The sequence below is a fragment of the Roseomonas sp. TF40 genome (assembly GCF_057219975.1).
Genome location: NZ_JBXVVR010000006.1, coordinates 57,165 through 111,561, shown reverse-complemented (window position 1 = coordinate 111,561; position 54,397 = coordinate 57,165). Strand labels below are relative to the sequence as shown.

At 72.2% G+C, this 54,397-nt stretch carries 52 protein-coding genes and 1 riboswitch (2 of these 53 only partly in view); of the genes, 20 read left to right on the top strand and 32 right to left on the bottom strand.

What is annotated here, in order from left to right; all coding sequences use genetic code 11:
- Together AC2D9U_RS17355 and AC2D9U_RS17350 are read left to right on the top strand one after the other, a co-directional pair.
- Positions 1 to 269, top strand: partial view of a histidine triad nucleotide-binding protein gene (locus AC2D9U_RS17355; protein ID WP_484751387.1) — the 3' portion only. Its footprint begins 115 nt before the window's first position; the window shows 269 of its 384 coding nt (coding positions 116-384); its start codon lies beyond the left edge, outside the window; the stop codon is at positions 267 to 269.
- Between the two features lie 53 nt (positions 270 to 322).
- Positions 323 to 1,168 (top strand): SirB1 family protein, encoded by an 846-nt coding sequence (locus AC2D9U_RS17350; protein ID WP_484751385.1) that lies wholly within the window; start codon positions 323 to 325, stop codon positions 1,166 to 1,168.
- A gap of 352 nt (positions 1,169 to 1,520) precedes the next feature.
- Here the strand turns inward: AC2D9U_RS17350 and AC2D9U_RS17345 are convergent, their stop codons facing one another.
- The 3 genes from AC2D9U_RS17345 to AC2D9U_RS17335 form a co-directional block, all read right to left on the bottom strand.
- Positions 1,521 to 3,500, bottom strand: coding sequence for a TonB-dependent receptor plug domain-containing protein (locus AC2D9U_RS17345; protein ID WP_484751384.1), 1,980 nt, complete (start codon positions 3,498 to 3,500; stop codon positions 1,521 to 1,523).
- 161 nt (positions 3,501 to 3,661) lie between these two features.
- A riboswitch (cobalamin riboswitch) is annotated at positions 3,662 to 3,894 on the bottom strand.
- 41 nt (positions 3,895 to 3,935) lie between these two features.
- A complete protein-coding gene (locus tag AC2D9U_RS17340) occupies positions 3,936 to 4,589 on the bottom strand; it encodes an exopolysaccharide biosynthesis protein (protein ID WP_484751382.1) in 654 nt (217 codons plus the stop codon).
- Between the two features lie 157 nt (positions 4,590 to 4,746).
- Positions 4,747 to 5,715, bottom strand: a complete 969-nt coding sequence (locus AC2D9U_RS17335; RefSeq protein WP_484751380.1) for a Bug family tripartite tricarboxylate transporter substrate binding protein — start codon at positions 5,713 to 5,715, stop codon at positions 4,747 to 4,749.
- Between the two features lie 77 nt (positions 5,716 to 5,792).
- On the opposite strand from AC2D9U_RS17335, the gene AC2D9U_RS17330 reads away from it, so the two are divergent.
- Positions 5,793 to 6,413, top strand: a complete 621-nt coding sequence (locus tag AC2D9U_RS17330; RefSeq protein WP_484751378.1) for a DUF1194 domain-containing protein — start codon at positions 5,793 to 5,795, stop codon at positions 6,411 to 6,413.
- A 55-nt stretch (positions 6,414 to 6,468) separates the two neighbouring features.
- The gene (locus tag AC2D9U_RS17325) at positions 6,469 to 7,584 is read left to right on the top strand and encodes a 2-aminoethylphosphonate--pyruvate transaminase (protein ID WP_484751376.1); all 1,116 of its coding nucleotides are present in this window, start codon (positions 6,469 to 6,471) and stop codon (positions 7,582 to 7,584) included.
- Here AC2D9U_RS17325 and AC2D9U_RS17320 read toward each other — a convergent pair.
- A complete protein-coding gene (locus AC2D9U_RS17320) occupies positions 7,581 to 9,164 on the bottom strand; it encodes a GMC family oxidoreductase (protein ID WP_484751374.1) in 1,584 nt (527 codons plus the stop codon). The two genes, AC2D9U_RS17325 and AC2D9U_RS17320, sit on opposite strands and share 4 nt — an antisense overlap.
- Entirely contained in the window at positions 9,161 to 10,093 is a 933-nt protein-coding gene (locus AC2D9U_RS17315) for a LysR family transcriptional regulator (RefSeq protein ID WP_484751371.1), read from the bottom strand. The genes AC2D9U_RS17320 and AC2D9U_RS17315 overlap by 4 nt, the downstream gene beginning before the upstream one ends.
- Before the next feature lie 132 nt (positions 10,094 to 10,225).
- Between AC2D9U_RS17315 and AC2D9U_RS17310 the strand changes: the two genes are divergently transcribed.
- Complete coding sequence (locus AC2D9U_RS17310; protein WP_484751369.1) at positions 10,226 to 10,663, top strand: DoxX family protein; 438 nt, start codon at positions 10,226 to 10,228, stop codon at positions 10,661 to 10,663.
- Here AC2D9U_RS17310 and AC2D9U_RS17305 read toward each other — a convergent pair.
- Genes AC2D9U_RS17305 through AC2D9U_RS17265 form a run of 9 tightly spaced genes read right to left on the bottom strand, consistent with a single transcriptional unit; the run spans position 10,660 to position 16,918 of the window.
- Positions 10,660 to 11,934, bottom strand: a complete 1,275-nt coding sequence (locus AC2D9U_RS17305; RefSeq protein WP_484751367.1) for a tetratricopeptide repeat protein — start codon at positions 11,932 to 11,934, stop codon at positions 10,660 to 10,662. The two genes, AC2D9U_RS17310 and AC2D9U_RS17305, sit on opposite strands and share 4 nt — an antisense overlap.
- A gap of 29 nt (positions 11,935 to 11,963) precedes the next feature.
- Positions 11,964 to 12,671, bottom strand: a complete 708-nt coding sequence (locus AC2D9U_RS17300) for a trypsin-like serine peptidase (protein WP_484751365.1) — start codon at positions 12,669 to 12,671, stop codon at positions 11,964 to 11,966.
- The gene (locus AC2D9U_RS17295; RefSeq protein ID WP_484751363.1) at positions 12,668 to 13,798 is read right to left on the bottom strand and encodes an MFS transporter; all 1,131 of its coding nucleotides are present in this window, start codon (positions 13,796 to 13,798) and stop codon (positions 12,668 to 12,670) included. Before AC2D9U_RS17295 ends, AC2D9U_RS17300 begins: the two co-directional genes overlap by 4 nt.
- 47 nt (positions 13,799 to 13,845) lie before the next feature.
- On the bottom strand, positions 13,846 to 14,340 hold the full coding sequence (locus tag AC2D9U_RS17290) for a cupin domain-containing protein (protein WP_484751361.1): 495 nt from the start codon (positions 14,338 to 14,340) through the stop codon (positions 13,846 to 13,848).
- 10 nt (positions 14,341 to 14,350) lie between these two features.
- The gene (locus tag AC2D9U_RS17285; protein ID WP_484751359.1) at positions 14,351 to 14,674 is read right to left on the bottom strand and encodes a hypothetical protein; all 324 of its coding nucleotides are present in this window, start codon (positions 14,672 to 14,674) and stop codon (positions 14,351 to 14,353) included.
- Between the two features lie 16 nt (positions 14,675 to 14,690).
- Entirely contained in the window at positions 14,691 to 15,203 is a 513-nt protein-coding gene (locus AC2D9U_RS17280) for a YcnI family copper-binding membrane protein (protein WP_484751357.1), read from the bottom strand.
- 44 nt (positions 15,204 to 15,247) lie between these two features.
- Entirely contained in the window at positions 15,248 to 15,610 is a 363-nt protein-coding gene (locus tag AC2D9U_RS17275; protein ID WP_484751355.1) for a DUF2946 family protein, read from the bottom strand.
- Positions 15,611 to 15,652: 42 nt separating this feature from the next.
- Complete coding sequence (gene thpR, locus AC2D9U_RS17270; protein WP_484751353.1) at positions 15,653 to 16,189, bottom strand: RNA 2',3'-cyclic phosphodiesterase; 537 nt, start codon at positions 16,187 to 16,189, stop codon at positions 15,653 to 15,655.
- Positions 16,190 to 16,216: 27 nt separating this feature from the next.
- Positions 16,217 to 16,918 (bottom strand): arylesterase, encoded by a 702-nt coding sequence (locus tag AC2D9U_RS17265; protein WP_484751351.1) that lies wholly within the window; start codon positions 16,916 to 16,918, stop codon positions 16,217 to 16,219.
- Here AC2D9U_RS17265 and AC2D9U_RS17260 point away from each other — a divergent pair.
- From AC2D9U_RS17260 to AC2D9U_RS17245, 4 genes are all read left to right on the top strand, one after another.
- On the top strand, positions 16,917 to 17,639 hold the full coding sequence (locus AC2D9U_RS17260; protein WP_484751348.1) for an ABC transporter ATP-binding protein: 723 nt from the start codon (positions 16,917 to 16,919) through the stop codon (positions 17,637 to 17,639). The genes AC2D9U_RS17265 and AC2D9U_RS17260 overlap by 2 nt on opposite strands.
- Entirely contained in the window at positions 17,636 to 20,149 is a 2,514-nt protein-coding gene (locus tag AC2D9U_RS17255) for an ABC transporter permease (RefSeq protein ID WP_484751346.1), read from the top strand. Before AC2D9U_RS17260 ends, AC2D9U_RS17255 begins: the two co-directional genes overlap by 4 nt.
- 21 nt (positions 20,150 to 20,170) lie before the next feature.
- Positions 20,171 to 20,674 carry a nucleoside deaminase gene (locus tag AC2D9U_RS17250; RefSeq protein ID WP_484751344.1) on the top strand — a complete coding sequence of 168 codons (504 nt, stop codon included), beginning with the start codon at positions 20,171 to 20,173 and terminating at the stop codon, positions 20,672 to 20,674.
- Between the two features lie 111 nt (positions 20,675 to 20,785).
- Entirely contained in the window at positions 20,786 to 21,586 is an 801-nt protein-coding gene (locus AC2D9U_RS17245; RefSeq protein ID WP_484751342.1) for a Bax inhibitor-1/YccA family protein, read from the top strand.
- Positions 21,587 to 21,724: 138 nt separating this feature from the next.
- On the opposite strand, the gene cysD is transcribed toward AC2D9U_RS17245, so the two are convergent.
- The 5 genes from cysD to AC2D9U_RS17220 all read right to left on the bottom strand — a co-directional run bounded on the left by cysD (position 21,725) and on the right by AC2D9U_RS17220 (position 27,985).
- On the bottom strand, positions 21,725 to 22,648 hold the full coding sequence (gene cysD, locus AC2D9U_RS17240) for a sulfate adenylyltransferase subunit CysD (RefSeq protein ID WP_484751340.1): 924 nt from the start codon (positions 22,646 to 22,648) through the stop codon (positions 21,725 to 21,727).
- A 132-nt stretch (positions 22,649 to 22,780) separates the two neighbouring features.
- A complete protein-coding gene (locus tag AC2D9U_RS17235; protein ID WP_484751338.1) occupies positions 22,781 to 23,998 on the bottom strand; it encodes a CarD family transcriptional regulator in 1,218 nt (405 codons plus the stop codon).
- A 204-nt stretch (positions 23,999 to 24,202) separates the two neighbouring features.
- The gene (gene fdxA / locus AC2D9U_RS17230) at positions 24,203 to 24,535 is read right to left on the bottom strand and encodes a ferredoxin FdxA (protein ID WP_484751336.1); all 333 of its coding nucleotides are present in this window, start codon (positions 24,533 to 24,535) and stop codon (positions 24,203 to 24,205) included.
- Positions 24,536 to 24,651: 116 nt separating this feature from the next.
- Positions 24,652 to 24,957, bottom strand: a complete 306-nt coding sequence (locus AC2D9U_RS17225; RefSeq protein WP_484751334.1) for an RNA-binding S4 domain-containing protein — start codon at positions 24,955 to 24,957, stop codon at positions 24,652 to 24,654.
- A gap of 1 nt (position 24,958) precedes the next feature.
- Complete coding sequence (locus AC2D9U_RS17220; protein WP_484751332.1) at positions 24,959 to 27,985, bottom strand: helicase-related protein; 3,027 nt, start codon at positions 27,983 to 27,985, stop codon at positions 24,959 to 24,961.
- A gap of 159 nt (positions 27,986 to 28,144) precedes the next feature.
- Here AC2D9U_RS17220 and AC2D9U_RS17215 point away from each other — a divergent pair, with 159 nt between their 5' ends.
- From AC2D9U_RS17215 to AC2D9U_RS17205, 3 genes are all read left to right on the top strand, one after another.
- A complete protein-coding gene (locus AC2D9U_RS17215; RefSeq protein WP_484751331.1) occupies positions 28,145 to 29,833 on the top strand; it encodes a methyl-accepting chemotaxis protein in 1,689 nt (562 codons plus the stop codon).
- A 42-nt stretch (positions 29,834 to 29,875) separates the two neighbouring features.
- Positions 29,876 to 31,018: an MFS transporter gene (locus tag AC2D9U_RS17210; protein WP_484751329.1), complete on the top strand. Its 1,143-nt coding sequence runs from the start codon at positions 29,876 to 29,878 to the stop codon at positions 31,016 to 31,018.
- A gap of 63 nt (positions 31,019 to 31,081) precedes the next feature.
- A complete protein-coding gene (locus AC2D9U_RS17205) occupies positions 31,082 to 32,368 on the top strand; it encodes an aspartate aminotransferase family protein (protein ID WP_484751327.1) in 1,287 nt (428 codons plus the stop codon).
- Positions 32,369 to 32,425: 57 nt separating this feature from the next.
- Here the strand turns inward: AC2D9U_RS17205 and acnA are convergent, their stop codons facing one another.
- Entirely contained in the window at positions 32,426 to 35,122 is a 2,697-nt protein-coding gene (gene acnA, locus AC2D9U_RS17200; RefSeq protein ID WP_484751325.1) for an aconitate hydratase AcnA, read from the bottom strand.
- Between the two features lie 195 nt (positions 35,123 to 35,317).
- Here acnA and ccmA point away from each other — a divergent pair, with 195 nt between their 5' ends.
- The 8 genes from ccmA to AC2D9U_RS17160 all read left to right on the top strand — a co-directional run bounded on the left by ccmA (position 35,318) and on the right by AC2D9U_RS17160 (position 40,412).
- Entirely contained in the window at positions 35,318 to 35,908 is a 591-nt protein-coding gene (gene ccmA, locus AC2D9U_RS17195; protein WP_484751323.1) for a heme ABC exporter ATP-binding protein CcmA, read from the top strand.
- Positions 35,905 to 36,564 carry a heme exporter protein CcmB gene (gene ccmB / locus AC2D9U_RS17190; RefSeq protein ID WP_484751321.1) on the top strand — a complete coding sequence of 220 codons (660 nt, stop codon included), beginning with the start codon at positions 35,905 to 35,907 and terminating at the stop codon, positions 36,562 to 36,564. Before ccmA ends, ccmB begins: the two co-directional genes overlap by 4 nt.
- A gap of 17 nt (positions 36,565 to 36,581) precedes the next feature.
- A complete protein-coding gene (locus AC2D9U_RS17185; protein WP_484751319.1) occupies positions 36,582 to 36,980 on the top strand; it encodes a RidA family protein in 399 nt (132 codons plus the stop codon).
- Positions 36,962 to 37,351, top strand: coding sequence for a hypothetical protein (locus AC2D9U_RS17180; protein ID WP_484751317.1), 390 nt, complete (start codon positions 36,962 to 36,964; stop codon positions 37,349 to 37,351). The genes AC2D9U_RS17185 and AC2D9U_RS17180 overlap by 19 nt, the downstream gene beginning before the upstream one ends.
- Positions 37,348 to 37,767 (top strand): SufE family protein, encoded by a 420-nt coding sequence (locus tag AC2D9U_RS17175; protein ID WP_484751315.1) that lies wholly within the window; start codon positions 37,348 to 37,350, stop codon positions 37,765 to 37,767. The genes AC2D9U_RS17180 and AC2D9U_RS17175 overlap by 4 nt, the downstream gene beginning before the upstream one ends.
- A complete protein-coding gene (locus tag AC2D9U_RS17170; protein ID WP_484751313.1) occupies positions 37,764 to 38,618 on the top strand; it encodes an alpha/beta hydrolase in 855 nt (284 codons plus the stop codon). Before AC2D9U_RS17175 ends, AC2D9U_RS17170 begins: the two co-directional genes overlap by 4 nt.
- Positions 38,619 to 38,753: 135 nt before the next feature.
- Positions 38,754 to 39,278 carry a cysteine dioxygenase family protein gene (locus tag AC2D9U_RS17165; protein WP_484751311.1) on the top strand — a complete coding sequence of 175 codons (525 nt, stop codon included), beginning with the start codon at positions 38,754 to 38,756 and terminating at the stop codon, positions 39,276 to 39,278.
- A gap of 165 nt (positions 39,279 to 39,443) precedes the next feature.
- Complete coding sequence (locus AC2D9U_RS17160) at positions 39,444 to 40,412, top strand: calcium-binding protein (protein WP_484751308.1); 969 nt, start codon at positions 39,444 to 39,446, stop codon at positions 40,410 to 40,412.
- A gap of 184 nt (positions 40,413 to 40,596) precedes the next feature.
- On the opposite strand, the gene ligA is transcribed toward AC2D9U_RS17160, so the two are convergent.
- From ligA to murG, 12 genes are all read right to left on the bottom strand, one after another.
- Positions 40,597 to 42,729 carry an NAD-dependent DNA ligase LigA gene (gene ligA, locus AC2D9U_RS17155; protein WP_484751306.1) on the bottom strand — a complete coding sequence of 711 codons (2,133 nt, stop codon included), beginning with the start codon at positions 42,727 to 42,729 and terminating at the stop codon, positions 40,597 to 40,599.
- Positions 42,726 to 43,202, bottom strand: coding sequence for a GNAT family N-acetyltransferase (locus AC2D9U_RS17150; protein ID WP_484751304.1), 477 nt, complete (start codon positions 43,200 to 43,202; stop codon positions 42,726 to 42,728). Before AC2D9U_RS17150 ends, ligA begins: the two co-directional genes overlap by 4 nt.
- Positions 43,199 to 44,878 (bottom strand): DNA repair protein RecN, encoded by a 1,680-nt coding sequence (gene recN / locus AC2D9U_RS17145; protein WP_484751302.1) that lies wholly within the window; start codon positions 44,876 to 44,878, stop codon positions 43,199 to 43,201. Before recN ends, AC2D9U_RS17150 begins: the two co-directional genes overlap by 4 nt.
- A 22-nt stretch (positions 44,879 to 44,900) precedes the next feature.
- Positions 44,901 to 45,761 carry an outer membrane protein assembly factor BamD gene (locus AC2D9U_RS17140; RefSeq protein WP_484751300.1) on the bottom strand — a complete coding sequence of 287 codons (861 nt, stop codon included), beginning with the start codon at positions 45,759 to 45,761 and terminating at the stop codon, positions 44,901 to 44,903.
- A gap of 70 nt (positions 45,762 to 45,831) precedes the next feature.
- On the bottom strand, positions 45,832 to 46,761 hold the full coding sequence (lpxC, locus tag AC2D9U_RS17135) for a UDP-3-O-acyl-N-acetylglucosamine deacetylase (protein ID WP_484751299.1): 930 nt from the start codon (positions 46,759 to 46,761) through the stop codon (positions 45,832 to 45,834).
- Positions 46,762 to 47,018: 257 nt separating this feature from the next.
- The gene (ftsZ, locus tag AC2D9U_RS17130; RefSeq protein WP_484751298.1) at positions 47,019 to 48,515 is read right to left on the bottom strand and encodes a cell division protein FtsZ; all 1,497 of its coding nucleotides are present in this window, start codon (positions 48,513 to 48,515) and stop codon (positions 47,019 to 47,021) included.
- A 77-nt stretch (positions 48,516 to 48,592) separates the two neighbouring features.
- Entirely contained in the window at positions 48,593 to 49,885 is a 1,293-nt protein-coding gene (ftsA, locus tag AC2D9U_RS17125) for a cell division protein FtsA (RefSeq protein WP_484751297.1), read from the bottom strand.
- Positions 49,882 to 50,796 (bottom strand): cell division protein FtsQ/DivIB, encoded by a 915-nt coding sequence (locus AC2D9U_RS17120; RefSeq protein WP_484751296.1) that lies wholly within the window; start codon positions 50,794 to 50,796, stop codon positions 49,882 to 49,884. Before AC2D9U_RS17120 ends, ftsA begins: the two co-directional genes overlap by 4 nt.
- Complete coding sequence (locus tag AC2D9U_RS17115) at positions 50,786 to 51,706, bottom strand: D-alanine--D-alanine ligase (protein WP_484751294.1); 921 nt, start codon at positions 51,704 to 51,706, stop codon at positions 50,786 to 50,788. The genes AC2D9U_RS17120 and AC2D9U_RS17115 overlap by 11 nt, the downstream gene beginning before the upstream one ends.
- The gene (gene murB / locus AC2D9U_RS17110) at positions 51,703 to 52,659 is read right to left on the bottom strand and encodes a UDP-N-acetylmuramate dehydrogenase (RefSeq protein ID WP_484751292.1); all 957 of its coding nucleotides are present in this window, start codon (positions 52,657 to 52,659) and stop codon (positions 51,703 to 51,705) included. The genes AC2D9U_RS17115 and murB overlap by 4 nt, the downstream gene beginning before the upstream one ends.
- A gap of 8 nt (positions 52,660 to 52,667) precedes the next feature.
- Positions 52,668 to 54,110: a UDP-N-acetylmuramate--L-alanine ligase gene (gene murC / locus AC2D9U_RS17105; protein ID WP_484751290.1), complete on the bottom strand. Its 1,443-nt coding sequence runs from the start codon at positions 54,108 to 54,110 to the stop codon at positions 52,668 to 52,670.
- On the bottom strand, positions 54,110 to 54,397 hold the 3' portion of the coding sequence (murG, locus tag AC2D9U_RS17100) for an undecaprenyldiphospho-muramoylpentapeptide beta-N-acetylglucosaminyltransferase (RefSeq protein WP_484751288.1). The gene runs 873 nt beyond the window's last position; 288 of the gene's 1,161 nt are visible here — the last part of the coding sequence; its start codon lies off the right edge, out of view — the gene reads right to left on this strand; its stop codon occupies positions 54,110 to 54,112. Before murG ends, murC begins: the two co-directional genes overlap by 1 nt.

Here is a 54,397-nt window from a genome sequence, read left to right as displayed (position 1 = left end):
ACATCAACCCGCAGACCCCGGTGCATGTGCTGGTGATCCCGAAGGGCGCCTATGTCTCGGCGGCCGACTTCACCGCCCAGGCGAGCGAGGCCGAGATCGCGGGCTTCTGGCGCCTGGTCGGCCAGGTGGCGAAGGATCTGGGGCTCGAATCCCGCGGCTATCGCCTGCTGGCGAACATGGGCGTGGATGCGGGGCAGGAAGTGCCGCATTTCCACCTGCACATCTTCGGCGGGCGTGGCCTTGGCCGGATGGTGCCGCGCGCCCCTTGACCTGCCCGCCGGGCACCCCTTGACCTGCCCGCCGGGCAGGGCAAGGTCCGCCCATGACCGATACGCGCCTTGAGGCCCGGGCCGCGCTGGATGCGGTGGGCCAGATGCCCGATGCCGAGCTCGACATCGCGGCCGTGGCCCTGCAACTCGCGCGCGTCGATGCGCCCGAGGCCGATTGGGAAGCGGCCCAGCGGCACCTGACCGAGATCGCCCGCGCCACGGTCGCCGCCGCCGCCGCCGACCCGGCCGCCGATGCCGGCAATGTCGCGCGCCGCCGCGCCGTGCTGGCCGAGGTGCTGCACGGTCATTTCGGCTATGCCGGCGACAGCGAAACCTATGAGGACATGGCCAACGCCAACCTGCTGCGCGTGATCGAGCGCCGGCGCGGCCTGCCCGTCGCCCTCGGCGTGCTCTGGCTGCACGCCGCCGAGGCCGCGGGGTGGGAGGCGCATGGCGTGGACTTCCCCGGCCATTTCCTGCTGGCGCTGTCCGGGCGCGGCCAGGTGGTGGTGGATGTCTTCGCCGGCGGGCATGGGCTGGATGCGCGGGAATTGCGCAGCACGCTGAAGCGCTTCGCCGGCGAGCAGGCCGAACTCGGCCCCGATACGCTGGCGCCGATGGATCGCCGCGCGGTGCTGCTGCGGCTGCAGAACAACATCAAGGTGCGCCGGCTGCAGCAGGGCGATCTGGCCGGCGCGCTGGCCTGCACCGAGGACATGCTGCGCATCGCCCCTGAGACTGCCGCGCTGTGGCGTGAGGTCGGGCTGATGCAACAGCGGCTGGACCATATCGGTGCCGCGATCATCGCCCTGGAGCGTTTCCTGCAACTCGCCCCCGAGGGCGCACAGGCGCACAAGATCCGCCTGCTGCTGGCGGAACTGCGGCAGCGGCTGAATTAGGACTATATGCGTTCAGATGGAATCATCTGAACGCCTTTCCTGCACCATCTCGAATGATTTCTGGAGCAGTGTCCGATCTGAACGATACCCGGCGCACGAGGTTCCGACCGACGGCCCGAAGGGCCGAGGCGCTGAGCGGCGCCCGCCGCCGATGCGGCCCGCCCGGCTTGTGAAGCGCACGAAGGTGAAACCTTCATGCGCCTGGCATCCATCGATCAGATCGGACGTCTTGCCCTGAACATATCGAGTCAACAGCACGACATCGACGCACGCTGATTCAGCGTGTGTCGATGGTGCTGTGGACACAATGATTCGTCAGGCACGGGCTGCGATCATGAGACCGCAGCGTGCCTCAAAAGACTAACCGCGCCCCGGCCAGCACGCTCCGTCCTGGGATGACGAAGCCATTGGCTGGCTCGAAGTCGCTGTTGGTCAGGTTGCGCCCCTCGACATAGGCGGTGACACCCTGCGTCAGGCGATAATTCGCCGTCAGGTTCAGCGTGGTGCCCGACTTGTTGTAGGTCAGGCGCGGGATCGAGGCGCCGGTATCGGTGTAGGCGGCGAAGGCGGCCTCCGGCGAAGGCCCGGTGTAGAGCAGTTCCGGCACGATGGTCAGGCGATCATCCGGCGCGATGCGCGCACTCACCGCCACCACGTTGCGCGGCCGGCGGGGCAGGGGCGTGTCGTTGGTCTGGTCGCGCGCCTCGGTGATGGTCCAGGCCACGCGCCCGTCGAGCCAGGGGGCGGGGCGCAGCGTCAGGCCCAGCTCCACCCCGCGGCTCCGCGCCCGGTCGATGTTCTCCAGCGAGTTGAAGGCGCGGTTGAAGTTGATCAGGTCGCGGAAGCTGCTCTGGAAATAGGTGACGTTGGTGGTCGCACCATCGTTCCGGCCGAACAGCGGCAGGTCGGTCTCCAGCCCCGCCTCCCAGGTGAAGGAGCTTTCGGGGTCGAGGTCGGGGTTGCCGCGGAAGGTCGTGCCGATCCGCCCGTAGCGCTGGAACAGCGAGGGCGCCTTGAAGGCCGTGCCCGCCGAGACGAAGGCGCGCGAGGTGATCTCCGGGATCAGCACCACGGCGCCAAGCCGCCAGGAGGTATAGCCGTCGTAATCCTCCGCATTGTCCTGGCGCAGCCCGGCCGAGAGATCCAGCCGATCGCCCAGCCGCGCCTGCACCCCGGCATGCAGCGCGGTGGTATTGGCCGTGGCGTCGGTCACGCTGCGGAAGGCGGTGGAGCCGGAGCGCGCCTCCACGCTTTCGCGCTCATAGGTCGCACCGAAAGCGAGGCCCGCCTGGGTGAAGGGGCCCACATCGCCGAGCCGGATGCGGTTGCCCCAGTCATAGGTCTCGCGCTGGCCGCGGAAATAATCCTCGGTGGTCGCGGGGCTGCGCCAGTCGGGCAGGTTGGAATAGCGGCGCCGATCCTCGGTGTAGGCGGCGCGCAGCCCGGTGGTCCAGGCGCCGTTCAGCAGCGTGGTCTCGCCGCGCAGCTGGCCGAACCAGCGGCGGTCATTGCCGTCATAATTCGGGTCGTCATTGGGCACGTTGTCGAGTTCGAGGTGGTTCTCCCGCCAGCGCAGCAGCCCCTCCACCCGCGTGCCCTGCGCGACATTCACGCCGAAGCGGGCGGTGCCGGCGGCGGCGCGGAAATCCTCGGTCTCGCGCGTGTCGCGGGTGAAGCGGCGCGGCGTGGCGTCGCTGCCCTGGCTGGTGAAGCCCTGGCCGACGGCGAGGTAGTCCCAGCCCGTGGTGGTGCCGGCCACGCCGAGCACGCCGCGCGCCGTGCCCTGGGTGCCGCCGGCGAGGTCGCCGAAGGCCTGGAAGGGCGTGTTGGCCGGGGCGCGCCGGGTGATCATGTTGATCGTGCCCCCGATCGCGCCCGAGCCGTAGAGCGCGCTGCCCGGGCCGCGGACGATCTCGATCCGCTCGATGTCGCCCAGCAATTCGTTGCCGAAGTTGAAGGCGCCGTTGGGCTCGGAGGGGTCGTTCACCGGCACGCCGTCCAGCAGCACCAGGACGTGGCGCGAATTGGCGCCGCGCACGAAGGCGCTGGCCTGCTGGCCGAGCCCGCCGGTCTGCACCAGGCGCAACCCCGGCACGGTGGCGAGCGCCTCGGCCAGGGTCTGGTAGCCGCTCTCCTCGATGTCGCGGCGGGTGATCACGGTGATGCCGGCGGGCACATTGGCCGCCGGGGTGGGGATTCGGGTGGCGGTGACGATGGTGTCGGGCAGCGTCTGCGCGACCGGCGCCTGCTGGGCGGCGGCGGGCAGGCCAGCGGGCAGGACAGCGGCCAGGGTCAGGCTGGCGGCCAGGTGGGGTAGGCTCGGGATTCGCATCGGTTCCTCCGTGCGACAAGACGACATGCCCCGCAGCCCCGGACTCGGGGGGCCGCAGGACGGCTGGCGTCGTCGCCGCAGGCGGGCGCGAGCGGTCGCGGGTGGAGGCTCCACCCGAGGCCTGTCGCTCCGTTGCACCGGTGCACCTCGCCCGGTACGCGCGGGACGTCTCTGCGCCGGCCGGTCTCCTGGCTCGCGGAGTGCCGGGGGAGATCCCCCGGGTGTCGCTGCCGCCTTCTCAGCCCCTGCGGGCCAATGGCGTGTGGCAGCAACCCTTCCGCCTACAGTTGCGAGGGCAGCCGCGGCCTGAACGGCGCGACCCCTTGCGGGGCCTTGCCGTCTTCGCGCGTTCCCGTTTCAGCCCTTGCGGGCCACCGGCGCATGGGCGGAGCCTAGCGCGACCTGCGCCGGGCTGACCAGGGGGTTAACCGGGGGTCAAACCACGTAGCTGACGGCCTCGACGCCGAGCCAGACGATCAGCCCCAGCACCACGGTGGCGAAGGCGCAGCCCAGGATGGTCAGCACCACCCCCCAGCCGATGGTGCGGTTGTCCTGCTCGATCACCCCCAGCGCCATGACGATGTTGCCGAATGCGGGCGGGCCGTTGGTGCCCGGGCCGGGCAGGATCAGCATGATGGCCACATAGGCGGTCAGCCAGCCGATGATCCGCTCCCCGAAGGGGCCGGTCCAGAAGCCGCGGCGGGGCCGGACGAAGCGCTCGATCCGCGAGAGCCCCTTGGTGGAGGCCGAGGCGAGGCGCAGCAGATCGGCGCGCTTGATGGTCTGGCGCGCGAGGATCCCGGGCAGCTTCGGCACGCGGAAGCCTAAGCCCATCTGGATGCCGAGGATCATCAGCGGCGTGCCGAAGACGCTCGCCATCCCCGGCAGCAGGCCGGGCAGCAGCAGCAGCAGCAGCAGCATGCCGAAGGCACGGTCGCCGAAGGCATGGGCCATCTCGCCCAGGCTGATCCGCTCGCCCGGGAAGGCGGCCGCGACCTCGGCGACGATGCGCGAGATCGGCGCCGATTCATCCGGCCCATGCGGCGGCGGCGCGGCCGGATCCGCCCCCGGCCCGAGAGTTCCATGCATCGTTGGACCGAACCCTTCCGCTGTCACCCCTGCCGGAAGGCCGGGCGTCTTCTGGGGCGGCGCCCCGCAGGGCCGCCGCCAAGATCACATCATAGTGGGTCGGAGCCAGGTTTCGTAGCGCGTGCCGAAACCGGTCCGCGAATTCACCGACCCGCCATCATTCCGGCTGGAAGTTGGCGAGCCGCAGCAACTCCTGGCTGCGGGCGAAGTCGCGCTGGATGAAGGCGGCGAAGTCGGCGCCGATCTCCGCCTTGGGCGTGATGCCGAGCGTGCCGACGCGCGCCAGCACGTCGGGTTCGAACATCCCCGGCGTCAGCGCCGCGCCGATGCGCGCGATGATCTCGGGCGGCAGGTTGCGCGGCGCCCAGAGCGCCCACCAGGACTGGATGTCGAGCCCCGGCATGCCGGCTTCGGCCGCCGTCGGGATCTCCGGCGCCGCCTGGCTGCGCGTCGGCGCGGTGATGGCAAGGCCGCGCACGCGGCCCGTGCGCACCTGCGGCAGCGTCGCCAGGATCGGGTCGAACATCAGCTGCACATTGCCCGCCACCACATCGGTCAGCGCCGGCGCCGTGCCGCGATAGGGCACCTGCGTCAGATCCGCGCCGGCCTGGCGGATGAACTCGATGGTGGCGAGATGCCCCGCCGCCCCCAGCGAGGAGACGGCGAAGGGCCAGTCGCGTGGATTGGCCCGCGCGGCGGCCACCACCTCGGCCAGGGTCTGCTGCGGGCGCGCGGCGTTCATCACCAGCAGCAGCGGGCCTTCGCCGACGCGCGCGACCGGCAGCAGGTCCGTGATCGGGTCATAGCCCGGGTTGCGCATGACCAGCCGCGCCATGGCCTGGATGCTGGCCGAGAAGCAGAAGGTGTAGCCATCGGGGGCGGATTGCGCCACCGCGATGCCCCCGACCGCGCCATTGGCGCCGGGCCGGTTCTCGACCACGAAGGGCTGGCCGAGCTTCTCGGAGAGCTTGGCCGCCGTCACGCGCGCCATGCCATCGGTCGCCCCGCCGGGCGTGAAGGGCACGATCACCCGAACAGGGCGGCTCGGCCAGGCGCCCTGGGCATGCACGGCCGGCGCGGCAAGCAGGCCGGCACCCAGAAGACCAATCATTTCGCGACGCAGCATCTTGCCCTCATGTAGAAGATGTAATCGTCACATGGCCGAGCCTGCGCCGGCTTGCAACGGAAAGGTGAAATTTCGCCATGCAGCCCGTCGATGTCGCGCTCTGTCTCGCCATGGATGTCTCGGCCAGCGTGGATTTCGCCGAGTTCCAGCTGATGGCGGCCGGCACCGCCGCCGCGCTGCGCGACCCGGGCGTGGTCGCCGCCGCCACGGGCGGACCGCGGCGCGCGGCCGCGCTCTGCCTGCTGCTGTGGTCCGGCGTGGGCCAGCGCGACCTCGCCGTGGGCTGGACGCGGGTGGACGGCCCGGAGAGTGCCGCGGCCCTGGCGGATGCCATCGAGAACACCCCGCGGCTGCCCCGCGCCGGCCAGACCGCGCTCGGTGAGGGCATGGCGGCGGGCCTCGCGCTGCTCGCGGCCTTTCCGGGCGAGGCGACGCGCCATGTGATGGATGTCTCCGGCGATGGCGAGAACAATCAGGGCCGCGCGCCGGGCCCGGTGCGTGACCTCGCGGTGCAGGCGGGCTTCACCATCAACGCGCTGGCCATCCTGAACGAGGAGCCGGATCTGCTGGCGCATTACGCCGCCGAGGTGATCGGCGGGCCCGGCAGCTTCGCGATGAGCGTGGGCGACTACATCGACTTCGCCGAGGCGATCCTGCGCAAGTTGCGACGCGAATTGTCCGGCACGCTGATTGTCTAGCCCTGCCCTGTTGTGGCACGCACCAGGGGCTGATCCTCGAAGCGGACGACACCCCATGATGCTGCTGATCCCCGGCCCCGTGCAGACCAGGCCCGAAGTCCGCGCCGCCGCGGCCGAGGACATCGCCCCCTGGGACGAGCCCTTCAAGGCCGAATACGCCGCCATGCGCCCCCGGATCGTCGCCATCGCCGGCGGCGTGGAGGGCGAGCATGTCTCCCTGCCGCTGCCCGGCTGCGGGCACATGGTGGTCGAGTCCGCCATCCGTACCTTCGTCCCGGCCGGGCAGAAGCTGCTGGTGGTGCAGAATGGCGGCTATGCCGACCGACTCGCGCGGCTTGCCACCGAGGCCGGGCGCGTGGTGGTGCCGCTGCATGGCCCCGACAATGTGCCGATGAGCGCCGAGAAGCTCGCCGCCGCGCTCGCCGCCAACCCCGATGTCACGCATGTCGCCATCGTGGTGAGCGAGACGGGCACGGGCATCATCAACGACCCGAATGTGCTCGGCCCGGTGATCGCCGCCGCCGGTCGGCGCATGATCTGCGACGCCGTCTCGGGCTTCGGCGTGGTGCCGTTCAAGATGAGCGAACACCCCGAATGCGACGTGGTGGTCTTCACCTCCAACAAATGCCTCGAGGGCCTGCCCGGCTTCGGCTTCGCGGTCGCCGCGATCAAGCGGCTGGAGGCATGCCGGGGCAATGCCGGGTCCTGGGTGATGGACCTCGCGGATGTGTACCTGCATGCCCAGAAGCATGGCTGGGGCAGCTTCCGCTTCACGCCCGCGGTGCAGGCGCTGCGCGCCTTCGGCAAGGCGATGGAGATCTATGAGGCCGAAGGCGGCCAGCCCGCGCGCCTCGCGCGCTACAGCCGCACGCGCGACGTGGCCTATGAGGGGATGCAGCGCCTGGGCTTCCGCCCCTATGTGGCGCGCGAGCATGTCGGGCCCATCATCGTCTGCGTGCACCAGCCGCGCGACCCGAACTGGGATTTCCGCACCTTCCTGCGCGGCATGACGGCGCGCGGCGTTGTGATCAGTGACAGCTTCACCACCGCCGAGCCCACCATCCGCATCGGCTGCATCGGCGCGATCGACGAGAACGACATGCGCTTCGCCCTGGCGAAGATGGAGGAAGTGCTCGCCGAGATGGGCGTGGGCCGCAGCCAGGCGGCCTAGCCCGCGCTGAGCATCGCCGCTGCCTTGTGCGCCACCGCCAGCACGGTGGCGTTGATGTTGCACACGGGAATGTCCGGAAACACCGAGGCATCGACCACGCGCAGCCCCTCGATGCCGCGCAGGCGCAGCTGCGGGTCGAGCGGCGCGCCGCTGCCCTCGCTGCCCATCCGCACCGTGCAGCTCGGGTGATAGACGGTCCCGCCCGTCTGGGCGGCGAAGGCGAGCAGGTCTTCGTCGGATTGCGCCGCCGGGCCGGGCCGCACCTCGCCGGTGACGATGCCGGCCAAGGGTTCCGCCGCCATCCAGCGCCGCGCGAGGCGCATCCCGCGCAGCAAGGTGGCGCGATCCTCGGCCGCGGTGAGGAAGCGGGGTGCGATCACCGGCGATTCCTCGGGGCGCGGTGAGGCCAGGGTGACGCTGCCGCGCGATTCCGGCCGGCATTGCCAGACGCCGATGGTCATGCCCGGCTCGGCCTCCGGCACGCCGATCCGCCCCTCTGCCCAGCTCAGCGGGCCGCCGTTGAACTGGATGTCCGGCGCCTCCAGCCCCGGTTTCGTGCGCGCGAAGACGCCGACCATGGCGGGCGACCAGGTGAGCACGCCATCGCCGCGCGCGAGCCAGCGCGCGACCTCCAGCGCCAGGCGCGGCCAGGTGATGCGCCGGTTCGCGGACCAGCGATGCGAGGCGAGGCGAAAGCTCAGCCGCGCGATGTAGTGGTCCTGCAGGTTCTGCCCGATGCCGGGGATGTCGCGCCGCACCTCGATGCCGTGGTCGCGCAGATGCGCTGCCGGGCCGAGCCCCGAGAGCATCAGCAATTGGGGCGAGCCGATCGCCCCCGCGCTCAGGATCACCTCCCGCCGCGCGCGGATCACCTGCTCGACGCCGGCGCGGCGGATCGCGACCCCCACCGCGCGGCCTTCCTCGATCACGAGGCGCTGGGCCAGGGCCTCGTCGAACAGCGCCACGCCGCGGGCGAGCGCCGGCTTGAGGAAGGCGCCCGCCGCCGAGTGGCGCCGCCGCCCGCGCCGCGTCTGCTGGAAGGTCGAGAACCCCTCGCGCACCGGGCCGTTCATGTCGGCGGGCGTGGGCAGGCCGATGACCGCCGCCGCCTCGCGCATCTTCGCGACCAGCGGCGGGATCTCGGCCAGATGCTCGACGTGCAAGGCGCCGGATCGGCCGCGATGCGCGCCCTGTTCCTGCGCCGTCTCATAGGCGGCGAAATGCGGCGCGAGATCGGCCCAGGACCAGCCCGTGCAGCCCTTCTGCGCCCAGAGATCATAGTCGGAGGGATCGCCCCAGACATGGCCGAGCCCGTTGATGCTCGACGAGCCGCCCCAGACGCGCCCACGCGGATAATCGAGCGCGCGGCTGCCGGTCGCGGCGTCGGGCGCGGTGGCGTAGCCCCAGGTCAGGCGCGGGTTGGTGAGGATGTGCGCATAGCCGGCCGGGATGTGCAGATAGGGGTGGCGGTCGCGCCCGCCGGCCTCGATCACCGCAACCTTCGCCCCGCTCGCGGAGAGCCGGTCCGCGAGCAGGCAGCCCGCGCTGCCGGCGCCGATGATCACATGGTCGAAGATCATGCGCCGACGCCGGGCACCGGCCCCACCTCGCGCGCCACCGAGAGGATCTGCCGGCGCATCCAGGCATGGCCGGCATCGGCCTCGAAGCGCCGGTGGAAGACCATGGAGAGCCGCATGTGGCGGATCTCGACCGGGCAGGGGCGCAGCACCAGCCCATGCGATTCCGCCATGCGCTGCGCCAGCCGGGCGGAGAGCGTCATCACCATGTCGGTGCGGCAAAGGATCTCCGGCACCGCGCCCAGATGCGCCACCACCGCGCCGAGCCGCCGCGGATGCCCCGCCTCGCGCAGCGGCCCGTCCAGCGCCCCGTCGCGCGAGCCATTGGGCGAGTGCAGCAGATGCGGGAAGGCGGTGAAGCGCTCCAGCGTCATCGGCCCCTCGGCCAGGGGATGCCCGGCGCGCACCAGCGTCAGGAAGGCCTCGGGCAGCAGGCGCAGCCTTGTGTAGAGCGCCGGCGGCTCGCCCAGCATGGCCACCGCCAGCTCGGCCTCGCCGCGTTCGAGCAGCGCCTCGGCATTGGTGCGGTCGGCATGGCGGATGGCGAGCAGCGCCTGCGGCGCCTCGCGCGCCATCATCTCGAGCAAGGGGGGGGCCAGCACGCTCTCGGCATATTCGCTCAGCGCCAGGGTGAAGACGCGATCCGTGGTGGCGGGCTCGAAAGGCGCCTGCACGGCCAGCACCTGGCGCAGCCGGTCCAGCACCTCGGCCACCGGCTGGGCGAGGGAGAGGGCAAGCGCGGTGGGCTCCACGCCGCCGGGGCGGCGGAGGAACAGCTCGTCATTCAGCGCCGCGCGCAGCCGGGCCAGCGCGTTGGAGACGGCGGGCTGGGAGAGGTTCAGCGCCTCCGCCGCGCGGGTGACGTGGCGGGCGCGCACCACGGCGTCGAAGACGCGCAGCAGATTGAGATCGAGCGTCTGGAGATCGGCCATGGGGCCCCCGGGGCATCATTCGCGCCGGTGATGATGGCTGTTCGTGCCCTGCGTTGGAAGGCCGGGCGGGTTCGGGCGCACAACACCGCCACCGGGGCGCGCCGCGCCCCATCCTGCCAACGGAGACCGACGATGAACTTCGATGAACGCGCCACCACCCCCTATGCCGCGCTGCTGCTGCGCGTCGCGATGGGCGTGATGTTCCTGGCCCATGGCCTGCTGCTGAAGGTGATGACCTTCGGCCTCGCCGGCACGATGGGCTATTTCGGCTCGATCGGTTACCCGCCGGTCTTCGGCGCGATCGTGGCCTTCGCCGAGATCGCCGCGGGCGTGGCGCTGATCGCCGGCGTCTGGGTGCGCCTCGTGAGCCTGCTGGCCCTGCCGATCATGATCGGCGCCGTGATCCAGCATGCCGGCGCGGGCTGGCTGTTCAACGCCCCGGGCGGCGGCTGGGAATTCCCCGCCTTCTGGACCGTGGCCCTTCTGGTGCAGGCGGGCCTGGGCGCGGGCGCCCATGCGCTCGACCTGAACCGCCTGATCGGCCGCGGCGCCCAGACGGCGCGGGCCTAAGCTACCTCCACACCATCCAACCGGCGGCGCAGGATGGCCTGCGCCGCCGTTTTGCGTCCGGCCCTGAGGCAGGCGGCGATGGCGGTGTCGAGCACCATGTCACGCTGCGCCCCGCTGCCGCCGATCCGCACCACCTCGGGCAGCATCGGCACCAGCAGGTCCGCCGCCTCGTCGAAGCGCCCGGCGGCGAAGGCTCCGATGCCGCGGCACAAGGCCGGCACCACCGGCCCGGCCGGCAGGCGCCCTTCGGCCAGCAGCCGCTCAAGCCCCTGGATGCGCGCCGCCAAGGCGTGCGCGGGGCCGCTCATCGCCTCCACCATCGCTATGTGCAGATCGGCGAAGGGCAGGCCCGGCGCGGCGAAGCGCGGCGCGGCATAGGCAGCGACCTCCTCCCAGCCCGGCCGGCCGGGTGCGCCCATCACCTCCAGCCGCCAGAGCAGCGACACCGCATCGGTCATGGTGTTGAGCGCCGGCGCGGTGGAGATGTCCGGGCGCAGCCGCGATTCATAGAGCGCCAGCGCCGCCGGCACGTCGCCTCGATCCAGCGCGAACAGCGCCTGGTGCCAGGAGATGTGGCAATTCAGCGCGCCCTCCCGCGGATAGAGCGGCAGGAAGCCGGCGATGAAGCGCTCGCCCGCCGCCGCCTCACCCCGGTCGAAGCGCGCATGGGCCAGGGCATGGGCGGCATTGGCGTTGCGCGGGCGCAGCGCCAGGGCTGCCTCGGTATGAACAAGGCCCTCATCCCGTTCGCCGGCCTCGGTCAGCGACCAGCCGAGATAGCCCGTGAACCACCAATCCCCCGTGTAGTGCGGCGCGAGGCGCCGGCAGATCGCGACGCGCGCCGCATCATGGTCGGCCCGGCCGCTGAAGGCGTAGAGGCCGAAGGCGCCGAGCAGCAGCGCCAGGATCAGGCTGTCGCGCGGATGTTCGGCCAGATGCGCCTCCGCTGCGCGGATCGTCCCCGGCGCATCGCCGCCGATCAACCGCGCGAGGATGGCCAGATGCGCCGCCTCCCGCGGCGTGAGGCCGCCGGCCAGGGCCTCGGCGGCCGCGGCGCCGGCGCGGGCCTCGGCCATGCGGCCCTGCATCTGCAGCACGCGGGCGCGGGCGATATGCGCCAGGGCGAAGCCGGGATCTGCGGCGATCGCGGCCTCGAACCCCTCCAGCGCGCCGGGCCAGGCGGAGAGCAGCAGCGCGCTCGCCTCGCGATAGGCGGCGGCGGCCGCGGCGGAGCCGGTGCTGAGCGCGAGCCCGAGTCGATCCTGCTCCATCGGCCATCCCCCCTGATGTGGGCGAAAGCCTAGTCCTGGAGCGGCAGCCCCGCCACCGCCACCGCCACGCCGCCGCGCGCCTCCCGGAAGGCCACGGCGGCGATGCCGGCGACCGCCCAGCCCTCGCCCTGGCGCACCAGCAGCGGCCCGCCGGAACTGCCCTGGGTGGCGCTGCAGCCATGGCGGAGCAGGGCGCGGCCCTCTCCGTCGCGCGGCGTGGCCTCGACGCGGCAATCGGGATCGGCCAGCAGCACATGGGCGCGGTCGCGCTGCCAGCCGCCGAGCATCGCGGGCGTGCCCGGGACGGGCAGCGGGGCGAGCGGCAGGAAGGGCTCGGGGATCGGGGCGGCGAGGCGGATCATCGCCCAATCCGCACCCACCGGGCCACGCTGTGCGGGGATGAAGCCGGGGCCGAGCGTGAAGGCCGCGCCGCGCACATGGAAGCGGAAATCCCCGCGGTCATAGCCCGAGAGCACATGCGTCCGGCCCGGCAGCACCACCAGCCCGGTCGCCGGGGCCAGCAGGCAATGGGCGGCGGTCAGCACGCGATCGGGGGCGATCAGCACGCCGGTGCAGCGGCCCCCGGCCTCGGTCTGCACGCGCACCAGGCTGGACCAGGGCGGCTCGGCGATGTCGGCCACCTGCCGCGCCTCCACCGCGCCGAGTCCCGGGCGGGTGGCGGGCTGGCCCCAGGCCGCGCCGGGCAGCAGGGCGAGTGCGGCCAGCAGGCGCCTCATCGCCCGGGGGCGACCGGCAGGCGCCAGACCAGCACGGCGCAGAGCGCGGCGAGGCCGGCGATCAGCCAGGGCACCGCCGCCATGCCGAACAGGTCGGCGCCGAGACCCAGCGCCGCCGGCAGCACCGCCACGCCGAGCGTCGCCGAGGCCACCTGCAGCCCCACCACCTGCGCCGCCGCCGCGCCGCCGACCCGCGCGGGGGTGCGGGCCATCAGCGTCGGGAAGATCGGCGCCAGCGCCAGCGCCATCACCGCCAGCGCCACGAAATCCGCCAGACCGAGGGCGAAGACCAGCGCGGCCAGCACGGCAACGGGGCTCAGCAGGCGCAGCAGGCGGTCCGCGCCGATCCGGTCCACCACGAAGCCAAGCCCGATCCGCCCGCCGGTCAGTGCCGCGAAGAACAGCGTGGCCGCCACCGCGCCCTCGGCCGGGGTGGCGTGGCGCGCCACGGTCAGGATGGTCGGCGCCCATTGCCCGGCGCCGGCCTCGAGCCCCGTGTAGACGAAGAAGATGATCACCTGGAGCCGCGCCACCGGATGGCGCAGCACGGCGAGGATCGAGGGGCGCGGCCCGCTGGCTGCCGGTGCGCCGTCATTCCAGCGCTGGCGTGTCGCCAGGAAGGCGAGGGCGAGCAGCGCCAGCAGCGTGCCGACCGCCAGATACCCCGCCTGCCAGCCGAAGCCCGCCGCCAGCAGCCCCGCCGCCAGCGCCGGGCCGAGCGTGGCGCCCACCCCCCAGAAGCCGTGCAGCCAGTTCATCTGGCGGGGCGTGAAGCGGTGGGCGGCGAAGGCGTTGAGCCCCGAATCCACCGCGCCCCCGCCGAAGCCCGACAGCACCGCAAGGCCCACGAAGACCGCCCAGGGCGGCGCCAGCCCCTGGCCGAGTGCGGCCAGGGCGGTGGCGATCAGGCTCGCCCCGAGCAGGCCCCCCAGGCCGAGCCAGGCGACAAGGCGCCCCGCCAGCAGCCCGGCCGCGACATAGCCCGCCGCGACTCCCGCCAGCACCAGGCCGAGCGCCGCGTTCGGCACGCCGTAATGCGGCCGCGTCTCGGGCCAGAGGCTGCCCGGCAGCGGGTCCGGCAGGCCGAGACCGATGAAGGCGAGGAAGGCAAGAAGAAGAAGGGCCACGCGCCCGCCTACACCGCCCGGCAGCCGGCCGACAGGGGGTTCGGATCCTAAGGCTCTTCCGGTCCCCGCCGGCGCAGCCCCTCATAGGGCGTGCCGTCCTTGTGCGTGTACATCGCGGGCTTGCCCCCGGCGGGGGCCAGCATGTCGATGTCCGGATAGATTGCGGCGTCATCCGGCAGGCGGGTGCCGATCTCCAGCACCAGCGCCTCGACCGTGCCGAGGTTGCGCAGGCAATGCCCGTCCGGGTCGCCGGCCTTGAAGCCGGCGGCCTCGCCGGCGCGCAACACTTCCTCCCCGGCATCGGTCACCAGCGTGACCTCGCCCGCGAGCACATAGACGAACTCGTCCGAGGCGGTCTGCCAGTGGCGCTGGCTGGTCCAGGCGCCGGGCGGCAGGCGGCAGAGATTCACGCCGAACTGCGTGAGCCCGGCGGCGTCGCCGAGCTTCGTGCGCACCCGCGCCCGGCAGGGCGCATCGAAGGGCGGCGGGTAGAAGGTGCCCTCGAAGGCGGGCAGGCACGCCGGATCGATGCGCTTGGTCATGGGCCTCGCCTCAGCCGAGCAGGTCGAGATCGCCGGGCCGCAGCCCCGCGCGGCCCTCGATCCGCCCCGCGAGGCGCGCGAGGTTGGCGGCGATGCGCGCCCCGGCCACCGGGTCCCCGGTGGTGCAGGTGGCGTTGGCGATGGTCAGCGCGCGCTGCATGGCGAGCTTTTCCTCGGGCGTGGCATGGGCGAGGGCGGCCTCGAGCGCGCCGTCGCACACGGCGGTCAGGTGCGCCTCCATCGCATCGGCGTCGCAGGCGCCAGCCGGGCGGCTGGCCAGCGCGCCCAGCCCGGCGAGAGCGGCGAGGGGGAGCAGGCGGCGGGTCTGGTCCATGGGCTGCGCCTCTCGATCAGTTGCGCGGGGTGATGCGGATGGCGGGCGCGGGCATGCGGTACTCGGTGACGCGCCGGCCCGGTTCCGGGATCTCGACCCAGGCGGCCTGGCTGCCATCGACGCAATCCTGCACCACCGGGATATAGAGAATCTGCCCCGGCGTGTCAGGCAGCCGCAGGCGGATGACGAATTCATCGTAGTGGTGGTGCTCCAGCGGCCCGCCCTCCCAGATCACCTCGGCGAGTTGCGGCACCGCGCCATGGCCGGTCGGCGGGGGTTGGTTCGGGCGCGGCACCGTGGTCAGCCGCCAGCCGGGCTTGGGCATGGGCAGCGCATTGGCCGTGCCCTCGGGCAGGCGGACGGTGACGCGCATGGTGGCCGCACCTTCGCAGCCATGCGGCACGCGGAAGGTGGCGCGGGTGGTGGAGGCGGCGGGCGCTTGCTGGGTTTCGAGGGTGACATGCGCGGCCACCGGCAGGGCGCCAGCCATGAGCAGCGCCGCCGCAAGGGCGAGACGGGAAGAGGGCATTCCTGGTAAATCCTTGATCCGTTTGCAGACAGGGTGGCAGCGGATCAGGAGGTCGGCGGCGCCCTCGGCGGGGGGCGGCAGGACGGCGTGGGCAGCGGGCCGGGGCTGGAGGGGGGCGGCGGGTCGGCCGCCTGCGCCAGGAAGACCGGCGGCGCCAGCGTGACCGCCACCGCCGGCAGGGCGAAGGCGGCCGGCCCGCCACAGGCCGGGCAGAAACCCTGGCCATGCTCCGGCGCTTCAGGGGCATCGCCCGGCAGCACGGCGAGGCGGATGCCCTCCGGCGTGCAGATCTCGACATGCAGCGCCGGGTCGGCCGGGGTGGTCGGCAGGCAATGCGCGAAGGCGCTCCCCCATTGCAGCAGCAACAGGAGGGCCAGCAGCCGGATCAGGGCGGGGCGGGCGCGCATTGGCGAATCGGTAGCACCCCCGGGCGGGCGGGAAAACAGGATTCAGGCCAGCTCGTATTCGACCTCGGGCACGTAATGCGCCGCCTCTTTCCCGAGGAAGGAGGAGAACAGGTAGAAGTGCTCGATGGCGACGGGCGGCGTGCGGAACAGGCTGTGCGTCTGCACGAAGGAGACCAGCTTGGAGACCTCCGCCCGGTCGGTGCGGGCGAGGGTGACGTGCGGGGCGAAGCGCCTCCGCTCAGGCTCGAGCCCCACGCGCTGCAGCGCATTCTCCACCTTGGTCTGCAGGCGCGACAGGGCCTCGGAACGCGCGGCGGTGACGGTCAGCGCCTGGATCCGCCCCGCCTTCTCGAAGGTGCCGATGCCCGCCAGGGAGAGGTCGAAGCGCGGTGCGCGGATGGCGGCCAGCGCCGCATCCACCTCCTCCGCCTGCCAGGATTCGATCTCGCCGATGAAGCGCAGCGTCAGGTGGTAGTTCTCCGGCGGCACCCAGCGGGCCCCCGGGATGCCGCCCGAGATGGCGGCAAGCTGCGCCTTGATCTCGGCGGGCAGGGACAGGGCGACGAACAGACGCAGCATCGGCGCGCTCCGCGATTCGGGGCGCGTTCAGCCTGAAGGCAAAACGCGCACGCGGTCCAGCAGGGTTTCGATGAAAGGCAGCATCCGCCGGGTCAGCTCCGCGACACCCTGGGCGGTGGGGTGGATGCGGTCGGGCTGGTTCAGCGCCAGCTCGCCGGCCACGCCCTCGAGCAGGAAGGGGTAGAAGACGAGGTCAGGCCGCGCCGCGGCCAGGTCGGTGAAGACGCCGGCGAAGTCGCGCCCGTATTCGGCGCCGAGATTGGGCGGGGCGATCATGCCGGCCAGCAGCGTGGGCAGGTTGCGCCGCGCCGTGGCGTCGAGGATGGCGGTGAGGTTGGCGCGCATCTGCGCGGGTGCGAGGCCGCGCAACCCGTCATTGCCACCCAGCGCGACGATCACCGCATGGGGCCGGTCGGCCAGCGCCCATTCGATCCGCGCCCGGCCGCCGGCGGTGGTATCGCCCGAGACCCCGGCATCGAGCACCCGCACCGCCCGGCCGCGCGCGCGCAGCGCCGCCTGGATCTGCGCCGGCGGGCCCTCGCTGCGCGCCAGGCCGTAGCCGGCGGTGATGCTGTCGCCCAGCATCAGCAGGCGGATCTCGGGCTGTGCCTGGAGTTGCGGCTGGGCCTGGGCGAGGCGCGGCGCCGCCAGTAACAAGCCGATACCCGCCGCGGCCTTTCGCAGCGCACTCCGGCGCCCATATCGGGTGAAATCTTGCGAGGACTTCATGATCGCTTCCCCGCCGCCCGCTGCCCCGCCCTTGATCGCCGCGACCGGCCTCGTTTTCACCGCGATGGCCGCCGCCGGGCCCGTGCATGTGTTGCGCGGCGTGGACCTCTCCGTCCAGGCCGGGGAGGCGGTGGGCATCGTGGGGCCTTCGGGGTCGGGCAAGACATCGCTCCTCATGCTGCTCGCGGGGCTGGAGAAGCCGACCGCGGGTCGTCTGGACGTGGCGGGCCATGACATCGGCAGCCTGGACGAGGATGCGCTGGCCCGCTTCCGCCGTGACGAAGTTGGGATCGTCTTCCAGGCTTTCCATCTGATTCCCACCATGACGGCGCTGGAGAATGTGGCGATCCCGCTGGAATTCGCCGGCAGGGGCGATGCCTTCGACCGCGCGCGCGCGGCGCTGACGGAGGTCGGGCTCGGCCATCGGCTCGACCATTATCCGGGCCAGATGTCGGGCGGCGAGCAGCAGCGCACCGCGCTCGCCCGAGCCGTGGTGGCCGAGCCGCGGCTGATCCTGGCCGATGAGCCGACGGGCAACCTCGACCGCGGCAATGGCAAGGCCGTGATGGACCTGCTGTTCGGCCTGCGCGCCCGGCTGGGCACCACGCTCCTGCTCATCACCCATGACCCGCTGCTGGCCGAGCGCTGTGGCCGGCAGGTGCGGATCGAGGATGGGCGCATCGTCTCCGACACCCCGAACCTGCAGATGGCCGCCGAATGAGCCATCTGACCCAAGGCTGGCGCCTCGCGCGGCGGGAGCTGCGTGGGGGGCTGAAATCGCTGCGCATCGTGCTGGCCTGCCTCGCGCTCGGCGTGGCCGCCATCACCGCCGTCGGCACGCTGCAGAGCGCGGTGAAGGCCGGGCTTGCTGCCGATGGCGCAAGGCTGCTCGGCGGCGACATCGAGGTGCGCGTCAGCCAGCGCCCGCTCTCGCCCGAGGCCCGCGCCTGGGCGGAAAGCCGGGGCGCGGTGCTCTCCCAGGTCATCGAGATGCGCGCCATGGCGATCGCGCCCAGCGGCGAGCGGTCGCTGGTCGAGCTCAAGGCGGTGGATGCGGCCTATCCGCTCTATGGCGACCTCGTGCTGACGCCGGAGGGCGCGAGCCTCGTGCCGCGCAATGGGCGCTACGGCGTGGCGCTCGAGCCCTCGCTGGTGCAGCGGCTCGGGCTTTCGGTGGGCGATCCGGTGCGGATCGGCGAGGCCACCTTCACCTTCGTCGGTGGCATCGCCACCGAGCCGGATCGCGTGGCGAGCCCGACCGTGCTCGGCCCCCGCGCCCTGGTGCTGGCCAGCGCCATTCCCGGCACGGGGCTGATCCAGCCCGGCTCGCTCTTCGCCTATGACATGCGCGTGCGCCTGCCCGAGGGCACGGCGCCGAGACCCTTCGCCGAGGCCTGGCGCGCGGCGATGGGCGATGGCGGCTGGCGCGTGCGCTTCGCCGACCAGGCGGAGCCGGGCGTGAACCGCTTCCTCGACCGCGCCGCCGCCTTCCTGACGCTTGCGGGGCTGACCGCCCTGCTGGTGGGCGGCATCGGCGTGGCGACGGGCGTGCGCGCCTGGCTGGAGGGGCGGGGGCGCACCATCGCCACGCTCCGCTGCCTGGGGGCGCCCTCGGGCACCATCCTCGCCACCTATCTGATCCAGGTGATGGTGCTGGCCGGCTTCGGGATCGCGATCGGGCTGGTCGCGGGCTTCGGCCTGACCTGGCTGGCGGCGCAGGCCCTGGCGGGCGCGCTGCCCGTGCCGCCGCGCTTCGGCGTCTATCCCGGCGCGCTCGCCATCGCCGCGCTCTATGGGCTGCTGACCGCACTCGCCTTCGCGCTCTGGCCCTTGGGCCGCGCCCAGCGCGTACCCGGCGCGGCGCTGTTCCGCGACACGATCACGGCCAGCCCCGGCTGGCCGGCGCGGGGCATCATCGTGGCGAACATCCTGGCCGCCCTCGCGCTGGTGGGCCTCGTGGTGGGCACGGCCGAGCAGCCGCTGTTCGCCCTCGGCTTCTGCGGCGGGGCGGCGGCGACGCTGCTGCTCTTCCGCCTGGGTGCCGCGGGGCTGATGGCCTTCGCCCGCAGCCTGCGGCATCTGCGCCGCCCGGCGCTGCGGCTCGGCCTCGCCAATCTCCACCGGCCGGGCGCGCCGACGCCGATCATGCTGGTGGCGCTGGGCATCGGGCTCACCACCCTGGCCACCATCGCGACCATCGAGGGCAATCTGCGCCGGCAACTCGCCGAGCAACTGCCGCAATCGGCGCCGAGCTTCTTCTTCATCGACATCCAGAACGACCAGGCCGAGGGCTTCGATTCGCTGGCCCGCGGCCTGCCCGGCGTGGCGGAGGTGCGGCGCGTGCCCTCGCTGCGCGCGCGCATCGTCGCCGTGAACGGCACGCCGGCGGATCAGGTGAACGCGACCGAGGAAACCCGCTGGGCGCTGCGCGGCGATCGCGGCCTGACCTATGCGGCGACCCCGCCCGACGGCACGCGCCTCGTCGCCGGCCAATGGTGGGCGCCGGACTATGATGGCCCGCCGCTGGTCTCCTTCGACGCCAACCTCGCCAAGGGCTGGGGAATCGGCCTGGGCGCCACGCTGACGGTGAACGTGCTGGGGCGCGACCTCGACCTGACCATCGCCTCGCTGCGCGACATCCAGTGGCGGGGCTTGGGGATCAACTACACGCTGGTGGCCTCGCCGGGGCTGCTGGCGGCGGCCCCGCACACGCATATCGCCACGATCCGCGCGGCCGAGGCCGCCGAGGTCGGCGTGCTGCGCGCCGTCACGGACGCCTTCCCCAATGTCTCGGGCATCCGCGTGCGGGACGCGCTGGAGGCCGTGGCCAACCTGCTGAGCCGTGTGGGCGTCGCCTTGCAGGCGACGAGTTCCGTCACGCTGCTGGCGGGCATGCTGGTGCTGGCCGGCGCCGTGGCGGCGGGGCAGGCGGCGCGGGTGCGCGACGCGGTGATCCTCAAGACCGTGGGCGCCACGCGCGGGCAGATCCGCAATGCCTGGCTGGTCGAGTTCGGCCTGCTCGGCCTGGTCGCCGGGCTGCTGGCCGCGGCGGCGGGCTCGGCGGCCTCCTGGGCCGTGGTGCGCTATGTCATGCGCGGCGATTGGGTGTTCCTGCCGGGCACGCTGGCGATCACCGTGCTGGGCTGCGTGATCCTCACGCTCGGCTTCGGCTATGTCGGCACCGCGCTGGCGCTGCGCGTGCGCCCGGCGGCGCTGTTGCGGAACGAGTGAAGGCGGGGTTCACTTCCGCGCATGGATGTGACCTTCACCGAGACCGATGCGGCGCGGCTGCGCCATGCCTATGCCCTGGCGATGCAGGCGCGCGCGCGCGGCGACCGGCCCTTCTCGGCCGTGGTGGTGGGGGCGGATGGGGCGATTCTCGCCGAGGGCCTCTCCACCCAGGGGGCAGGCGGCGGGGGGACGCTCGCGCATAGCGAGATGAATGCCTGCGCCGCCGTCATCTCGGCGCAACTTCCGCGTGAGGTGCTGCGGGCGGCCACCATCTATTCCTCGGGCGAGCCCTGCGCCATGTGCTCGGCGGCGATCTTCTACACCGGGATCGGTCGGGTGGTTTTCGGTCTTTCGGCGGCCGCTATCCTGCACCTTCGCAACGCCCAGCCCCATACCGCCGGGCTGAAGCTGTCCTGCCGCGAGGTGCTGGACACGGCGGCGGAGAAGGTCGTGGTGGTCGGCCCCTGCCTGGAAGAGGAAGGCGCGGTGCCGCACCAGGGCTATTGGGTGCCGGGCGCGGCCTGAGCCGGGCCTGACCAGCCCGACGCCTGGGTTGATTTGAATTACAGAAACTCCATATAATCGCGCAGAGCCAGGGCGTTCTTCACCCGCGCCCGGCTGGAGGATTTTCTCACCATGGCTTTCGGTCCCGACAACCGCTTTCAGGCTGGCGGCTCGGCCTGGACCCAGCCCTTCGGGCGGTCCGCGGCCGTCGATCAGGCGCAGCTCGATGAGGGCCTGCGCAGCTACATGCTGCGGGTCTACAACTGGATGGCCTCGGGCCTCCTGCTGACCGGCATCGTGGCCTATCTGATCGCCCATACCGGCGCCGCCGAGCTGTTCTACCAGGTGGTGCGCACGCCGCGCGGCAACGCCACGGTGCCGACGATGCTGGGCTGGGTCGCGATGTTCGCCCCGCTCGCCTTCATCCTGGTGCTCAGCTTCGGCGTGAACCGCATGAGCAAGACCACCGCGCAGGCCCTGTTCTGGGCCTTCTGTGCGGTGATGGGTGCCTCGATGGCCAACATCTTCGCCATCTACACCTCGGGCTCCATCGCCTCGACCTTCTTCGTGACGGCGGCGATGTTCGGCGGCATCAGCCTGTACGGCTACACCACCAAGGCCGACCTGACGAAGATGGGCTCCTTCATGATGATGGGCCTGATCGGCATCCTGCTGGCCAGCCTGGTCAACATCTTCCTGCAGAGCTCGGCGCTGCAGTTCGCCATCACGATCATCGGCGTGGTCGTCTTCGTGGGCCTCACCGCCTATGACACGCAGCGGATCAAGGCGGACTACATCGAGTACGCCTATGCCGAAGGCTCGGAAGAGGCCGGCAAGCGCAGCGTCTTCGACGCGCTCGGCCTCTACCTGAACTTCGTCAACCTGTTCCAGCTGCTGCTGCAGCTGGTGGGCGTGCGCCAGAACAGCAACTGATCAGCGGGCTTCGGCCCCTGAACGGCGAAACCCCCGGGGAGCGATCCCCGGGGGTTTTTGATTCTCGGCGCCATCACCGCATCCGGCGCTGGCGTGACGATCAGGGCGGGTAGCCATGGCGCCGCCCGCGGCAGCCAGTCAAAAATATCCTTCGCGCTTCTTGCGTTCCATGCTCGCTTCCTGGTCGCTGTCGATCAGGCGGCCCTGGCGTTCGCTGGTGCGGCTGTCGCGGATCTCGGCGAGCACCTGTTCCATCGTCTCGGCGCGGCTTTCATGCGCGCCGGTCAGTGGCCAGTCGCCCATGGTGCGGAAGCGCACCCACATCATCTCCACCTGCTCGCCGGGTTCGAGCGGCATGCGGTCGTCGTCGCGCATGATCAGCGCGCCGGCGCGGCGCAGCATCGGGCGTTCCGCGGCGAAGTAGAGCGGCACCACCGGGATCTCCTCGGCGGCGATGTAGTCCCACACGTCGAACTCGGTCCAGTTGGAGAGCGGGAAGACGCGCATCTCCTCGCCCGGGTTGATGCGCGTGTTGTAGAGGCCCCACAGTTCCGGCCGCTGGCCGCGCGGTTCCCAGACATGGCCGGGGGCGCGGAAGCTGAACACGCGTTCCTTGGCGCGCGCCTTCTCCTCGTCGCGCCTGGCGCCGCCGATCGCGGCGTCGAAGCCGTGCATGTCCAGCGCCTGCTTCAGCGCCTCGGTCCCCATCATCGACATGTGCAGCTGCGAGCCATGCGTGATCGGCCCGATGCCGCGCGCGAGCCCCTCGGGGTTGGTGTGCACGATGAGGTTGAGGCCGAGCTCCGCCACGCGCTTGTCGCGGAATTCCAGCATGGCGCGGAAGTCCCAGCCGGTCGCGATGTGCAGCAGCGGGAAGGGCGGGCGGCCGGGCGCGAAGGCCTTCATCGCCAGGTGCAGCACCACCGAACTGTCCTTGCCGATGGAATAGAGCAGCACCGGGTTGCGGAAGCTGGCCGCAACCTCGCGGATGATGGCGATGCCCTCTGCCTCCAGGCGGCGCAGATGCGGGGACAGACGCGAAGCCTTGGCGGCCTGGGGCATGGGGTGGGCACTCTCCTGGCAGGGCGCGGCACGCAAGGGCGCACCGGGGCCGCGACAGATCGCACTTTCCGTGCCCCTGTCCAAGCCGCGCCGGCGCCTGTCCCCCTGCGATGCGCGCGGGGGCTTATCGGCTCACACGGATTTCAGGAAGGTCAACAGCTTCTCGGAGGCCGCGGCCTTGTCGGTGCGGTCGATCGCCGCGAGTTCCGAGGCGAGGCGATCCAGCGCCTGCTCATAGATCTGGCGTTCGGAGAAGGACTGGTCCGGCTGGCCGGCGTTGCGGTGCAGGTCGCGCACCACCTCGGCGATGGCCAGCGGGTCGCCGGAGTTGATCTTGGCCTCGTATTCCTGGGCGCGGCGGGACCACATGGTGCGCTTGATGCGCGCGCGGCCCTTCAGCACCTCCAGCGCCTCGTTGATCGATTCCGAGGAGGCGAGCTTGCGCAGGCCCGAGGAGGCCGCCTTGTTCACCGGCACGCGCAGGGTCATGCGGTTTTCCTCGAAGGTGACGATGATCACCTTCAGGGACATCCCCGCGACGGGCATGTCCTCGATGCCCTGCACCTGGCCGACGCCATGGGTCGGGTAGACGACATGGTCGCCCGCCTTGAACTCCACCGGCGGGCCCTTGGGGCGCGGCGGCAGCACGGGCGCGTCGGGGTCGATCGCCTGCTGCGGGCGCATCGGCCCGCCGGGCCGCGGCGGGAAGCTGGGCGGGCCCTTCACGGCCACTGGCTGGGCGATCGGGCGGGGCGCCGGCTTGGGCGCCAGGACGGGGGGCGGCGGTGCGGGCATGGGGGCGGGGGGGGCGGGCATCTCGGGCAGCTTGGCGGCGGCCACGGGGGCCGGCTTCGCCACAGGCTTGGGAACTGGCGCTGGCTCCGGCTTCACCGCTGCCGGCTTGGCGGCGGCAGGCGGCGGGCTGGCGGGCTTGGTCGCGGCTTGCTTCATGGCGACTGCCTTGGCGTCCGGCGCTTCGGCGGGGGCGGCCTTCGCCGGGCCAGGCTTGGCGGGCGCGGCCTTGGCGGGCGCGGCCTTCGGCGCGTCAGCCTTGGGTGGCGCGGCCTTGGCGGGGGCCGGCTTCACCGGTGCAGCCTTCACAGGTGCGGGCTTGGCCGGGCTGGCCTTGGCGGGCGCGGCCTTGGGAGGGGCCGCCTTGGGGGCTGCAGCCTTCGCGGGTGCGGCCTTGGCAGCGGCGGCCTTTGCCGTGGGCTTGGTCGCTGGCTTCGCCGGCGCCTTCGCGGCCGGCTTCGCCGCCACCTTGCTCGGCGTCTTCACGGCGCTCGCCTTGGCGGTCACCTTCGGGCTCGCCTTGCCGGACTTGGCCTTGGTCGGAGCGGTTGCCTTCATAACGCCACCCGCCTTCTGCCGCGACACGAAGCGATGCGCGCCGCGTCCCGCTGGACACGGCCACATCCTGGTCGCGCGGTTGTCATGCTCCGGTCAGGCGGGTGCATCGCCCCGCCGGCGCTGCACCCCTGACCTCGGATTAATGTAATACAAACAAAGCCATCTTGCCACCCCTAGCCTTGCCTGGGGGGCAAAGATCGGCGTTCAGGGCTTGCCGGGCTCGGGGCTGAACAGCGCCTTCTTGTCCGGCTTGTCCTTCCAGGCATCGGCATCGGCCGGTGCCTCGCCCTTGCGGGTGATGTTGGGCCATTGCGTGGCATAGGTGCGGTTCAGCTCCACCCAGGCGGTCGCCTTCGCATCGCTGTCCGGCAGGATCGCCTCGGCCGGGCATTCCGGCTCGCAGACGCCGCAATCGATGCACTCGTCCGGGTGGATCACCAGCATGTTCTCGCCGACGTAGAAGCAGTCCACCGGACACACCTCCACGCAGTCCATGTACTTGCACTTGATGCAATTCTCGGTGACGACGTAGGTCACTTCCGCCTCCGGCCCCTTCGCGCGCCCCACCCCTGCAGGAGAGCGGTCGAACTGCACGCCGGCCCGGGGTGCAGCGCACAAGATGTGGCCCGGCCAAGCGCGGCTGGCAAGCCGGGTCAGGCGCTCTCCTGCGGTGTGGACAGGTCCTCATAGAGCCCACGCGCCTCAACGGCCGGGCCGCGCCGGGCCGCGAGGGCCAGCACGCGCCAGATGCGCAGCCTTTCGCCGATGGTCAGGGTCAGCACATCGCCCGGGCGCAGCTTCGCATGCGGCTTGTCGGTCGGCTGGCGGTTGATCCGCACCCGCCCGGCGGCGACCTGCCGGGCGCATTCGGCGCGGGTCTTGGCCACCCGCGCGCACCAGAGCCAGAGATCGAGGCGCTGCCAGCCGGCCGCCGCCGATCCGGGCTCCGCCTCCGCCATCTCAGTCCTTGCGCAGCTTCAGCTGGGCGAGCACGGCGAAGGGCGAATCGGGCTTCGGCCCGGAGAGCAGCTCCACCGGCTCCCGCGGCGGGCGGGGGCCGCGGTCGCGATCCGGGCGCCGATCCTGGCGCGGACCCTCGCCGCGCGGGCCATCGGCCCGCGGACCGGGTGGGCGGGCCCCGGCCGGGGGGATGCGTTCGCCCCGCGCCGGGGCGGGGGGGATGATCTCCACGCGTGGGGCGCGCGGCGGAATGGGCTGTGCGGCCTTGCCCGGCGCGCCGCCCTGCGGCGGCCGACCCTCCGCGCCCCCTTGCGGGCGACGGCCCTCCCGGCGCTGGTCGCGTCCACCCCCGTCGCGGCGCGGCCCCTCGGCGCCGCGGCCGAAGCGCTGCTGTCGCAGTTCAGGTGGCACGGGGGGACCGAAGAAGGGCAGGCGGGGGGCGTCCCCCGGCGGTGCCTGACGCCCGGCCGGGGCGGGCGGGATCTTGATGACGACCTCCGCCTTGCGCGGCGGACGCTGGCGCCCGGCCTGGCGTTCCGGGCGGTGCACGGCAATGCGCGCCGGCACGGGCGGGCCGAACTCGTTCTCGGCCAGGGTGCTGGCGGGCAGAAGGCGGAAGCCCATCGCCTCCAGCGCCATCGGCAGCGTATCCGCCTTCACGCCAAGCCGCGAGGCGAGGCCATCGGGCAGCGGCGCCGGGGCGCGGCGCGTCTGGTAGCCGAGTTCCCCGGCCACGCGCTCCGCCACGTCGAGGCGCAGCAGCACCCGCCCGGCCGGCAGCCAGCCGGCCATGACGGCGAAGCCGGGGGGCCAGCCCTCCGGCCCGCGCGGGGTCTGCGCATCGGCGGGCGCCGCGGGCTCGGCCGTCTCGGGCAGGGTGATGGACACGAGGCCCGGATTGGGCAGCAGCGGCGTGGCGATGTTGCGCCGCAGCGCCCAGAGCTGCGCGCGCAGCGCCATGGCGCGCGGCTTGAGCACGTCGGGCAGGTACATGGCGTAGCGCCCGGCGCGGATGCCGATGCCCTTGAGCCGCGCGCGCAGCTCGGCCGGGATCTCGCGCTCCGTGGCGCCGGGGGCGAGGCCCATGGCCTCGCGCAGCCGATAGGCCGGGCCGCGCAGTGTGTTGTCCTCGGCCGCCTTGGCCTCCACCGCCAGCAGCCCGCCCAGCTCGCGCTTGACCAGCGCCTCGATCCAGGTGGCGAGGCGCAGGCGCACGCGCTCGCGCTGCGTATTGTCCAGGAACTCGCTGGCCAGCACGTCCACATGCGGCTTGAGGGGTTCCGGCCCCGGGCGCAGGCGCGCGACCTCCGCACCGTCCCAGATCACGCGGTGCTGGGGCGTGAGGCTGAAGGCCTCGTCCTTCGCGGTCTCGAGGCTGGCGAGGCGGCGCGGCATCTCCTCGCGCAGCGCCCGGCGCGCGGCGCGCAGCACCAGGCGCTTCTCCTCTTCCTTCGTCGCCTCGGGATCGGGGAGGAACTGGAATCCGCTGACCTTGCCGACCGTATGGCCCTCGACCATCACCTCGCCCTGGCGCGTGACGGCGGAGAGCAGCTCCTTCTCCGTATCGTCCAGGCTACGGATGAGGTGCGCCGCGCGGCGATCGACGAAGCGCAGCATCAGGCGCTCATGCAGCGCGTCACTCACCGCATCCTCGGCGCGGCGTGCCTCGCCCTGGTGGCTCACCGCATTGGCGAGCCAGTCATTGCGCGCGGCGATGTAGGACCAGATGCGGATGGTGGCGAGCCGCGCCATCAGCGTATCCAGATCGCCCTCGACATTGCCGAGGGCGGCGATGTTGCCCGCCACCCAGTCATCGGGCAGGCGGCCCTCGCTGCAGAGATGGCCGAAGATCTTGGCGCAGAGCCGCGTATGGCTGTCATCCGCGATCTTGCGGAAATCCGGCACCTGGCAGGCTTCCCACAGCAGCCGCACGCCCGCGCGCCCCTGGGCGAGGCGGCGCACCTCGGGCTCGCGCGACAGGGCGTTCAGCGTGATGTGGTCCACCGCGTCATTGCCCTTGGCGAGGCCGGGCTGGGGCGGCGGCGCGGCCAGGCTGTCGAGCAGCGCGTCGATGCTGGCGAAATCGAGGTCGGAATTGCGCCAGGCGATCTGGCTCAGCGGTTCGAAGGCATGGCCCTCGATCTGCTGGGCGAGTTCATCGGGCAGCGCCGGGCAATCGGCGGTGGTCCCGAAGCTGCCGTCGCGCATGCCCCGCCCGGCGCGCCCGGCGATCTGGGCGGCTTCCTGGGCGTTCAGCGGGCGGATCTGGTGGCCGTCGAATTTCTGCAGCGCGGCGAAGGCGACGTGATCGACATCCATGTTGAGGCCCATGCCGATCGCATCCGTGGCGACCAGGAAATCGACCTCGCGGTTCTGGTAGAGCGCCACCTGGGCGTTGCGCGTGCGCGGGCTCAGCCTGCCCATCACCACCGCGCAGCCGCCGCGCCGGCGGCGCACGGCCTCGGCGATGGCGTAGACCTCGGTGGCGCTGAACGCCACGATGGCGCTGCGCGGCGGCAGCTTGGAGAGCTTGGCCGCGCCCGCATGGGTCAGGCTCGACAGGCGCGGGCGGGTCTCGATCTCCGCCTGCGGCACCAGGCGCTGCAGCAGCGGGCGGATGGTCTCGGCACCCAGGAACATGGTCTCCACCAGGCCGCGGGCATGCAGCAGCCGGTCGGTGAAGATGTGCCCGCGATCGGCGTCGGCGCAGAGCTGGATCTCATCCACCGCGACGAATTCGGCGCGGCGCCCGCCGACACCCTCGAGCGGCATCGCCTCGACCGTGCAGGCGAACCACTTCGCCTCGGGCGGGATGATCTTCTCCTCGCCGGTGATGAGCGCGACATGGCGCTCCCCCTTGGCGGCGACCATGCGGTCGTAGTTCTCGCGCGCCAGCAGGCGCAGCGGGAAGCCGATGATGCCGGAGGCATGCGCGAGCAGGCGCGTGATGGCGAGGTGCGTCTTGCCGGTGTTGGTCGGGCCGAGCACGGCACGCACGCGGGGGGCAAACATGTGACGGTCAGACATGGCTGGCTTGATGGAAGTCCGTCCCGGGGTTGGCAAGACGCGTCGCACGATGCGGCCCCCTTGGCAACCGCCCGGCGCCGCGCCGGTCGCAACCGGGCGTCAACCAGTGCCGGCGTAGGAAGCGACCGGGCGCCGCAACGCAGCGGCGCGGAGACCGCCATGATCCGCCGCATCACCACTTCCATCGCCTTCCGGCTCAACCTCCTGCTCGGCGGGCTGGCCCTGGTGGGCTTCGCCACCGCCCTGGCCGGCTGGCTGATCTTCGAGAGCCATGAGCGGAAGGTCCGGGACTGGCGCCAGGCGGCCGAGGCGTCGCGCCTGGCCGAGCGCGCCAACGCCCATGTGCTCGACGTGGTGATGGAGAGCCGTGGCATCTACATGGCGCGCGACCGCGCGCAGGTCGATCGCTTCGGCGTCGGGCTGACCCGCGCGCTCGACCGGCTGGAGCAGGACCTCGCCGCCTGGGCGCGGCTGGTCCCGCCCGCGGAGCGCGCCGATTTCGCCGCGCTGCAGGAGGCCGCCGCCAGCTTCGCGGGCTTCCGGCGGGAATTGCTGCGCCTGGTCCGGGAGGAAGGCGCGCCCGCCGCCGACCGCTTCGGCAACAACGAGGCCAACCGCGCGAACCGCTCCGCCCTGAATGATCGCCTGACCGCTGCCGCCCGCGCCGCCAATGCGCGCAGCGAGGCGCTGATGAGCGTGGCGCTGGCCCAGGGGTCCGCCTTGGCCACGCAGCTGCTGGGCCTGACGCTTGCGGTGCTGACGCTGCTCTCGGGCCTTGCGATGCTGCTGCTTCGCCGCGGCGTGTTGCGCCCGCTCGCCGATCTGCGCGCGGCGGCCGAGGCGATGTCGGCCGGGGCACTGGCGCAGCCCGTGGTCGGCGCGGCGCGGGCCGATGAGATCGGCGCCACCGCCCGCGCGCTGGAGGGCTTCCGCCAGGCGAGCCTCATGGCGCGGGCGGCGGACGCCGAACGTGCCGCGGAGGCGGCGCGCGCGCTGGCCCGGGCCGAGGCGCTGGAGCGCCAGATCGAGCGCTTCGACGCCGAGACCCGCGATGGCTTCGCCGAGATGGCTGGGGCGGCCGGGGCGCTCGATTCCGCCGCGGTGCAGCTTGGCCGAACGGCGGAACAGGGGCGTTCCCGCAGCCAGGATGCGGTCGGTGCGGCCGAGCAGACATCGGCCAGCGTGCAGACCGTGGCAGCGGCGACCGAGGAACTTGCCGCCTCCATCGCCGAGGTCACGCGCCAGATGTCGGACGCCGCGACGCGCGCCCGCGCCGCCGAGGCCGAGGTGGCGCAGACCGAGGCACGGGTGCGCGGCCTCTCCGACGCCGCCGCGCGGATCGGCGAGGCGGTGCGCCTGATCGAGAGCATCGCCGGGCAGACCAACCTGCTCGCGCTCAACGCCACGATCGAGGCGGCGCGGGCGGGCGATGCCGGCAAGGGCTTCGCCGTGGTGGCCGGCGAGGTGAAGGCCCTGGCCGGGCAGACGGCGCGCGCGACCGAGGAGATCGGCGCCCAGGTCGGCGCCATCCGAGCCGCGACCGAGGGCGTGGTGGAGGCGATCGCCCAGATCGCCACCGCGGTCCAGGAGATGGGCGGGCTGACCGCCGCCGTCGCCGGCGCGGCGGAACAGCAGACCAGCGCGACGCGCGAGATCACGCGCCGTGCGGCGGAGATGGCGGGCGGCACGCAGCAGGTCACCACCACCCTGGCCGTGCTCGCCCAGGGGGCAGGCGAGACGGACGCCGCGGGCCTGCGGGTGCGCGAGAGCGCGGGCCTGCTCGCCGCGCGCATGGCGGCGATGCGCGCGCAGACGGATGCCTTTCTCGCGGGTCTGCGCGCCGCCTGAGCAGGCTTGGCGCGGCGGCCGGGGACGGGCAGCCTGCGCGGCGTGAGCCCCGCCACGCGCTTTGCCCTGATCTACGCCGCCCAGTTCTTCGCCTTCGGCGTGCTGCTGCCCTTCCTGCCCGCCGTGCTGGCCGGGCGGGGGCTGGGGGCCGAGGAAGTGGCCGTGCTGCTGGCCGCGGGCTCGGCCGTGCGGCTCGTCGCCGGGCCGCTCGGCGGGCGACTGGCGGACAAGCTGGCCGCGCCGCGCCTGGTGCTGGCCTGTTCGGCCGGGGTGGCGGCGCTGGCGGCCTCGGGCCTGCTGCTCGCCGCCGGCTTCGGCCTGCTGCTGCTGGTGATCCTGGTGCACAACGCCGCCCTGGCGCCGGTGGTGCCGCTGACCGACGCCATGACCGTGGTCGCCGCCCGGACGCCGCCCGGCTTCGACTATGCGCGGGCCCGGGCGGCGGGCAGCGTCAGCTTCATCGTCGCCGCGCTGGGCGGCGGGCAGGCCGTGGCCTGGGGCGGGCCGGAAGCCGCGGTCTGGCTGCTCATCGCCGGGCTCGCGGTGACGGCGCTGGCGGCGCTTAGCCTGCCGGAAGCGCCCGCGCGGCCCGGCAGCGGGCCGGGCGGGCTGGCCGCCTTCCTCGCGCCGCTGCGCATCCCGGCGCTGCGGCGGCTGCTGGTGGTCTCGGCGCTGATCCAGGGCAGCCACGCCATGTACTACGCCTTCGGCACGCTGCATTGGCAGGCCTCGGGCCTCTCGCCGGGGCTGATCGGCGGGCTCTGGGCGGCGGGCGTGGTGGCGGAGGTCGCGCTGTTCTGGTGGGGCCGCGGCTTCGTCACGCGGCTCGGCCCGGTCGGGCTCTGCGTCGCGGCCGGCGCCGCCGGCGTGCTGCGCTGGGGCGTGGTGGCGCTGACGGTGGATCCCTGGCTGCTCTTTCCGGTGCAGGCGCTGCACGCCGCGACCTTCGGGATGCAGCATCTGGCGACCATGGCGGTGCTGGGCCGCGTGGTGCCCCCCGCCCAGGCGGGCATGGCGCAGACGCTGCACGCGGCCCTCGGCACGGGGCTGTGGATGGGGGTCTTCACCCTGGCGAGCGGGCCGCTCTACGCGGCGGCCGGGGGTGCCGCCTTCTGGTCGATGGCGCTGCTCTGCGCGGCGGCGATCCCGGCGAGCCTGTGGCTGGGTGCGGCGCTGCGGCGCTGAATTCGGCCCTTTCACGCGCCGCCGCGCGGGTCTCTACTCTGCTGCCTGGAAGGGAGCCCGCGCATGGACATGCCGATCACCGAGGAGGCCGAGGCCGCGCTGGCCGCGCGCGCAAGGCGGGTGCTGCCGGCGGGCAGCTTCGGCAACATGGCGGGCGATGTGGTGCTGCGTGCCGGGCGCGGCGGGCGCGTGTGGGACGTGGCGGGGCGCGAATACGTCGATTTCCTGCTCGGCTCGGGGCCCATGCTGATCGGCCATGCGCATCCCGAGGTGAATGAGGCCGTGCAGGAACAGCTTGCCCGCGGCACCACCTTCTTCGCCAACAACGAGCAGGGCATCGAACTCGCCGAGGCGATCGTGGCGGCCGTGCCTTGCGCCGAGCAACTGCGCTACGTCTCCTCCGGCTCCGAGGCGGACATGTACGCCATGCGCCTGGCCCGCGCCTTCACCGGGCGCGAGCGCATCCTGAAATTCGAGGGCGGCTACCACGGCATGAGCGACCATGGGCTCATGAGCCTGGCGCCCAAGCGCCTCGCCAACTTCCCCGAGGCCGTGCCGGATTCCGCCGGTATCCCGCGTGCCGCGCAAGCCGACGTGCTGGTTGCGCCATTCAACGACCTCGACGCGGTGGAGCGGCTGGTCGCGGCGCATGCGGGTGAGCTTGCGGGCATCATCGTCGAGCCGCTGCAACGGCTGATCCCGCCCGCGCCCGGCTTCCTCGCGGGGCTGCGGGAGATCTGCACGCGGCATGGGCTGGTGCTGATCTTCGACGAGGTGGTGACGGGCTTCCGCTTCGCTTATGGCGGCGCGCAGGCCTACTACGGCGTCACGCCTGACCTGTGCACGCTGGGCAAGGTGATCGGCGGCGGCTTCCCGCTGGCGGCGGTGGCGGGCCGCGCCGAGATCATGGCGCATTTCGATCGCGCGCGGGTCGGCGATGACGGCTTCCTGATGCAGGTGGGCACGCTCTCGGGCAATCCGGTGGCGGCGGTGGCGGGGCTCAAGACGCTTGAGATCCTGCGGCGCCCGGGCGCCTATGAAACCATCTTCGCCACAGGCCGCGCGCTGATGGCGGGCCTCTCCGAGCGCATCGCGCGCGCCGGCCTCACGGCGCAGATCCTGGGCGAGCCGCCGCTCTTCGACGTGGTTCATGCGGCGGGTCCGCTGCGCGACTATCGCGCGATGCAGCGCGCCGACCGCGCGGTGCAGGCGCATGTGAACCGCGTGCTGCGCGCGCAGGGCGTGATGAAGGGCGAGAGCAAGTTCTACATCTCGCTGGCGCATACGCCCGCGGACATCGCGCAGACGCTCGACGCCTTCGACGCGGCGCTGGCCTCGCTGCCGGCATAGAAAAAGGGCGCGACCCTTGCAGGTCGCGCCCCCCTTTCTCGGCCGAAGCGCAGCCGCTTACGCGGCCCGCGCCATGCCGCGCAGCACGTAGTGAAGGATGCCGCCGTTGCGGTAGTACTCGACCTCATCGGCCGTATCGGCGCGGCACTGCACCTCGGTGCGCACCACCGAGCCATCGGCGCGGGTGATCACCAGTTCGAGCATCATGCGCGGCTTCAGATCCTCGATGCCGAGGATGTCGACCAGCTCATCGCCCTTCAGGCCGAGGCTCGTGCGGCTCTCCCCGTCCTTGAAGACCAGCGGCAGCACGCCCATGCCCACCAGGTTCGAACGGTGGATGCGCTCGAAGCTCTCGGCGATCACGGCCTTCACGCCGAGCAGGAAGGTGCCCTTCGCCGCCCAGTCGCGCGACGAACCCGTGCCGTATTCCTTGCCGCCGAAGATCACCAGCGGCACGCCCTCGTTGCGGTAGCGCATCGCGACGTCGTAGATCGGCGCGCTCTCGCCCGAGGGGTAGTGCTTGGAGATGCCACCCTCGATGCCGGGCACCATCTCGTTGCGGATGCGGATGTTGGCGAAGGTGCCGCGCATCATCACTTCGTGGTTGCCGCGGCGCGCGCCGTAGCTGTTGAAATCCGCCGGCCGCACCTGGTGTTCCAGCAGGTATTCGCCCGCCGGGCTCGACTTGCGGATGTTGCCCGCGGGCGAGATGTGGTCGGTCGTGATGCTGTCACCCAGCAGCCCGAGCACGCGCGCCCCACGCACGGAGGCCAGCGCGCCGACCTCCATGGTCATGCCCTCGAAATAGGGCGGGTTCTGCACGTAGGTGGAGCCGCCATTCCACTTGTAGGTGTCGCTGTCGGCATCGACGCGGATCGCCTGCCACTGCGCCGGGCCCTTGAACACGTCCGAGTAGCGGGACATGAACATCTTGCGGGTGACCACGCCGTGCACGACGGTGTTGACCTCTTCCTGGCTCGGCCAGATGTCGCGCAGATAGACCGGCTGGCCGTCGCGCCCGGTGCCGATCGGATCCTTGGAGAGATCCTTCTTCACCGTCCCCGCCAGCGCATAGGCCACCACCAGCGGCGGCGAGGCGAGGTAGTTGGCGCGCACATTGGCGTGCACGCGGCCCTCGAAGTTGCGGTTGCCCGAGAGCACGCCGGCGACGACCAGCTTGTTGCCCTCGATCGCCTCCACCATCGGCTCGGGCAGCGGGCCCGAATTGCCGATGCAGGTGGTGCAGCCATAGCCCACCGTCTGGAAGCCGAGCGCATCGAGATCGGCCGTGAGGCCCGAGGCGTTCAGGTAGTCCGTCACCACCTGCGAACCGGGCGCGAGCGAGGTCTTCACCCAGGGCTTGGGCGTCAGCCCCTTCTCGCGCGCCTTGCGGGCGACGAGGCCGGCGGCGACCAGCACATAGGGGTTGGAGGTGTTGGTGCAGGAGGTGATGGCGGCGATCACCACATCGCCATGGCCGAGGTCGAAATTCGCCCCTTCCACCGGCACGCGCTTGTTCGCCTCATCGCCCGGCACGCCCATGGCGCCCGCGGCGAGGTCCTTCGCGAAGGAGGCGCCGACCGAACCCAGCGCCACGCGATCCTGCGGCCGCTTCGGCCCCGCGAGCGAGGGCTCAACCGTGGACAGGTCCAATTCGAGCGTATCCGTGAACACCGGATCCGGCGTCGAATCATCGCGCCACATGCCCTGCGCCTTGAAGTATTCGCGCGTGAGGTTGATGCGGTGCTCGTCGCGGCCCGAGATGGTGAGGTAGCCCAGCGTCACCTCATCGACCGGGAAGAAGCCGCAGGTCGCGCCGTATTCGGGCGCCATGTTGGCGATGGTCGCGCGGTCGGCCAGCGGCATGTGGGTCAGGCCCGGGCCGAAGAACTCGACGAACTTGCCCACCACGCCCTTCTTGCGCAGCATCTGCGTCACCGTCAGCACCATGTCGGTGGCGGTGACACCCTCACGCAGCTTGCCGGTCAGCTTGAAGCCGATCACGTCGGGGATGAGCATGGCGATGGGCTGGCCGAGCATCGCGGCCTCGGCCTCGATGCCGCCCACGCCCCAGCCCAGCACGCCCAGGCCGTTGACCATGGTGGTGTGGCTGTCGGTGCCGTAGCAGCTGTCGGGATAGGCGAAGACCTCGCCGGCATCGGTCGCGGTCCAGACCACCTGGGCCAGGTATTCCAGGTTCACCTGGTGGCAGATGCCCGTGCCCGGCGGCACCACGCGGAAATTCGCGAAGGCGGACTGGCCCCAGCGGAGGAACTCATAGCGCTCGCCATTGCGCTCGAACTCGATGTCGACGTTCTTCTGCAGCGCATCCTTGGTGCCGGAGACATCGACCATCACCGAGTGGTCGATCACGAGATCGACGGGCACCAGCGGGTTCACCTTGCGCGGCTCGCCACCCAGGCGCGCCAGCGCATCGCGCATGGCGGCGAGGTCCACCACGGCGGGCACGCCGGTGAAGTCCTGCAGCAGGATGCGCGCGGGCTTGAAGGGCACTTCCTTGGTCGAGCGGCCCTCGGCCAGCCAGCCGGCGATGGCATGGGCATCGGCCACCGTGTAGGCGCGGCCATCCTCGAAGCGCAGCACGTTCTCGAGCAGGACCTTGAGGCTGGCCGGCAGGCGGGAGATGTCCCCGATGCTCTGCGCCGCCGCGGGCAGGGAGAAATACTCGTAGTTCTTGCCGTCCACCGTGAGGGTTCGGCGGGTCTTGAGGCTGTCCTGCCCGGTCATCCGCATGGTTCAGATTTCCCCGCTGTTGCGTGGTGTCTTCGGTGGCGCCGGGGCCGGTTTGCGACCCCGCAGGCACGGGGCGCCTTCCGCCGAACCAGGCGCGGTGAAGCCGGGCCGCTTTCGCAACCGCAGCAGGCGGCTTAAACCACAGGCCAGGGGTGCCGGTCCATCCGGGCACGGCAAGGAAGGATGCGGCTCACCATGCTGGAAGGTCGGGAATTGGCCGTATGGCGTGGCGAGCGCCTGGTCTTTTCGGGCCTCGACTTCACCCTGCCGGCGGGCGGGGCGCTGCTGCTGACCGGGGCGAATGGCGCGGGCAAATCCACCCTGCTGCGCGCCGTCGCCGGGCTGGTGCCGCTGATCGAGGGCGAGTTGCGCTGGCAGGGGGCGGAGGCGCTGGCCGACCGGCCCACCCATGCGCGGCGCCTGCGCTATCTCAGCCATGCCGATGCGCTGAAGCCCTCGCTGAGCGTGCGGGAGAACCTGGCCTTCTTCGCGAAGCTCTGGGGCGGGGCGGTGGAGCCGGCGCTGGAGGCGGTGGGCCTGCTCGATCTCGCCGACCTGCCGGCGCGTGTGCTTTCCTCCGGCCAGAAGCGGCGCCTGGCGCTGGCGCGGCTTGCGCTCTCGCCGGCGGCGCTGTGGCTGCTGGATGAGCCGACGGTGGGGCTGGACGCGGCCTCAGTGGAACGCCTCGGCGCCCTGCTGGCCACGCATCGCGCGGCGGGGGGCGCGGTGATGGCGGCGACGCATCTGCCGCTGCCGCTGCCCGAGGCGAAGGAACTGCGCCTGTGAGTGCCTTTCTGGCCGTGCTGGGGCGCGAGCTGCGCCTCGCCATGCGGCACCCGGCGGATACGCTGGCGGCGGTGATGTTCTTCGTCCTCGTCTGCGCGCTGTTTCCCTTCGGCATCGGGCCCTCGCCCGAGATCCTGGCGCGCATCGCCCCGGGCGCGCTGCTCGCGGCCGCGCTGCTCGCCGCGCTGCTGCCGCTCGATCGGCTGTTCGGGGCGGAGGCGGAGGATGGCTCGCTGGAGCAATTGCTGCTCTCCGGCCTGCCGCCGGCGCTGCTCGCCCTGGCCAAGGCGCTGGGCCATTGGCTCACCACCGGGCTGCCGCTGCTGCTGGCCACACCGATGGCGGCCGCCATGCTGAACCTGCCGGTGGAGGCCTGGGGGGTGGCGGTGATCGCGCTGGGCCTCGCAACCGCGGTGCTGTCGCTGTTCGGCACGGCGGGGGCGGCGCTGACGCTGGGGGCGCGGCGCGGCGGCGTGCTGCTGCCGCTGCTGGTGCTGCCGCTCTCCATCCCGGCCGTGATCTTCGGCGCCGCCGCCATCGAGGCCGCGGCGGCGGGGCTGGTGGCGCGGCCCTACCTGCTGTTGCTCGGCGCGCTTCTCGCCATCGCCGCGCCCATGGCGCCGCTCGCCGCCGGTGCGGCGCTGCGGGCGGAATAGACGACAGGAGCCCACCCATGGATGCGCCGATCTTCCTCACCCTGCCCGATGGTCCCGACCGCGTCGCCCCCTTCAGCCATGCGGTGCGCTGCGGCAATTGGCTGCTGGTCACGGGCCAGATGCCGACCGACCCGGCCGACAACACCCGGCCCCTGCCCGAGGGCGTGGCGGCGCAGACCGGGCAGGTGATCGCGAACCTCAAGCGCGTACTGGCCGGCTCCGGCTTCACCTGGGAAGAGGTGGTGCAGGCGCGCATCTACCTCACCGATTTCGCGCGCGACTATGCGGCGATGAATGCCGTCTGGGCGGCGGCCTTCCCGGCGGATCGCCTGCCGGCGCGCACCTGCATCGGCGTCACCGGCCTGGCGCGCGGGGCGCTGGTGGAGATCGACCTGGTGTGCTGGAAAGCCGGCTGATCCGCACGGCCTGTCTTGCGCAGTCCGGCTGGCGGGGCGATCTCTCCGCCATGCCGATCCTCGACCCCACCATCGCCGCCGCGCTGCGCGGCGCGGAGACCACCGCCGAGCAGGAACTCGACCTGCGCGCCCTGGCGCGGGCGGAGGCCGAGGCGCGCCTCGCCGCCACGCTCGAAGCGGCAAGGCCGGCGGCCACTACGCTTCTCGTGCGGCTCGACCCCGCCACGCCGACCAGCGGGGAGACGCTGTTCCTGCCGATCGGGCGCGCTTTGCTCGCCGCACGCCAGGCGGGGCGCGTGCTGCGCTTCGCGCCCTTGCCCGAGAGCGCGGGCGCCGGCTTCCACGCCACCCTGCCGGCGCGTGCGGCATGAACGCGCCCGCCCCCATCGCGACCGTGCTGAGCGAACTCGCCGAGGATTTCGCGCTGCTCGAGGAGTGGGAAGACCGCTACCGCCACGTCATCGACATGGGCCGCAAGCTCGCCCCCTGGCCCGAGGAGGACCGGGCCGAGCATGAGCGCGTGGCCGGCTGCCAGTCCCGCGTCTGGCTGCGCGCCGAGCCGCGCGAGGGAAGGCTGCACTTCCGCGCGGCGAGCGACAGTTCGATCGTCCAGGGCCTGCTGGCGCTGATCCTCAGCGTCTATGATGCCCGCCGGCCGGAGGAGATCCTGGCGCAGGGGCCGGAATTCCTCGCCACGCTGGGTCTGGCGGAGCATCTGAGCCTGTCGCGGCGCAACGGCGTCGCGGCCGTGCTGGGGCGCATCCGCGCCGCCGCCGCGGCGGCATGACCCTGGCGCGGCGTCTTGTCGCGCCGCTGCTCCCGCTGCTGCTTGGCGCCTGCTCGCCCACCGGGATCGCCAATGCGCTGACGCCGCGCGGCGGCATCGCCCCGGAGGCCGGGCTGGCCTATGGCCCGCTGCCGCGCCAGCGCCTGGACCTCTACCTGCCGCCGGACCGGCCCGAGGCGCCGCTGGTGGTGTTCTTCCATGGCGGCGGCTGGCGCAGCGGGGATCGCGGCGACTACGCCTTTATCGCCCGCGTCCTGGCGCAGCAGGGAATGGCCGTGGCGGTGCCGGACTATCGGCTCTGGCCCGCCGCGCGCTGGCCCGATTTCCTCGAGGATGCGGCCCTGGCCGTCGCCTGGTTGCGCGCCCGGCCCGGGCTTGCCGCGCGGCCCGTCTTCGTCATGGGCCATTCCGCCGGCGGCTTCCTTGCCGCCGCCCTCGCGCTCGACCCGACCTGGCTGGGTGAGGCCGCGCGCGTGACGCTGGCCGGGGGCGTGCTGCTCGCCGCGCCAATCTCCTGGCAGCCGTTGGAGGAACCGAGCCGCAGCATCTTCGCCCCCGCCCCGGGCGGGCGGATCGAGGCCGCGCCCGACCCCGCCGCCCTGGCCACCGCGCCGCCGCTGCTGCTGCTGCATGGCGAGGCCGATGACGTGGTCTACCCGCTGCACGCCATCAACCTCGCCGCTGCCCTGCAGCGGGCCGGGCGGCCGGTGCGGCTGCGGACCTATCCGGGCATGGGCCATGTCGGCGTGCTGGCCGCCATGGCCGCGCCGGTGCGCGCGCTTGGCCTCGCGGGGGCGCCGGTGCTGGCGGAGGTGACGGGGTTCCTCGCCGATCCGGCGCGGGAGGCGTGATTTGCTGCTGGTCGTGGCAATGGGAGCACAAAGACGGCGCCGTCACTTACGGGTGGGGTAAATTCATCCCTTTTCAGCTTGCAGGAGGGAAAATCCGCGTTGTAGGCTCGCCCCGTCGCAGCCGAACCGGTTCCCATGACCTTCATCCGCAGCCTCAGCCCCCTCGAAACCATGCTCGCCGGCATCGCCCAGGCGGCACGTGGGCCGCTGGTGCAGCGGCCGGCGGCGGTGGCGGAGGCGATCGGCGCCTTCGCGGCGCGCGAGGACCTGCTCGCGGGCAAGGACTGCCCCTGCTGCCCCGAGCGCTACATCCGCCACCTGCTGCACAGCGATGAAGAGGCCGGCTATGCCGTGGTCGCGCTGGTCTGGCGGCCGGGGCAGATGTCACCCGTACATGGGCACCGCACCTGGTGCGCCTTCGCCGTGCATCAGGGCGTGCTGACCGAGACCTACTACGCCCCCCCCGATCCCTTGGGCGAGCCCCCGGTGCCCCAGGCCACCAAGCTGCTCCGCCCCGGCGAGGGCAGCCATGGGGCGGCCGACCCGGCCTTGATCCATCGCCTGGCGAACCTTTCCTGCCGCACCGCCATCTCGATCCATTGCTACGGCGTCGCCTTCGACCGCTTCGGCAATGACGTGAACGAGATCCACGCCGCCTAGGGCAATATGCGATCCGACGTCGCGGCAGCGCCGCGATCGGTCGACCCGCCGGTCCAAGGCCATGCCAATGGCCGCCACCGATGAATCCTCTGTCCGCAGCCGGCGCGATCATGCGATCTTGCCGCAACGCCAAGGATCGAGGCAGCCATGCGCAAGCTTCCTGTCATGAGGCAATCCGGCGCGCCGCGGCCCATCAGTGCCGCGCACCTATTGCGCGTGACCGGCGGTGCCTGGGAATTCGGCGGCGGCGGCAATGACACGCTGCGCGGCGGCGGGGCGGATGACTGGATCGTCGGCGGCGACGGGCATGACAAGCTCCTGGGCGGCGGCGGCGCCGACCGGGTGGAGGGCGGGAGCGGCCAGGACACGCTGCAGGGCGATGGCGGCAACGATACGCTCATCGGCGGCGCGGGCCACGACCTCGCCCATGGCGGCGATGGCCATGACCTCGTCGATGGCGGCGACAGCAACGACACGCTGCGCGGGGATGCCGGCAACGACAGGCTGCTGGGCGGCTTCGGCGATGACAACGCGGATGGCGGCACCGGCAACGACACCGTCTGGGGCGATGGCGGGCGTGATACGCTGCGTGGCGGGGATGGCGACGACGAGCTGGGCGGCGGCACGGACGACGACCTGCTGGAGGGCGGCGCAGGCCGTGACCTGATCTCGGGCGACCTCGGCGACGACACCTTGCGCGGCGGCGCCGGCGACGATGTGCTGATGGGCGGGGATGGCCTCGACGAGCTGTCCGGCGGGCTGGGTGCCGACTGGATCGAGGCCGGCAGCGGGGATGACAACATCTACTGGAAGGTCGGGGACGGCAACGACACGATCATCGGCAGCATTGTCGCGTCCGAAACGCTCTACCTGATCTCGCCCAATGCCATCTCCAACTTCCATGGCGACTCGCCGCTGGCGGCCGGCGCGAGCCTGACGATGGAGGAGGTGCTGGAGGGGCTGAAGCTGCACGGGGGCAATGCGGGCTCCGGCTTCGGCGGGATGAGTTCCGCCACCACCTGGACCGTCGAGGGCAATTTCATCCGCTTCAGCGGCGAGGCCAACGGCACCCTGACCATCCGTGGCGAAACCATCCGCTTCGAGGGCCTGAACGCGATCTGCATCGCCGCATAGAGCCGAAGCCCGCGGATCGGTCACGACCCGCGAGATTTGCGATGAGCCTCCTCGGCAGGGAGGTCTGGAGGGAGGGACGCCCCTTCCAGGATGCGAACCGTCAGACCGGACGGAATTCGTTTGCCCTCACTGATTGTTTCCGGCGCAAGAAGTCCGACTGGCTGATCGCAGTGCTGCCGCGACGTCAGATCGGATATTGCTCCAGCCCGGCCATCGCGCGCCACTCGGCCTCGCTCAGCACGCGCAGCCCCAGTTCGGCGGCCTTCTTCGCCTTGCTGCCGGCATCCGCGCCCACCACCACGAAGTCGGTCTTCTTCGACACGCTCTTCGTGACCTTGGCGCCAAGGCGTTCCGCCTGCGCCTCCGCCTCGTCGCGCGACATGGTGGCGAGCGTGCCGGTGAAGACCATCACCTTGCCGGCGAAGGGGCTGTCGGCGGTCGCGACGATGGCGACATCCTCGGGCGAGACCTCGGCCGCCAGATCCGCCAGCGCGTCGCGATTGTGCGGCTCGGCGAAGAATTCCGCGAGCTCGGTGGCGATGGCCGGGCCGATGCCCTGGATGCTGCCCAGCTCCTCGCGCGCCTCGCTGCCGATGGTGGTGGCGGCCAGCATCTTCGCGCGCCATTCCGCGAGCGAATGGTAGTGCCGCGCCAGCAGCTTCGCATTCGCCTCGCCGATGCGCCTTATGCCGAGCGCGAAGATGAAGCGCTCGAGCGGCACGCGCCGCCGTGCCTCGATCCCGGCCAGCAGGTTCGCGACCTTCTTCTCGCCCCAGCCTTCCCAGCCGAGCAGCGTCTCGGTGTGGCGCGACAGGCGGAAGATGTCGGCGGGGCTCTTCACCAGGCCCTCGGCGAAGAGCTTCTGGATGTTCTCCTCGCCCAGCCCCTCGATATCCATCGCGTTGCGCCGCGCGAAATGGATCAGGCGTTCCACCGTCTGCGCCGGGCAGATCAGCCCGCCGGTGCAACGCTTCACCACCTCGCCATTCGCGCGCACGGCGTGGCTGCCGCAGGCGGGGCAGGTGTCGGGGAAGATGAAGGGTACGGCATCGGCGGGGCGCAGCTCGGGCACGATGCCCACGATCTGCGGGATCACGTCGCCTGCGCGCTGCAGGATCACCGTGTCGCCGATCCGCACATCCTTGCGCGTGATCTCGTCCTCGTTGTGCAACGATGCGTGCGTCACCATCACGCCGCCCACGCCGACCGGCTGCATCACCGCGCGCGGCGTCAGCGCGCCGGTGCGCCCGACCTGGATCTCGATGTCGAGCAGCTTGGTGGTGGCGCGCTCGGCGGGGAATTTCCAGGCGATGGCCCAGCGCGGCGCACGCCCCACGAAGCCGAGCCGGCGTTGCCAGTCGAGCCGGTTGAGCTTGTAGACGACACCGTCGATGTCATAGGCGAGGCCGCTGCGCCCCGCCGTCATGCGCCGCTGGAAATCGAGCGCGGCCTGTTCATCGGCCAGAAGTTCCGAAATCGGATTGACGCGGAATCCCCAGCCGCGCAGCCGGTCGAGCCAGCCGGCATGGGTCTCGGCGGGAAGCTCGCTCGCCTCGCCCATCGCATAGGCGAAGAGCTTGAGCGGCCGCTGCGCCGTGATCTCCGCGTTCAATTGCCGCAAGGAGCCGGCGGCGAAGTTGCGCGGATTGACCGGGATGGTGATGGCGGGGCCCAGCGCCTCGCCGCGCGCGCGGCGTGCCTCGCGCGCCTCGGCCGCAAGCTGCTGCTCGGCGCGGAAGGCGAGGAAATCGGCCTTCTCGCAGAACACCTCGCCGCGGATCTCGATCCGCGCGGGGAAGGGCGCCGCGAGCCGCCGCGGCAGGTCGGACAGCGTCAGCAGGTTGGCGGTGATATCCTCGCCCTCCGCCCCGTCGCCGCGCGTCGCGCCCTGCAGGAAGGCGCCGTCCACATAGGTGAGGTTGACCGACAGCCCATCGATCTTCGGCTCGCCCACGAATTCCAGGCGTTCCTCCGCCTCCAGCTTCAGGAAGCGGCGGATCGAGGCGCAGAAATCGAGGAAATCCTGGTCCGCGAAGGCATTGTCGAGCGAGAGCATCGGCACGCCGTGGCGCAGCTTGGCGAAGCCCTCCGCCGCCTCGGCGCCGACGCGCCGCGTCGGACTGTCGTCGCGCACCAGATGCGGGAAGCGCGCCTCCAGCGCACGGTTGCGGCGCACCAGCGAATCGTATTCCGCATCGCTGATCTCGGGCGCGTCCTGCTGGTGGTAGAGCGCGTCGTGATGCGCGATCTCGGCGGCGAGGCGCGCCAGTTCCGCGGCGGCCTCTTCCTCGCTCAGGCTCTCGATGCGCTCGCTCATGCCTCTCTTCCCGCCAGCGCGGCCAGCGCCGCGCCTTCGATGATCTCGCCGCTGAACATCCCTTCGCTGCGCGCGCCGATGCTGCGGTAGAAGGCGGTGGCCTCGTCATCGCCCTCATCCACGCCCCACCAGAGGCAGCGCGCGCCCTGGTCCATCGCCGTGGCGGCGAGACGCGCCATCAGCCCGCGCGCAAGGCCGCGGCGGCGCGCCTCGGGGGCCACATAGAGGTCGAGCAGCATCATCGCCCAGGCGGCGCGCACCGCGTCGTAGATCAGCGTGCCCGTGGCGAAGCCGGCCAGCGCGCCCGCATGCTCCGCGACCAGCAGCAGCGCCTTGGGTTCGGCGCAGATCAGGTCGCGCAGCAGGATCGCCGACGTCATCGGCGTCTTCGGCGTCTCGCCATCGAGGCTGTTGAGCGCGTTGAACAGCGCCGCAAGCGCCTGCGCATCGGCGGGCACCGCCGCGCGGATCACAGCAGCCCGCCCGCCAGCAGGCTGTCGGCCGCCGCGCGCGCCGCATCCGTCACGCGTTCACCGGCCAGCATGCGCGCCAGTTCCTCGCGCCGAGCGGGCGCATCCAGCGGTGTCACGCGCGTCTCGGCCCGGCCAGCCTTCACCTGTTTCGCCACCGAAAGGTGCTGCGCCCCGCGCGCGGCGACCTGGGGCGAGTGGGTCACCACCAGTACCTGCACACGCTCCGCCACCCGCGCCAGGCGCTCGCCCACCGCCGCCGCGGTGGCGCCGCCGATGCCGCTGTCCACCTCGTCGAACACCAGGGTCGGCACCGGCGAGCCGCGCGCCAGCACCACCTTGAGCGCGAGCATGAGGCGCGAGAGTTCGCCGCCCGAGGCGATCCTGTCGAGCGCGCCGGGCGCCTGGCCGGGGTTGGTGGAGACCAGGAAGGTCACGCGGTCCACGCCATCCGGGCCCCAGGCCGCCTCGGCGCGCGGGGCGACCTCCACCACCAGCCGCGCGCGATCGAGCTTGAGCGGCGGCAATTCGCGGCCGATCGCGCGTTCCAGCTTCTCGGCGGCGGCGCGGCGCTGCTCGGTGAGCCGCGCGGCGGCTTCCAGATAGGCGGTGCGGGTCTCGGCGGCGCGTCGCTCGGCCGCCACCACCTGCCCCGTGCCGGCATCGAGGGCGGCGAGGCGCGCCTTCAGCCCTTCGAGGAAGGCGGGCAGTTCCACCACCGGGACCAGATGCTTGCGCGCGGCGGCGCGCAGCGCGAAGAGCCGCTCCTCCACCTGTTCCAGCCGGCGCGGATCGGGCCCGCCCTCATGGGCCAGGCGTTCCAGCGCCGTCTCGGCCTCGGCCAGGGCGTCGAGTGCGCGGCCCAGCGCCTCCAGCGCCGGCTCGGCTTCGGTCTGCGGCGCGGGCAGGCGTTCCAGGGCACGGCTCGCATGGCGCAGCGCGGCGGCGGGGTTGGCGGCGCGGCGGTCGCGCGGGCTGAGCGCTGCCAGCGCCTCGGCGATCGCCTCGTTGCGGCGCTCGCCCTGCTGCAGGCGCTGGCGTTCGGCGGCGAGGTCATCCTCCTCCCCCTCGACCGGGGCGAGGTCGCTGAGTTCGGCCACGGCATGGCGAAGGAATTCCTCGTCGCGCTGGGCGGCGGCGATCTCCTCGCGCGCGGTGGCCAGGGCGCGTTCGGCCTCGCGCCAGGCGCGATGCGCCTCACCCACCGCGCCGCGCGGCTTGTCCAGCGCGCCGGCGGCATCCAGCAACGCGGCATGGCTGGCGGGGTCGGCCAGGCCCACCTGGTCGTGCTGGCCCTGCACCTCGACCAGCAGCGCGCCCAGGCGCCGCAGCAGCGCGAGGCCCACGGGCTGGTCATTGACGAAGGCGCGGGAGCGGCCATCGGCGGTGACCACGCGCCGCAGCACCACCTCATCCTCGGCATCGATGCCCTGCTCGGCGAGGATGGCGCGGGCCGGGTGGCTGTCTGGCGGCAGGAAGGCGGCGGCGACGCTGGCCTGGGATTGGCCTGCGCGCACCAGCCCGGACTCGGCGCGGGCGCCCAGCGCGAGGCCCAGGCTGTCGAGCAGGATGGACTTGCCCGCGCCCGTCTCGCCCGTCAGCACCGTGAGCCCCGGGCCGAAGCCCAGGTCCAGGCGTTCGATCAGCACCACGTCGCGGATGGCAAGCGAGGTCAGCACGCGGCGGTGCCTCCCCGGCGGCTCAGAAGAACACGCCGACCGTGCGCTGGAAGAAACCCTGGCGCGGCGGCTCGGAAGGCTGCGCGCCATCCACCAGCAGGGCGTAGCTGTCCTGGTACCAGGGGCTGCCCGGATAGTTGTGGCCGAGCACCGAGGCGGTGCGCCGGGCTTCGTCCACCAGGCCGAGAGTCAGGTAGATCTCGGTCAGGCGGTGCAGCGCCTCGGGCACATGGTTGGTGGTCTGGTGTTCCTCGAGCACGCGGCGGAAACGGCCGATGGCGGCGGTGTAGAGCCGGCGGTTCTGGTAGAAGCGGCCGATCTGCATCTCATGGCCCGCGAGGTGATCCCGCGCGAGGTCCATCTTGAGGCGGGCATCGCGCGCATAGGGCGAGCCGGGGAAGCGGTTCATCACATCCTGCAGCGCCGCCATGGCCTGCTCGGTGGTGCGCTGGTCGCGCTGCGTGTCGTTGATCTGCTCATACATCGCGAGCGCGCGCAGGTAATAGGCATAGGCGATGTCGCGATGCGCCGGATGCAGCTGGATGAACCGGTCCAGCGCGCCAAGCGCCTCGGTGTAGCGGTTGCGCGAATAATCGGCATAGGCGGACATCAGCTTCGCGTTGGCGGCGAAGCTGGAATAGGGGTGCTCGCGCTCCACCGTGTCGAAGAGCTGTCCGGCGCGGATGAATTCCTCGCGGTTCAGCGCCTCCATGCCGGCGGCGAAGAGCCCCTCGGCGGAGGTGTCCTGCCCGGCCGCGTTGCGCGCCGCACCCAGCGAGGTGCTGCGCCCGTCCCAGGCGGAAGGGCCCGAGCACGCCGCCAGCGGCAGCAGCAGGGCGAGAAGGGGCAGGGTGAATCGGGAAAGCCAGGGCCGGTCGCGCATGGGTGCCCCTATACCACGTCGTGGCCCATGCCGGGCAAGGCCGCGGCGGGCGGTTCGCGCAGCCGCGCTGTCAGGCGATGGCGGGGGCGGCGGCGGCGGGCAGGCGCACCATCGCGCCATCTTCCGGCACCTCGCCGCCCACCAGGCGCCAGGCGCTGCGGTCGGCGAAGAGCGCGCGCAGCAGCCGGTTGTTCAGCGCATGACCCGAGCGGCGGCCGACGAACTTCGCCGAGAGCGAGGCCCCGGCGAGGGCGAGGTCGCCCACCACGTCGAGCAGCTTGTGGCGGACGAATTCGTCCGGCCGGCGCAGCCCGCCGGGGTTGATCACCATCGGGCCGTCCACGACCACAGCATTCGCCAGGCTGCCGCCCTGCGCGAGGCCGGCGGCGCGCAGCCGCGCGATCTCCTCGGCCAGGGCGAAGGTGCGCGCCTCGGCCAGGCCGGCGCGGAAGCTGGCCGGCGTGATGCGCAGCGCCAGCGACTGGGTGCCGATGGCGGGGGCGGCGAATTCGATGCCCAGATCGGCCTCGAAGCCGGGCAGGGCGGTGGGGTGCAGCTCGGCGAAGGCGTCCTTGTCCTCGACGCGGATGCTCTTCAGCACCTCGATCACCGGGGCCGCGACGTTGTGCGTGACCGTGCCGGCGCAATCGATGAGGAAGACGAAGGGCGCGGCGGAGCCATCCAGGATCGGCACCTCGGCGCCGTCGAGCTCGATCAGCGCGTCGGTGACGCCGGTGCCGGCCAGGGCGGCCATCACATGCTCGACCGTGCCGATGCGCGCCTCGGGCGCGCCTTCCGCCACCAGGGCGGTGCACAGGCGGGTATCGACCACGCGGTCGAAGCGGGCGGGGATATCGATGCCGAGATCGGTGCGACGGAAGACGATGCCCGTGCCGATGGCGGCCGGGCGCAGCGTCAGCGCCACGCGGCGGCCGCTGTGCAGACCCACGCCGACGCAGCCGATGGCGCTTTTCAGCGTCTTGCGTCGGGCTCGATCCATCGGAAGAAAACCGTCCATGCCTGCTCTCAGCCCCTGATCATGCGCGGGATCCGTGGCCGCAATGCGGCGCGAACCCCTTTACGCATCCCCCGAATTAGGCCTCGTCCCTGGCCGAGGGGGCGGCTGAAAACACCGCGCCCCAGCGCTTCATGGCATGTGAAGCTCTGGGGCGCCATTCAAGCCTTGTTTCGCGACATTACAGCGCAAGTAATTGATTTTGGCCAATTATTGCACTGCAGCGGTGCCTAGATTTCGCCTCAATTCGACTGGCGGCGCAGGAAGGTCGGGATTTCGAGCCCCATCTCCTCCTGCGGGCTCTTCGGCGTCGGGGGCGCGACAGGCTCGCTGCGCGCCTGGACCGGCGCCGGCGCGGGCTGCTCCGGCACATCGCGCTGCATCAGGCCGGTCGCCTGCTGGAAGATCCGCCGCCAGCCGCCATGCTGCTGCGGCGCCGCAGGTGCGGCCGGGCGGGTCGCCGCGGGGGCGCGCAGCGCCGGAGGCAGCTCGGGCGCCTGGATCTCCACCGGCGGGGCCATTTCCACCGGCGCGGGCTGGGCGGGCTGGGCCGGCATGGCGGCCGGCGCGTAGCCCTGGGCCGGGCGCATCGGCGCGGCCGCCGGCGCATAGCCGCCACCGCCCGCCGCGACGCGCGGCGTGAAGCCCACCGGGCCGCGCGGCCCAGGGGCAGGCGCCGCCGCAGGCGCCTGGGCCGCGGTGTTGGAGATGGCCGAGACCGGCCCGCCATTCACCACCAGCTTCACCGGCTGTGCCTCGCGGACCTCGCGCGCATCGATGCCCGTGGCGACGACCGAGACGCGGATGCGCCCGTTCATCGTCTCGTCGATCGAGGAACCGAAGATGATGTTCGCGTCCTCATCCACTTCCTTGCGGATGCGGTTCGCGGCCTCATCCACCTCGAACAGCGTCATGTCGTAGCCGCCGGTGATGTTGATCAGCACGCCGCGTGCGCCGCGCATGGAGGTGTCCTCCAGCAGCGGGTTGTTGATCGCGGCCTCACTGGCCTTCACCGCGCGGTCCTCGCCGTCGGCTTCGCCGGTGCCCATCATCGCCTTGCCCATTTCCGCCATCACGGTGCGGATGTCGGCGAAGTCGAGGTTCACCAGGCCCGGATTGACCATCAGGTCGGTCACGCCGCGCACGCCCATGTAGAGCACGTTGTCGGCCATCTTGAAGGCCTCGGCGAAGGTGGTCTTCTCATTCGCCAGCCGGAACAGGTTCTGGTTGGGGATGACGATCAGCGTGTCGACGAACTGCTGCAGCTCCTCGATGCCGGCATCCGCGCTCTTGCGCCGCTTCGGGCCCTCGAAATCGAAGGGCTTGGTGACGACGCCCACCGTGAGGATGCCGCGCTCACGCGCCATGCGCGCGATCACCGGCGCCGCCCCCGTGCCGGTGCCACCCCCCATGCCGGCGGTGACGAACACCATGTGGCAGCCATCGAGGTGCCGCGCGAGTTCCTCCGTCGCCTCCTCCGCCGCGGCGCGACCGATCTCGGGCTTGGCGCCCGCGCCCAGGCCCTGCGTCAGGTGCGGGCCGAGCTGCACGCGGCGGTCGGCCTTGGAATGCACCAGCGACTGCGCGTCGGTGTTCGCCACCAGGAACTCGACGCCGTCGAGGCCCATGGAGACCATGTTGTTCACGGCATTGGTGCCGCCGCCGCCGACACCCACGACCGTGATGCGCGGGCTGAAATCCGTGTGCTGGTGCGACGGGATGGTCAGGTTCAGGGTCATGGTCGGGGGCCTTTCCTGGAGGTTTCAGTGCGCCGCGCGGGAGGCGGCGAGGGGGAAGGGGAAGACAGGGCGCATGGTCACAGCCGCGCCTTCAGCCATTCGTAGACGCGTCGGAACGTGCCTTGCGGGCGGTCCACGCCCGGTGCGATGTCGATCAGCGGCCGGCCTTCGCCGGCACCCCAGGCGAGTAGCCCGATGGCCCCCGCGAAGGGCGGGCCGCCGGCAGTCTCGGGCAGGCCCCGCACGGAACGCGGGCGGCCCACGCGCACCTGGCGGTCGAGCACCCGGGCTGCGAGTTCGCGCGCGCCGATCAACTGGCTCGCCCCCCCCGTCAGCACCACGCGCGTGCCGGATTCGCGCGCCACGCCGGCCTGTTCCAGCCGCTCGCGCACCAGCTCGAAGGTCTCTTCCAGGCGCGGGCGGATGATGTTGACGATCATGGCGCGCGGCACGCGGGCGATGTGGTCCTCATCCTCGCCGACCAGTGGCACGGGCAGCATCTCGCGGTCGTCATCGGCCGAGGCCATGGCGCCGCCATGCAGAGTCTTGAGCCGTTCCGCGTGGTTGATCGGCGTGGAGAGCACGCGGGCGAGGTCGTTCGTCACCTGCCAGCCGCCCACCGGGATCTGCGCGGTGTGGATCAGCTGCCCCTCGCCGAAGACGGCCAGCGAGGTGGTGCCCCCGCCCATGTCGATCACGGTCGCGCCGATGCGCTTCTCATCCTCGACCAGCGTGGCGAGGGCCGCGGCATAGGGCGCCGAGACCAGTTCATCCACCTCCAGGTCGCACCGCAGCAGGCAGGCGCCGAGATTGCGCAGCGCGGCCTGCGAGGCATCCACCAGATGCACGCGCGCGCCCAGCGTGTCGCAGACCATGCCGCGCGGATCATCGACGCCGGGCGTGGCATCGACGGTGAAGGAGACCGGCGCGCCATGCACGCCCTCCCGCCCTTCTTCCGTGCCGCGGCGGCGCGCCTCCATCAGGATGCCGCGCAGGTCGGCATCGTTCACCGCGCGCCCGCCGATCGGCCATTGCAGGTTGAGCAGCCGCGATTCCGGCTGGCCGCAGGAGAGGTTGACGATCAGGCCCGACAGCTTGGTGTCGCTCATCTCCTCGGCCTGGCCGACGGCGGCGCGGATGGCGCGCTCGGCCTCCTCCAGGTCGATGATCGAGCCCCCCTTCACGCCGCGCCCGCGCTGCCAGCCGAAGCCGAGCACGCGCGGCTCGCCATCGCCCTCGATGCGCGCGATCAGGCAGACCACCTTGGTGGTGCCGATGTCGAGCACGCCGAAGGGGCCCGAGCGCGCGCCGCGGCGGCGCCGTTCCGGGGGCGGTTCGATCAGCGCGGGCAGGCGCGACAGGGCGTTCATCCGCGCGTGTTCCCCTGCTGTGGCGTGGCCGGCCGGCGCGCCGGGTTGGCCGAGGGCTCGGGTGCCGGCGGCTGGCGCAGGACAAGCCGATCCGGCAGGCGCATGTCCACGGCGGTCAGCGGCCGGTCGAGCAGCGCGTGGCGCGCCTGCAGCTCGGCGAGGCGGTTCAGCGCGGGCGCCTCATGTCCCTCGGGCAGCAGCACATCCGTGCCGTTGTGCAGCCGCAGGTTCCACCGCCGCTCGCCGACCCGCACCAGTGCCTGCGTGCGCTCAAGGATGTTGCGATGCGCGAGCAGCAGGTCATGGAGTGCGGCCGCGTGCTTCTCCGCCCCCGCGCCGACGATCAGCGGCAGCGGGCCGAAGGCGTCCAGCGTCTCGGTCGCCACCACGCGGCCCTCGCGGTCCACCACCGCGAAGCGGCCCTGGTGCTGCCAGATGGCGAAGGGCGTGCGCTCGATGAGCCGCACGAAGATCGTCCCCGGCAGGCGGCGCTCCACATGCGCTTCCTCGACCCAGGCGATGGTCTCGAGCCGCGCGCGCGCCTCTTCGGGCGAGAAGCCGAGCATCGGGTCGCCGCGCTGCGCGCCGATCGCAGCCCGCATCAGGTCCTGCGGCGTGTTGCGCCGGCCCTCGACGACGATCTCGCGCACTTCGAGGCCGAAGCCCGCGCCGATCTCGGCCGCGTTCTCGACGATGTTGCGCGCGCGCCCGGCGGGATCCGCGACATAGAAGCCGAAGGCCACCGCGCCAAGCACGCCGAGGCCGAGCAGGCCGAGCCCGGCCGGGCGCAGCAGGAAGCGCCGGCGCTTGAGCCACAGCCGCAGCCCGCTGGGCCGGTCCGGTTCGCGCCGCGTGCGCGGGTTGCTGCTTGTCGGAGCACGGCTTGCCGCCGCGACGGCATCACGGGCCATGACGCGCCTCCCGCACCATCCAGGCGCAGAGTTCGGGGAAGGCGATGCCCAGATGCGCGGCCTGTTCGGGCACCAGGGAGGTGCGCGTCATGCCGGGCTGGGTGTTGACCTCGAGCAGGAACAACTGCCCGGGCTCGCCGGCCGTGTCGTCATAGCGCAGATCGGCGCGCGAGACGCCGCGGCAGCCCAGCGCGCGATGCGCGCGCAGCGCGATCTCCATGGCCTGCGCGCGCACGGCCGGGTGCACGGGCGCGGGCAGGGTGTGGCGGCTGCCGCCATCGGCATACTTCGCCTCGTAGTCGTAGAAGACGTGGCCGGTGTCGATCTCGGTGACTTCCAGCGCGCGGTCGCCCATCACGGCGACGGTGAGCTCGCGGCCCGGAATGAACGCCTCCGCCATGATGCGCCGGTCGAAGCGCCAGGCGCGCGCGACCTCGGCGCGGCGATTGTCGCCCTCGCGGAAGATCTCGACGCCGACGGAGGAGCCCTCATTCACCGGCTTCACGACATAGGGGCGCGGCAGCGGGTCCGCGGCCTCGAGTTCCTCGGGGCTGACGATGCGGCTCGCGGCCACCGGCAGGCCGGCCGCGGCGAAGGCCGCCTTCGCGGCCTCCTTGTCCATCGCGAGCGAGGAGGCGCGCACGCCCGAATGCGTGTAGGGCAGCCCGAGCCAGTCGAGCACACCCTGGATGCAGCCATCCTCGCCGAAGCGCCCATGCAGCGCGTTGAACACCACGTCGGGGGCGGCGGCCTGCAGCGCGGCGATGACGGCGCCGAGGTCGCGCGTGACCTCGATCGGCGTCACGGCGAAGCCCGCGGCACGCAGCGCGGCCACGACCTGCGCACCGGTGGCGAGGCTCACTTCGCGCTCGGCGGAGACACCGCCATGCAGGACGGCGACATGCGTCATGATTGCGATCCGATGGCCGGAGCGCCGGATGGCGCAGCGGGCTGAATCGGCTCGCCGACAAGCGCCTCTCCGATACGCTTGATTTCCCATTCGAGCGTCACGCCAGATTGCGCGAGCACGCGCGCGCGGACTTCCTCGCCCAGGCCTTCCAACTCGGCTGCCGTCGCGCCCCCGGTGTTGAGCAGGAAATTCGCGTGCAGCGTCGAGAACTGCGCGCCGCCGCGCGCGAGGCCGCGGCAGCCGGCGGCGTCGATCAGCGCCCAGGCCTTGTGGCCCGGCGGATTCTTGAAGGTGGAGCCACCCGTGCGCGCGCGCACCGGTTGCGTGGCTTCCCGCGCCGCCTTGATCTCCGCCATGCGCGCGGCGATGGCGGCGGGATCGCCCGGCGCGGCGTGGAAGCGCGCCCGCACCACCACGCCGCGCGCCGGCAGCTCGGCATGGCGATAGGCGAAGCGGAACTCAGCCGCGGTGAGGCGCAGCAGCCCGGCGGGCGTCGCGACCTCGGCCCAGTCGAGGCAATCCTTCACCTCGCGCCCATAGGCGCCGGCATTCATCGCCACCGCGCCGCCGATCGCACCCGGAATGCCCGAGAGGAATTCGAGCCCGGCGAGCCCCGCCGCGGCTGCGTGCTCGGCCACCGTGGCATCCAGCGCGGCCGCACCGGCGACGATGCCATCGGGCTCGACCTGCACCGCGCCGAAGCCGCGCCCGGCCAGCCGCAGCACCACGCCGCGCACCCCGCCATCGCGGATGATGAGGTTCGACGCCGCGCCCAGGATGGTGAGCGGCAGGCTCTCCGGCAGGTCGCGCAGCAGCAGCAGGAGATCATCGACATCCGCCGGGCGCACCAGCATCTCCGCCGGCCCGCCGACGCGCAGCCAGGTGAAGGGCGCAAGCGGTGCCTCTTGCTGCACGCGGCCGCGCAGCGGGGGCAGGGTGGCGTGCGCTGCCATGCCGGGCCTCACTTCCCCGCCCCCACAACCCGCGGCCGGACGCGCGATTGCAGCGCGAGCAGCTGCTCGGGCAGGGCATGCGCCCAGTTGGTGATGGTCCCGGCGCCGAGGCAGACCACATAGTCGCCCGGCTTCGCGATGGCGTTGACCATTTCGGCCAGGCTGTCGGGCCCCGGCAGCGGCACGACCGAGCGATGCCCACGCGCGCGCAGGCCCTCGACCAGCGCATCACGATCATAGCCCGGCATCGGCGCCTCGCCGGCCGCGTAGACATCGGCGACGATCACCGTCCCCGCATCGTTCATGCAGGTGCAGAAATCCTCGAAGAGCGAGGCGAGGCGCGTGTAGCGATGCGGCTGCACCACCGCCACCACGTCGCGCGCCCCGGCCTGGCGTGCGGCCTTCAGCACGGCGGCGATCTCGACCGGGTGGTGACCGTAATCGTCGATCACCGTGATGCCGCCGGCCTCGCCGGTGCGGGTGAAGCGGCGCTTCACGCCCTTGAAGCCGAGCAGCGCGGTGCGCAGCGTGGCCTCGTCGATGTCCATCTCGATGCCGATGGCGATGGCGGCCAGCGCGTTCTGCACATTGTGGCTGCCGAGCATGGGCAGGCGCATCGGCTTGAGCGTGCGGCTGCGTCCCGTCGCACGGTCGCGCACCGCGACCTCGAAGGTCGCCCCCATGCGGTCCGTGATCAGCTTCTCGGCGCGCACATCGGCCTGGGGCGAGAAGCCATAGGTGATGATGCGCCGGTCCGACAGGCGCGGGATCATCGCCTGCACCTCGGGATGGTCGGCGCAGAGCACGGCGAAGCCGTAGAAGGGGATGTTGCCGACGAACTGGGCGTAGCCCTCCTTCATCGCCTCTTCCGTGCCCCAATGGTCCAGATGCTCCGGATCCATGTTGGTCACCACGGCGACGACGGCGGGCAGCTTCAGGAAGCTGCCATCGCTCTCATCCGCCTCGACCACCATCCAGTCGCCCGCGCCGAGGCGCGTGTTGGTGCCATAGGCGTTGATGATGCCGCCATTGATGACGGTGGGGTCGAGCTTCGCGGCCTCGAGCACGCAGGCGACGAGGCTCGTCGTCGTGGTCTTGCCATGCGTGCCGCCGATGGCGACCGCCCATTTCAGGCGCATCAGCTCGGCCAGCATCTCGGCGCGGCGCACCACGGGGATGAGCCGCGCGCGCGCCGCCTGCACCTCGGGGTTGTCGCGCTTCACCGCGGTGGAGACCACCACCACCTGCGCCGCACCCAGATTGGCGGCGTCGTGGCCCACCATCACCGGGATGCCTGCCGCGCGCAGCCGCGCCACATTGGCTCCCTCCGCCACGTCGCTGCCCTGCACCGTGTAGCCGAGGTTGTGCAGCACCTCGGCGATGCCGGACATGCCGATGCCGCCGATGCCGACGAAATGGATGGGCCCGATGGAAAGCGGCAGCGCGCGCATCAGCGAAGCTCCGGAACTGCGCTGCGCGCGAGTCTTGGGGCGTCGCTCCGCGCGACGAGGGATTGCACGAGGTCCGCGAGGCGCCGTGCCGCGTCGGGGCGCGCGAGCTTCGCCGCCGCCGCCGCCGCCCGCGCCAGCACGGGCGGGTTGCCGAGGATGGCCGTGAGGTGCTTGGCCAGCGCCTCCGCCGTGAAGGCCGGCTGGGGCATCAGCCAGGCCGCGCCCGAGACGTCGGAGGCACGGGCATTGCAGGTCTGGTGGTCGTCGATGGCGCTCGGCAGCGGCAC

Excerpts from the sequence above, each read along its gene's own strand:
- cysD (WP_484751340.1), bottom strand. The coding sequence starts at position 22,648 with ATGCCCCAGGCCGCCAAGGCTTCGCGTCTGTCCCCGCATCTGCGCCGC.
- AC2D9U_RS17225 (WP_484751334.1), bottom strand. The coding sequence starts at position 24,957 with ATGGCGGAGGCGGAGCCCGGATCGGCGGCGGCCGGCTGGCAGCGCCTC.
- lpxC (WP_484751299.1), bottom strand. The coding sequence starts at position 46,761 with ATGGATCGAGCCCGACGCAAGACGCTGAAAAGCGCCATCGGCTGCGTC.
- AC2D9U_RS17345 (WP_484751384.1), bottom strand. The coding sequence starts at position 3,500 with ATGCGAATCCCGAGCCTACCCCACCTGGCCGCCAGCCTGACCCTGGCC.
- acnA (WP_484751325.1), bottom strand. The coding sequence starts at position 35,122 with ATGCGGATGACCGGGCAGGACAGCCTCAAGACCCGCCGAACCCTCACG.
- ftsA (WP_484751297.1), bottom strand. The coding sequence starts at position 49,885 with ATGAACGCCCTGTCGCGCCTGCCCGCGCTGATCGAACCGCCCCCGGAA.
- AC2D9U_RS17235 (WP_484751338.1), bottom strand. The coding sequence starts at position 23,998 with ATGAAGGCAACCGCTCCGACCAAGGCCAAGTCCGGCAAGGCGAGCCCG.
- AC2D9U_RS17315 (WP_484751371.1), bottom strand. The coding sequence starts at position 10,093 with ATGGCCGATCTCCAGACGCTCGATCTCAATCTGCTGCGCGTCTTCGAC.
- AC2D9U_RS17325 (WP_484751376.1), top strand. The coding sequence starts at position 6,469 with ATGATGCTGCTGATCCCCGGCCCCGTGCAGACCAGGCCCGAAGTCCGC.
- AC2D9U_RS17320 (WP_484751374.1), bottom strand. The coding sequence starts at position 9,164 with ATGATCTTCGACCATGTGATCATCGGCGCCGGCAGCGCGGGCTGCCTG.
- ligA (WP_484751306.1), bottom strand. The coding sequence starts at position 42,729 with ATGAGCGAGCGCATCGAGAGCCTGAGCGAGGAAGAGGCCGCCGCGGAA.
- AC2D9U_RS17340 (WP_484751382.1), bottom strand. The coding sequence starts at position 4,589 with ATGCATGGAACTCTCGGGCCGGGGGCGGATCCGGCCGCGCCGCCGCCG.
- AC2D9U_RS17250 (WP_484751344.1), top strand. The coding sequence starts at position 20,171 with ATGGATGTGACCTTCACCGAGACCGATGCGGCGCGGCTGCGCCATGCC.
- AC2D9U_RS17120 (WP_484751296.1), bottom strand. The coding sequence starts at position 50,796 with ATGGCCCGTGATGCCGTCGCGGCGGCAAGCCGTGCTCCGACAAGCAGC.
- AC2D9U_RS17245 (WP_484751342.1), top strand. The coding sequence starts at position 20,786 with ATGGCTTTCGGTCCCGACAACCGCTTTCAGGCTGGCGGCTCGGCCTGG.
- ftsZ (WP_484751298.1), bottom strand. The coding sequence starts at position 48,515 with ATGACCCTGAACCTGACCATCCCGTCGCACCAGCACACGGATTTCAGC.
- AC2D9U_RS17305 (WP_484751367.1), bottom strand. The coding sequence starts at position 11,934 with ATGGAGCAGGATCGACTCGGGCTCGCGCTCAGCACCGGCTCCGCCGCG.
- AC2D9U_RS17140 (WP_484751300.1), bottom strand. The coding sequence starts at position 45,761 with ATGCGCGACCGGCCCTGGCTTTCCCGATTCACCCTGCCCCTTCTCGCC.
- AC2D9U_RS17170 (WP_484751313.1), top strand. The coding sequence starts at position 37,764 with ATGACCCTGGCGCGGCGTCTTGTCGCGCCGCTGCTCCCGCTGCTGCTT.
- AC2D9U_RS17350 (WP_484751385.1), top strand. The coding sequence starts at position 323 with ATGACCGATACGCGCCTTGAGGCCCGGGCCGCGCTGGATGCGGTGGGC.
- AC2D9U_RS17310 (WP_484751369.1), top strand. The coding sequence starts at position 10,226 with ATGAACTTCGATGAACGCGCCACCACCCCCTATGCCGCGCTGCTGCTG.
- AC2D9U_RS17275 (WP_484751355.1), bottom strand. The coding sequence starts at position 15,610 with ATGCGCGCCCGCCCCGCCCTGATCCGGCTGCTGGCCCTCCTGTTGCTG.
- AC2D9U_RS17185 (WP_484751319.1), top strand. The coding sequence starts at position 36,582 with ATGGATGCGCCGATCTTCCTCACCCTGCCCGATGGTCCCGACCGCGTC.
- AC2D9U_RS17115 (WP_484751294.1), bottom strand. The coding sequence starts at position 51,706 with ATGACGCATGTCGCCGTCCTGCATGGCGGTGTCTCCGCCGAGCGCGAA.
- AC2D9U_RS17335 (WP_484751380.1), bottom strand. The coding sequence starts at position 5,715 with ATGCTGCGTCGCGAAATGATTGGTCTTCTGGGTGCCGGCCTGCTTGCC.
- murB (WP_484751292.1), bottom strand. The coding sequence starts at position 52,659 with ATGGCAGCGCACGCCACCCTGCCCCCGCTGCGCGGCCGCGTGCAGCAA.
- AC2D9U_RS17255 (WP_484751346.1), top strand. The coding sequence starts at position 17,636 with ATGAGCCATCTGACCCAAGGCTGGCGCCTCGCGCGGCGGGAGCTGCGT.
- AC2D9U_RS17215 (WP_484751331.1), top strand. The coding sequence starts at position 28,145 with ATGATCCGCCGCATCACCACTTCCATCGCCTTCCGGCTCAACCTCCTG.
- murC (WP_484751290.1), bottom strand. The coding sequence starts at position 54,110 with ATGCGCGCGCTGCCGCTTTCCATCGGGCCCATCCATTTCGTCGGCATC.
- AC2D9U_RS17160 (WP_484751308.1), top strand. The coding sequence starts at position 39,444 with ATGAGGCAATCCGGCGCGCCGCGGCCCATCAGTGCCGCGCACCTATTG.
- AC2D9U_RS17220 (WP_484751332.1), bottom strand. The coding sequence starts at position 27,985 with ATGTCTGACCGTCACATGTTTGCCCCCCGCGTGCGTGCCGTGCTCGGC.
- AC2D9U_RS17165 (WP_484751311.1), top strand. The coding sequence starts at position 38,754 with ATGACCTTCATCCGCAGCCTCAGCCCCCTCGAAACCATGCTCGCCGGC.
- ccmA (WP_484751323.1), top strand. The coding sequence starts at position 35,318 with ATGCTGGAAGGTCGGGAATTGGCCGTATGGCGTGGCGAGCGCCTGGTC.
- AC2D9U_RS17290 (WP_484751361.1), bottom strand. The coding sequence starts at position 14,340 with ATGACCAAGCGCATCGATCCGGCGTGCCTGCCCGCCTTCGAGGGCACC.
- AC2D9U_RS17300 (WP_484751365.1), bottom strand. The coding sequence starts at position 12,671 with ATGAGGCGCCTGCTGGCCGCACTCGCCCTGCTGCCCGGCGCGGCCTGG.
- AC2D9U_RS17330 (WP_484751378.1), top strand. The coding sequence starts at position 5,793 with ATGCAGCCCGTCGATGTCGCGCTCTGTCTCGCCATGGATGTCTCGGCC.
- AC2D9U_RS17285 (WP_484751359.1), bottom strand. The coding sequence starts at position 14,674 with ATGGACCAGACCCGCCGCCTGCTCCCCCTCGCCGCTCTCGCCGGGCTG.
- AC2D9U_RS17265 (WP_484751351.1), bottom strand. The coding sequence starts at position 16,918 with ATGAAGTCCTCGCAAGATTTCACCCGATATGGGCGCCGGAGTGCGCTG.
- AC2D9U_RS17175 (WP_484751315.1), top strand. The coding sequence starts at position 37,348 with ATGAACGCGCCCGCCCCCATCGCGACCGTGCTGAGCGAACTCGCCGAG.
- AC2D9U_RS17280 (WP_484751357.1), bottom strand. The coding sequence starts at position 15,203 with ATGCCCTCTTCCCGTCTCGCCCTTGCGGCGGCGCTGCTCATGGCTGGC.
- AC2D9U_RS17260 (WP_484751348.1), top strand. The coding sequence starts at position 16,917 with ATGATCGCTTCCCCGCCGCCCGCTGCCCCGCCCTTGATCGCCGCGACC.
- AC2D9U_RS17205 (WP_484751327.1), top strand. The coding sequence starts at position 31,082 with ATGGACATGCCGATCACCGAGGAGGCCGAGGCCGCGCTGGCCGCGCGC.
- thpR (WP_484751353.1), bottom strand. The coding sequence starts at position 16,189 with ATGCTGCGTCTGTTCGTCGCCCTGTCCCTGCCCGCCGAGATCAAGGCG.